51 protein-coding genes and 1 pseudogene (1 of these 52 cut by a window edge) are annotated in these 55695 nt (G+C 72.8%); 23 read left to right on the top strand and 29 right to left on the bottom strand.

All coding sequences use genetic code 11. The features are described from left to right. Positions 1 to 16: 16 nt before the first annotated feature. The 7 genes from ABD343_RS00855 to ABD343_RS00885 all read right to left on the bottom strand — a co-directional run bounded on the left by ABD343_RS00855 (position 17) and on the right by ABD343_RS00885 (position 10197). Positions 17 to 706 carry a helix-turn-helix transcriptional regulator gene (locus tag ABD343_RS00855; protein WP_344522871.1) on the bottom strand — a complete coding sequence of 230 codons (690 nt, stop codon included), beginning with the start codon at positions 704 to 706 and terminating at the stop codon, positions 17 to 19. A gap of 240 nt (positions 707 to 946) precedes the next feature. Then, entirely contained in the window at positions 947 to 2695 is a 1749-nt protein-coding gene (locus tag ABD343_RS00860) for an outer membrane protein assembly factor BamB family protein (RefSeq protein ID WP_344522873.1), read from the bottom strand. Positions 2696 to 2934: 239 nt separating this feature from the next. After that, positions 2935 to 4776 carry an ABC-F family ATP-binding cassette domain-containing protein gene (locus ABD343_RS00865; protein WP_344522875.1) on the bottom strand — a complete coding sequence of 614 codons (1842 nt, stop codon included), beginning with the start codon at positions 4774 to 4776 and terminating at the stop codon, positions 2935 to 2937. 242 nt (positions 4777 to 5018) lie between these two features. Further along, positions 5019 to 5870: an EamA family transporter gene (locus tag ABD343_RS00870; RefSeq protein WP_344522877.1), complete on the bottom strand. Its 852-nt coding sequence runs from the start codon at positions 5868 to 5870 to the stop codon at positions 5019 to 5021. Further along, a complete protein-coding gene (locus ABD343_RS00875) occupies positions 5867 to 6373 on the bottom strand; it encodes a YbaK/EbsC family protein (protein WP_344522879.1) in 507 nt (168 codons plus the stop codon). The genes ABD343_RS00870 and ABD343_RS00875 overlap by 4 nt, the downstream gene beginning before the upstream one ends. A 135-nt stretch (positions 6374 to 6508) precedes the next feature. Continuing rightward, the gene (locus tag ABD343_RS00880; protein WP_344522881.1) at positions 6509 to 8164 is read right to left on the bottom strand and encodes a penicillin-binding transpeptidase domain-containing protein; all 1656 of its coding nucleotides are present in this window, start codon (positions 8162 to 8164) and stop codon (positions 6509 to 6511) included. Between the two features lie 284 nt (positions 8165 to 8448). Beyond that, entirely contained in the window at positions 8449 to 10197 is a 1749-nt protein-coding gene (locus ABD343_RS00885) for a dolichyl-phosphate-mannose--protein mannosyltransferase (protein WP_344522883.1), read from the bottom strand. Between the two features lie 81 nt (positions 10198 to 10278). Between ABD343_RS00885 and rsmI the strand changes: the two genes are divergently transcribed. The 6 genes and pseudogenes from rsmI (at position 10279) to ABD343_RS00915 (ending at position 15752) form a co-directional block, all read left to right on the top strand. Beyond that, on the top strand, positions 10279 to 11127 hold the full coding sequence (gene rsmI / locus ABD343_RS00890) for a 16S rRNA (cytidine(1402)-2'-O)-methyltransferase (RefSeq protein ID WP_344522885.1): 849 nt from the start codon (positions 10279 to 10281) through the stop codon (positions 11125 to 11127). A gap of 185 nt (positions 11128 to 11312) precedes the next feature. Continuing rightward, positions 11313 to 11543, top strand: a pseudogene (locus tag ABD343_RS00895) (hypothetical protein); the annotation flags it as partial. Between the two features lie 74 nt (positions 11544 to 11617). Then, positions 11618 to 12445: a TatD family hydrolase gene (locus ABD343_RS00900; RefSeq protein WP_344522887.1), complete on the top strand. Its 828-nt coding sequence runs from the start codon at positions 11618 to 11620 to the stop codon at positions 12443 to 12445. A gap of 129 nt (positions 12446 to 12574) precedes the next feature. After that, a complete protein-coding gene (locus ABD343_RS00905; protein ID WP_344522889.1) occupies positions 12575 to 13939 on the top strand; it encodes a resuscitation-promoting factor in 1365 nt (454 codons plus the stop codon). Next, positions 13936 to 14835: a 16S rRNA (adenine(1518)-N(6)/adenine(1519)-N(6))-dimethyltransferase RsmA gene (gene rsmA / locus ABD343_RS00910; RefSeq protein WP_344522891.1), complete on the top strand. Its 900-nt coding sequence runs from the start codon at positions 13936 to 13938 to the stop codon at positions 14833 to 14835. The genes ABD343_RS00905 and rsmA overlap by 4 nt, the downstream gene beginning before the upstream one ends. Next, the gene (locus ABD343_RS00915) at positions 14832 to 15752 is read left to right on the top strand and encodes a 4-(cytidine 5'-diphospho)-2-C-methyl-D-erythritol kinase (RefSeq protein WP_344522893.1); all 921 of its coding nucleotides are present in this window, start codon (positions 14832 to 14834) and stop codon (positions 15750 to 15752) included. The genes rsmA and ABD343_RS00915 overlap by 4 nt, the downstream gene beginning before the upstream one ends. Before the next feature lie 81 nt (positions 15753 to 15833). Here the strand turns inward: ABD343_RS00915 and ABD343_RS00920 are convergent, their stop codons facing one another. Beyond that, positions 15834 to 16595: a DUF4232 domain-containing protein gene (locus tag ABD343_RS00920; protein WP_344522895.1), complete on the bottom strand. Its 762-nt coding sequence runs from the start codon at positions 16593 to 16595 to the stop codon at positions 15834 to 15836. Positions 16596 to 16816: 221 nt separating this feature from the next. On the opposite strand from ABD343_RS00920, the gene ABD343_RS00925 reads away from it, so the two are divergent. Next, a complete protein-coding gene (locus ABD343_RS00925; RefSeq protein WP_344522897.1) occupies positions 16817 to 18376 on the top strand; it encodes a helix-turn-helix domain-containing protein in 1560 nt (519 codons plus the stop codon). Here ABD343_RS00925 and ABD343_RS00930 read toward each other — a convergent pair. From ABD343_RS00930 to ABD343_RS00950, 5 genes are all read right to left on the bottom strand, one after another. Then, on the bottom strand, positions 18273 to 19535 hold the full coding sequence (locus ABD343_RS00930) for a serine hydrolase domain-containing protein (protein WP_344522899.1): 1263 nt from the start codon (positions 19533 to 19535) through the stop codon (positions 18273 to 18275). The genes ABD343_RS00925 and ABD343_RS00930 overlap by 104 nt on opposite strands. A 59-nt stretch (positions 19536 to 19594) precedes the next feature. After that, positions 19595 to 20377, bottom strand: a complete 783-nt coding sequence (locus tag ABD343_RS00935; protein ID WP_425578074.1) for an energy-coupling factor ABC transporter ATP-binding protein — start codon at positions 20375 to 20377, stop codon at positions 19595 to 19597. Then, positions 20365 to 21135 (bottom strand): cobalt ECF transporter T component CbiQ, encoded by a 771-nt coding sequence (gene cbiQ / locus ABD343_RS00940; RefSeq protein WP_344522903.1) that lies wholly within the window; start codon positions 21133 to 21135, stop codon positions 20365 to 20367. The genes ABD343_RS00935 and cbiQ overlap by 13 nt, the downstream gene beginning before the upstream one ends. A 7-nt stretch (positions 21136 to 21142) precedes the next feature. Further along, entirely contained in the window at positions 21143 to 22240 is a 1098-nt protein-coding gene (locus tag ABD343_RS00945) for an energy-coupling factor ABC transporter permease (RefSeq protein ID WP_344522905.1), read from the bottom strand. Between the two features lie 73 nt (positions 22241 to 22313). Continuing rightward, positions 22314 to 22598 (bottom strand): hypothetical protein, encoded by a 285-nt coding sequence (locus tag ABD343_RS00950; RefSeq protein ID WP_344522907.1) that lies wholly within the window; start codon positions 22596 to 22598, stop codon positions 22314 to 22316. Between the two features lie 200 nt (positions 22599 to 22798). Here ABD343_RS00950 and ABD343_RS00955 point away from each other — a divergent pair, with 200 nt between their 5' ends. After that, positions 22799 to 23212 carry an SsgA family sporulation/cell division regulator gene (locus tag ABD343_RS00955; protein ID WP_344522909.1) on the top strand — a complete coding sequence of 138 codons (414 nt, stop codon included), beginning with the start codon at positions 22799 to 22801 and terminating at the stop codon, positions 23210 to 23212. A gap of 174 nt (positions 23213 to 23386) precedes the next feature. Here ABD343_RS00955 and ABD343_RS00960 read toward each other — a convergent pair whose 3' ends face one another. Beyond that, positions 23387 to 25648: an MMPL family transporter gene (locus tag ABD343_RS00960; RefSeq protein ID WP_344522911.1), complete on the bottom strand. Its 2262-nt coding sequence runs from the start codon at positions 25646 to 25648 to the stop codon at positions 23387 to 23389. A 200-nt stretch (positions 25649 to 25848) separates the two neighbouring features. Here ABD343_RS00960 and ABD343_RS00965 point away from each other — a divergent pair, with 200 nt between their 5' ends. After that, the gene (locus ABD343_RS00965) at positions 25849 to 29148 is read left to right on the top strand and encodes a S41 family peptidase (protein ID WP_344522913.1); all 3300 of its coding nucleotides are present in this window, start codon (positions 25849 to 25851) and stop codon (positions 29146 to 29148) included. Positions 29149 to 29214: 66 nt separating this feature from the next. Further along, positions 29215 to 29397 carry a hypothetical protein gene (locus ABD343_RS00970; RefSeq protein WP_344522915.1) on the top strand — a complete coding sequence of 61 codons (183 nt, stop codon included), beginning with the start codon at positions 29215 to 29217 and terminating at the stop codon, positions 29395 to 29397. Between the two features lie 142 nt (positions 29398 to 29539). On the opposite strand, the gene ABD343_RS00975 is transcribed toward ABD343_RS00970, so the two are convergent. Genes ABD343_RS00975 through ABD343_RS00985 form a run of 3 tightly spaced genes read right to left on the bottom strand, consistent with a single transcriptional unit; the run spans position 29540 to position 33110 of the window. Beyond that, positions 29540 to 30430 carry an SDR family oxidoreductase gene (locus ABD343_RS00975; RefSeq protein WP_344522917.1) on the bottom strand — a complete coding sequence of 297 codons (891 nt, stop codon included), beginning with the start codon at positions 30428 to 30430 and terminating at the stop codon, positions 29540 to 29542. Further along, positions 30427 to 31407 carry an alpha/beta fold hydrolase gene (locus ABD343_RS00980; protein WP_344522919.1) on the bottom strand — a complete coding sequence of 327 codons (981 nt, stop codon included), beginning with the start codon at positions 31405 to 31407 and terminating at the stop codon, positions 30427 to 30429. Before ABD343_RS00980 ends, ABD343_RS00975 begins: the two co-directional genes overlap by 4 nt. Continuing rightward, positions 31404 to 33110 (bottom strand): flavin-containing monooxygenase, encoded by a 1707-nt coding sequence (locus ABD343_RS00985; RefSeq protein WP_344522921.1) that lies wholly within the window; start codon positions 33108 to 33110, stop codon positions 31404 to 31406. Before ABD343_RS00985 ends, ABD343_RS00980 begins: the two co-directional genes overlap by 4 nt. A 490-nt stretch (positions 33111 to 33600) precedes the next feature. Here ABD343_RS00985 and ABD343_RS00990 point away from each other — a divergent pair, with 490 nt between their 5' ends. Continuing rightward, positions 33601 to 34293, top strand: a complete 693-nt coding sequence (locus ABD343_RS00990; RefSeq protein ID WP_425578093.1) for a MerR family transcriptional regulator — start codon at positions 33601 to 33603, stop codon at positions 34291 to 34293. Here the strand turns inward: ABD343_RS00990 and ABD343_RS00995 are convergent. The 4 genes from ABD343_RS00995 to ABD343_RS01010 all read right to left on the bottom strand — a co-directional run bounded on the left by ABD343_RS00995 (position 34290) and on the right by ABD343_RS01010 (position 38196). Beyond that, complete coding sequence (locus ABD343_RS00995) at positions 34290 to 34946, bottom strand: AfsR/SARP family transcriptional regulator (RefSeq protein WP_344522925.1); 657 nt, start codon at positions 34944 to 34946, stop codon at positions 34290 to 34292. The genes ABD343_RS00990 and ABD343_RS00995 overlap by 4 nt on opposite strands. A 193-nt stretch (positions 34947 to 35139) precedes the next feature. After that, the gene (locus ABD343_RS01000) at positions 35140 to 36432 is read right to left on the bottom strand and encodes a cytochrome P450 (protein WP_344522927.1); all 1293 of its coding nucleotides are present in this window, start codon (positions 36430 to 36432) and stop codon (positions 35140 to 35142) included. Positions 36433 to 36441: 9 nt separating this feature from the next. Beyond that, on the bottom strand, positions 36442 to 37212 hold the full coding sequence (locus tag ABD343_RS01005) for an alpha/beta fold hydrolase (RefSeq protein WP_344522929.1): 771 nt from the start codon (positions 37210 to 37212) through the stop codon (positions 36442 to 36444). A 180-nt stretch (positions 37213 to 37392) separates the two neighbouring features. Continuing rightward, positions 37393 to 38196: an exodeoxyribonuclease III gene (locus ABD343_RS01010; RefSeq protein ID WP_344522931.1), complete on the bottom strand. Its 804-nt coding sequence runs from the start codon at positions 38194 to 38196 to the stop codon at positions 37393 to 37395. A gap of 140 nt (positions 38197 to 38336) precedes the next feature. On the opposite strand from ABD343_RS01010, the gene ABD343_RS01015 reads away from it, so the two are divergent. After that, positions 38337 to 38828 (top strand): GNAT family N-acetyltransferase, encoded by a 492-nt coding sequence (locus tag ABD343_RS01015; protein WP_344522933.1) that lies wholly within the window; start codon positions 38337 to 38339, stop codon positions 38826 to 38828. A 91-nt stretch (positions 38829 to 38919) separates the two neighbouring features. Here the strand turns inward: ABD343_RS01015 and ABD343_RS01020 are convergent, their stop codons facing one another. After that, the gene (locus ABD343_RS01020) at positions 38920 to 39633 is read right to left on the bottom strand and encodes an ankyrin repeat domain-containing protein (protein ID WP_425578094.1); all 714 of its coding nucleotides are present in this window, start codon (positions 39631 to 39633) and stop codon (positions 38920 to 38922) included. Positions 39634 to 39820: 187 nt separating this feature from the next. Beyond that, positions 39821 to 40381, bottom strand: a complete 561-nt coding sequence (locus ABD343_RS01025) for a GlcG/HbpS family heme-binding protein (protein WP_344522935.1) — start codon at positions 40379 to 40381, stop codon at positions 39821 to 39823. Positions 40382 to 40590: 209 nt separating this feature from the next. Between ABD343_RS01025 and ABD343_RS01030 the strand changes: the two genes are divergently transcribed. Continuing rightward, complete coding sequence (locus ABD343_RS01030) at positions 40591 to 41847, top strand: sensor histidine kinase (protein WP_344522937.1); 1257 nt, start codon at positions 40591 to 40593, stop codon at positions 41845 to 41847. After that, positions 41844 to 42503 carry a response regulator gene (locus ABD343_RS01035; RefSeq protein WP_344522939.1) on the top strand — a complete coding sequence of 220 codons (660 nt, stop codon included), beginning with the start codon at positions 41844 to 41846 and terminating at the stop codon, positions 42501 to 42503. Before ABD343_RS01030 ends, ABD343_RS01035 begins: the two co-directional genes overlap by 4 nt. An 87-nt stretch (positions 42504 to 42590) precedes the next feature. On the opposite strand, the gene ABD343_RS01040 is transcribed toward ABD343_RS01035, so the two are convergent. After that, the gene (locus ABD343_RS01040; protein WP_344522941.1) at positions 42591 to 43022 is read right to left on the bottom strand and encodes a hypothetical protein; all 432 of its coding nucleotides are present in this window, start codon (positions 43020 to 43022) and stop codon (positions 42591 to 42593) included. Positions 43023 to 43155: 133 nt separating this feature from the next. Between ABD343_RS01040 and ABD343_RS01045 the strand changes: the two genes are divergently transcribed. Further along, positions 43156 to 43983 (top strand): helix-turn-helix domain-containing protein, encoded by an 828-nt coding sequence (locus ABD343_RS01045; protein WP_344522943.1) that lies wholly within the window; start codon positions 43156 to 43158, stop codon positions 43981 to 43983. Positions 43984 to 44028: 45 nt separating this feature from the next. Here ABD343_RS01045 and ABD343_RS01050 read toward each other — a convergent pair whose 3' ends face one another. Next, positions 44029 to 44763 carry an ACP S-malonyltransferase gene (locus ABD343_RS01050; RefSeq protein ID WP_344522945.1) on the bottom strand — a complete coding sequence of 245 codons (735 nt, stop codon included), beginning with the start codon at positions 44761 to 44763 and terminating at the stop codon, positions 44029 to 44031. 113 nt (positions 44764 to 44876) lie between these two features. On the opposite strand from ABD343_RS01050, the gene ABD343_RS01055 reads away from it, so the two are divergent. After that, positions 44877 to 45449, top strand: coding sequence for a DUF1269 domain-containing protein (locus ABD343_RS01055; RefSeq protein WP_344522947.1), 573 nt, complete (start codon positions 44877 to 44879; stop codon positions 45447 to 45449). On the opposite strand, the gene ABD343_RS01060 is transcribed toward ABD343_RS01055, so the two are convergent. Next, positions 45412 to 46002 (bottom strand): class I SAM-dependent methyltransferase, encoded by a 591-nt coding sequence (locus ABD343_RS01060; RefSeq protein ID WP_344522948.1) that lies wholly within the window; start codon positions 46000 to 46002, stop codon positions 45412 to 45414. The two genes, ABD343_RS01055 and ABD343_RS01060, sit on opposite strands and share 38 nt — an antisense overlap. After that, positions 45993 to 46394, bottom strand: a complete 402-nt coding sequence (locus ABD343_RS01065; RefSeq protein ID WP_344522949.1) for a YciI family protein — start codon at positions 46392 to 46394, stop codon at positions 45993 to 45995. Before ABD343_RS01065 ends, ABD343_RS01060 begins: the two co-directional genes overlap by 10 nt. Positions 46395 to 46566: 172 nt before the next feature. On the opposite strand from ABD343_RS01065, the gene ABD343_RS01070 reads away from it, so the two are divergent. The 7 genes from ABD343_RS01070 to ABD343_RS01100 all read left to right on the top strand — a co-directional run bounded on the left by ABD343_RS01070 (position 46567) and on the right by ABD343_RS01100 (position 53628). Next, complete coding sequence (locus ABD343_RS01070; RefSeq protein WP_344524314.1) at positions 46567 to 46878, top strand: Crp/Fnr family transcriptional regulator; 312 nt, start codon at positions 46567 to 46569, stop codon at positions 46876 to 46878. 45 nt (positions 46879 to 46923) lie between these two features. Then, on the top strand, positions 46924 to 47244 hold the full coding sequence (locus tag ABD343_RS01075) for a DMT family transporter (RefSeq protein ID WP_344522951.1): 321 nt from the start codon (positions 46924 to 46926) through the stop codon (positions 47242 to 47244). Between the two features lie 21 nt (positions 47245 to 47265). After that, on the top strand, positions 47266 to 48054 hold the full coding sequence (locus tag ABD343_RS01080) for an AraC family transcriptional regulator (protein WP_344522953.1): 789 nt from the start codon (positions 47266 to 47268) through the stop codon (positions 48052 to 48054). 204 nt (positions 48055 to 48258) lie between these two features. Next, a complete protein-coding gene (locus tag ABD343_RS01085) occupies positions 48259 to 50520 on the top strand; it encodes an MMPL family transporter (protein WP_344522955.1) in 2262 nt (753 codons plus the stop codon). Positions 50521 to 50525: 5 nt separating this feature from the next. After that, complete coding sequence (locus ABD343_RS01090) at positions 50526 to 51779, top strand: sensor histidine kinase (protein WP_425578075.1); 1254 nt, start codon at positions 50526 to 50528, stop codon at positions 51777 to 51779. Then, positions 51776 to 52447, top strand: coding sequence for a response regulator (locus tag ABD343_RS01095; protein WP_344522957.1), 672 nt, complete (start codon positions 51776 to 51778; stop codon positions 52445 to 52447). The genes ABD343_RS01090 and ABD343_RS01095 overlap by 4 nt, the downstream gene beginning before the upstream one ends. Positions 52448 to 52632: 185 nt before the next feature. Then, positions 52633 to 53628: an ABC transporter substrate-binding protein gene (locus tag ABD343_RS01100; RefSeq protein ID WP_344524318.1), complete on the top strand. Its 996-nt coding sequence runs from the start codon at positions 52633 to 52635 to the stop codon at positions 53626 to 53628. A 22-nt stretch (positions 53629 to 53650) separates the two neighbouring features. Here ABD343_RS01100 and ABD343_RS01105 read toward each other — a convergent pair whose 3' ends face one another. Both ABD343_RS01105 and ABD343_RS01110 read right to left on the bottom strand, forming a co-directional pair. Then, positions 53651 to 55618, bottom strand: a complete 1968-nt coding sequence (locus ABD343_RS01105) for an ABC transporter ATP-binding protein (protein ID WP_344522959.1) — start codon at positions 55616 to 55618, stop codon at positions 53651 to 53653. Beyond that, positions 55615 to 55695, bottom strand: the final stretch of a protein-coding gene (locus ABD343_RS01110) for an NUDIX domain-containing protein (RefSeq protein WP_344522961.1). 417 nt of this gene lie beyond the right edge of the window; only the last 81 of its 498 coding nucleotides appear in the window; its start codon lies beyond the right edge, outside the window; it ends in the stop codon at positions 55615 to 55617. The genes ABD343_RS01105 and ABD343_RS01110 overlap by 4 nt, the downstream gene beginning before the upstream one ends.

The following is a 55695-nucleotide window of genomic DNA, read 5'->3' on the forward strand; positions in this document are numbered from 1 at the left end:
CGCGGGCCGCGCCCGCTCACTCCCCCCTCCCGGCGGCCGCCGTGCCGGAGGCCCGGTCCAGCAGGCCCGTACGCGCGGCGAGGGCCGCGGCCTCCAGGCGCGAGCCCACGCCCAGCTTCATCAGCACCCGCTGCACATGCGTACGGGCGGTGCTCGGGGCGATGCCCATGCCAGCCGCGATCAGCCGGGTGTCCTCGCCCTCCGCGACCCGCACCAGGACCTCGACCTCGCGCGGCGTCAGCATCTGGAGCAGCCGCGCGCCCTCGTCGTCCGGCTCCGTCGCCGGATTGAGCAGCTCGGTGAAGGACTGCTGGAGGAGCTGCGGCGCCACGGCCGCCTCCCCCGCACGGGCCTTCACCATCGCCCGTTCGACACCCTCGATCCGCTCGTCGTGCCGTACATAGCCGGACGCCCCCGCCGCGAAGGCGGAGGCGATGCCGCGCGGGCTGGGCACCGGGCCGAGCACCACCACCGCGATCTGCGGTTTCTCTCTCTTGATCCTGACCACCGGGTCGAAGACGCCCGGCTCGGCCGGCGTCGCCGTGCCCAGCAGGCACACCTCCGGGGCCCGGTTGATCACCAGCTCGGCCGCGCCGCCACTCGGCGCCGCCGCGGCGAGCACGCGGTGGCCGCGGAGTTTCAGGGCCGAGGCCAGGGCCTCGGCGAGCAGGCGGTGGTCGTCGACCACCATGAGCCGCACGCTCATAGAGCTACCCCCCACAGTCCCGAAGGGTCGGCACCCCCCAGTCCCAACCCCTCTCCTGTTCCTGGAAGCTACACGGTCACCGACAGTTCCGCGCCCCTTACGAGGGGAAATCCCCTCGGGTCGGCGTGAACTCCCCGCCCCCGGAACGCGCGTGGGCCCGTCATGGCAACCATGACGGGCCCACGCGGAGTCCACAAGCGGAACGTCACCTACTGGCGCGCCCTCGCCCGCTTCCCTGTCTCACTCGGCGCCGAATCCGACGGCCAGCTTCGGCACGTCGTCGCCCACCGACGAACTCCGCTCCGAGATCAGCTTGTCGGAGAGGAACATCCGCTGACCGTCCCAGACGATCGGCTGGTCGACCGAGTACGAGCTGACGTTGATCGCCTGTTCGCCCTCGCCGACGTCGGAGACCGGCATCTTCAGGAGCCGCGTCTGCTTGCCCTTCTTCGGCTCGATCCGGACGATCTCGCCGCCCGAGTCGTACGACGGGAGCTTGTACGCGAGGACGTTCGGCCCCTGTGTCTTGAACGGGATGATCGCCCGCTTCTCACCGGCCGGGGACTTCCACTTGGCGCGGCCCGTGTTGAAGTCGAAGGCCATGACCTCGTTGGTCCTGCCGTAGTCGGACTGGCCGGAGTGCTCGGCGGTCGAGAGGTAGACCGTGTCCTGGTCGACGGCCATGCCGTAGCAGCCGTTGACCTCCAGCTCGCAGGGCTTGTTGTAGCGCTTGCCCATGGAGATCTTGGCCTTGAGCTTCTTGTCCTCGCCGACCGTGAAGATGTCACTGGTCAGCTCGTCGCCCGCGCCGGCGACCAGCACGACGGGGTCGGTCGAGGCGACCCGGACGTTCTTGGCGCCCTTGGGCATCTTGTACTTCCAGGTGGCCTTGCCCGTGTCCGGGTCGAGCTTCTGGACGGAGACCTGGGGGTTGTCCAGGTCGTTTCCGCACTCGACGACGGCGACCAGGGACTTGCCGCCCGCGTAGCCCACGTCACGGCAGGTGCTGGGCGTGGCGCTCCAGATCTTCTTGCCGGTCGAGATCTTGTACCCGGCGGAGCCGCCGATCCAGGCGGAGGCGACGGTGTCGCCGCTGATCGCGACGTTCTCGATGCTGCGGGTGTCCGAGTTGGGCATCGTCTTGTCCTGGACGATCTTGCCCTTGTTGACGTCGACGATGACCATGCGGGTGCAGTCGGCGCCGCTGGAGATCGTCTCCTGGACGACCATCGCGGCCATGCCGTCCTTGGTCGTCTCGTTCGACGCGGCGCAGACGCCGCCCTTGAGCGGCAGCTTGTACTTCTGCTTGTTGGTCGACAGGTCGATGCCGATCAGCGCGTTGACCGTGGACTTCGCGAAGACCTTGCCGGTGGACCAGGCGCCGACGACGCTGGTCACGTCCTTGACCTTGGGCGCGTCGATGTCGACGATCTGCTTGCCCTTGGTGCTCTTCGGCTTCGCGTTCGGGTCCGAGCCGCCGACGCCCTGCGAGGTGCCGCCCTTCTTGCCCTTGGACTCGTCCTTCTTGTCGCCGTCGTCGTCCTTCGTGAGGAAGAACACCGAGCCGCCCGCCACGAGCAGCACCGCGACGACGGCCGCGACGATCGCGATGATCTTGTTGTTGTTCCGCCCGGGCCCGCCGGGGCCCTGGCCCATCGGCTGCGTCGGGTACATCCCGGGCTGCTGGCCCATCGGCTGCCCGTACGGAGCGGGCTGGCCGGGCTGGCCCATGGGCGGCGTGGGCGCGCCGAAGCCGCCGGGCGGCGGGGTCTGCGGCGGCTGGCCGGGCGGGCCGGGCTGCTGCGGGTAGCCGTAACCACCGGGCGGTGCCTGCGGCGGCCCCTGGGGCGGCTGCGGCGGCTGGCCGGGCTGCTGCGGGTAGCCGTACGACGGCTGGCCCGGGCCCGGGGGCGGGCCCTGCGGGGGCTCCTGCGGCGCGCCGAAGCCGCCCGACGGCGGCTGATTCGGGGGCGGAGGCGGCTGCGACATGACAATCCCTCGTTACGGGCAGACCGAGCGCCCGGCACCTCAAACCCCCGTAGGGCCGAGCGAATCGGACATCATGGCCCACCATCGGCAGACTCTGAGCGGAAGTTCTTTCTACCATCGGACACCTCGGACCCAGGTCCCGGTTCCGTTACGTAGCGGTCACCCCGCCGGGCCCCGGCGCGTGCGGGGCGGCGGCGTGCCCGTATCCTCCGGCCCTCGGTGCCCGTCTCCTCCGGCCCTCAGGCCCCCTCGGAGTCCGCCAGCTCCAGCCAGCGCATCTCCAGCGACTCGCGCTGCTCGGCCAGCTCGCGCAGCGTCCCGTCGAGGCCCGCGACGCGCTCGAAGTCCGTCGCGTGCTCCGCCATCTCGGCGTGCAGCTTCGCCTCCTGCTGCTCGACCTTCTCCAACTGCCGTTCGATGCGCTGCATCTCCTTCTGCGCGGCGCGCGAGAGACCGGCGGGCTTGGCGGTCTTGGCGGACCCGGGCTCGGCGGCCTCCTTGGCCTTCGCCCTGGCCGCGGGAGACGGCGCCGCCACCTCGGCGGCCCGCGCCCGCTCGCGCCGCTCCAGGTACTCGTCGATGCCGCGCGGCAGCATCCGCAGCGTCTTGTCGCCGAGCAGCGCCAGCACCCGGTCCGTGGTCCGCTCGATGAAGAACCGGTCGTGCGAGATCACCACGAGCGAGCCCGCCCAGCCGTCGAGCAGGTCTTCGAGCTGGGTCAGCGTCTCGATGTCGAGATCGTTGGTGGGCTCGTCCAGGAAGAGGACGTTGGGCTCGTCCATCAGCAGCCGCAGGATCTGGAGCCGGCGCCGCTCACCGCCCGACAGGTCGCCCACCGGCGTCCACTGCTTCTCCTTGGCGAAGCCGAACCTCTCGCAGAGCTGCGAGGCCGTCATCTCGCGCCCCTTACCGAGATCGACGCGCTGCCGTACGGCCTCCACGGCCTCCAGCACCCGCAGCGCCGGGGCGAGTTCGGCGACCTCCTGCGAGAGATACGCGAGCTTGACCGTCTTGCCGACCTTCACGTGCCCGGCGGCGGGCTGCTTCTCGCCCTGCGAGTACGCGGCGTCGGCGAGCGCCCGCAGCAGCGAGGTCTTGCCCGCGCCGTTCACCCCGACCAGGCCGACGCGGTCGCCGGGCCCGAGCTGCCAGGTCAGATGCTTGAGCAGCACCTTGGGGCCCGCCTGGACGGTGACGTCCTCCAGGTCCAGCACGGTCTTGCCGAGCCGGGAGTTCGCGAAGCGCATCAGCTCCTGGCTGTCGCGCGGCGGCGGCTCGCCCTCGATCAGCGCGTTCGCGGCCTCGATACGGAAGCGGGGCTTGCTCGTACGCGCCGGGGCGCCGCGCCGCAGCCAGGCCAGCTCCTTGCGCATCAGGTTCTGCCGCTTGGTCTCCTCCTGCTGCGCGATGCGCTCGCGCTCGGCGCGCGAGAAGACGTAGTCCGAGTACCCGCCCTCGTACTCGTGGACGGCGCCGCGCTGCACGTCCCACATCCGCGTCGCGACCTGGTCCAGGAACCAGCGGTCGTGGGTCACGCAGACGAGCGCGGAGCGGCGGGTGCGCAGGTGGCCCGCGAGCCAGGCGATGCCCTCGACGTCGAGGTGGTTCGTCGGCTCGTCGAGGACGATCAGGTCCTGCTCGGAGATCAGCAGCTTGGCGAGCGCGATGCGCCGACGCTCGCCGCCGGAGAGGGGCCCGATGACGGTGTCCAGCCCCTGGTCGAAGCCGGGGAGGTCGAGCGAGCCGAACAGTCCGGTGAGGACGTCCCGGATGCGGGCGTTCCCGGCCCACTCGTGGTCGGCCATGTCGCCGACGACCTCGTGCCGCACGGTCGCGGCAGGGTCGAGCGAGTCGTGCTGGGTGAGCACGCCGAGGCGGAGACCGCCCTGGTGCGTGACGCGGCCCGTGTCCGGGGTCTCCAGCTTGGCCAGCAGCCGGATCAGGGTGGTCTTGCCGTCTCCGTTCCGGCCGACGACGCCGATACGGTCGCCCTCGCTCACCCCGAGCGACACACCGTCGAGCAGGGCACGAGTGCCGTACACCTTGTCGACGGCTTCCACATTGACGAGGTTGACTGCCATTTCTCTCCTGTACGGGGGGCCGGCGTCCAAGGGTAGGCCCGCCCACCCCATGCCGCGTCCCCGGCATGGTGCCCCACGAGGGCGCGGGGAACTGCGCGCCCGGCCACGACGCGGGCGCAGTCTGCGATGCGCGGTACGGGGCAGCCCGTACCCAGCCCTGATGTCCGGATGCCCGGCATGGGGGCCGCGCTTGCCAACCCTGCACCTTGCGCAGACCTGCCAAGCACAGTGGGGTGGAGCGGCTAGCTTCCGTGGAGCATCAGCGCGATCCCCCCGACCATGAGCGCGGAAGCGCCGATGCGGGGCCAGCCGAAACGCTCCTTGAAGAAGAGCGCCCCTATCGCGGCGCCCGCGATGATCGAGGACTCCCGCAGCGCGGCGACGGGCGCGAGCGGGGCCCGCGTCTGGGCCCAGAGGACGAGCCCGTACGCGACGACCGACAGCGCACCGCCCAGCAGGCCCCGCAGGGCAATCGGCCGCAGCTCCGCCACGAGCGCGCCACGGCGCGTGAACGCCGCGTACGCGGGGATCGCGAGCCCCTCCAGGATCATCAGCCACGCGATGTACCCGAGGGAGGTGCCGGAGGCCCGTACGCCGACGCCGTCGACGACCGTGTACGAGGCGATGGCCAGGCCCGTGCCGACGGCGGCGAGCAGCGCGGGCCAGTCGGGCGCCGAGCCCTTGCCGCGCAGGCCCCACAGGGCGACTCCCACCAGCCCCGTCGAGGCGAGCAGGACGCCCGCGAGCTGCCACGCGTCCGGCATCTCGTGGACGAAGACGGCCGCGAGCACGGTCACGACGAGCGGCGCGGTGCCCCGCGCGATCGGGTACATCTGCCCGAACTCGCCGAGGTGGAACGAGCGCATCAGCAGCATCTGGTAGACCACGTGCAGCACGGCGGAGGCCAGCAGCGCGGGCCAGGCCTCCGCGTCCGGCAGCGGCACGAAGCAGGCGAGCAGCGCGCCGCAGACCGCGCCGCCGGAGCCGACGAGGGTGAAGGCCAGCAACTGGTCCTTGATGCCGTGCGCGACCGCGTTCCAGCTCGCGTGCGTGAGCGCGGCGACGAGGACCGCGGCGACGACGAGCGGGGTCACGTGGCGGGCGTCGCGGCTTCGCGGACGTCCACGAGCGTGCCGCCCGCGTGCTCCACCAGCTCCTTCGGCGGCAGGGGGAAGACGGTGTGCGGGGTGCCCGCCGCCGCCCAGACGGTCTCGTGCGCGAGCAGCCCGCGGTCGGCGAGCACGCGCATCTCGGTGACGTGGCCGAAGGGGGGCACGCCGCCGATCGCGTACCCGGTCGCGGCCCGTACGGTCGCGGCGTTCGCGCGCTTCACGGTGGCGCCGAGGGCCTCGGAGACGCGGGCGACGTCGACGCGGGAGGAGCCGTCCATCAGCACGAGGACCGGCTCGCCGTCGGCCTCGAAGATCAGCGACTTCACGATCTGGCTCAGCTCGCAGCCGATCGCGTCGGCGGCCTCCTTGGCCGTACGGGTGGCGTCCGGGAAGCTCCTGACCTCGACGTCGGAGAGGCCGAGGGAGGCGAGGGCCTGGGCGAAGCGGGGGTGGGCGGCGGGGACTTGCGGGGCTTGCTCGGTCATGGCCGCGACGTTACCGCTAGGTGTACTAGCCACGCGACGCCGTTTCGGTTACCGGAACGCCGCCGGGGACACCGCCGGGAACGCGGAAGGGCGGACCGGCGTGACGCCGGTCCGCCCTTCCGGAGGAGCGAGGTGTCAGCCCGCCGCTTCGAGGACCTTGCGGACGACGGGGCCCGCGTTGTCGCCGCCGTGGCCGGAGGCCGGGACGACGGCGGCGGAGGCCACGTCGCCCCGGAACGCGGTGAACCACGCGTTCGGCTTCTTCTGCCCGTCGACCTCGGCGGAGCCCGTCTTGCCGCCGACGTCACCGCTGAGCCCGTTCAGCGCCTTGGCCGCCGTGCCGCTCTTCGCGGTGAGCTTCATCAGGGACTTGAGGTCCTTGGCGACGCCCGGCTTCATCGAGCGCGCGGCCTTGGCCAGCGAGCGCTTGTCGAGCGAGGCGGGGACGATCACCGGCTGCTTGAAGCTGCCGTTCTGCACCGTGGCGGCGACCGAGGCCATGGTGAGCGGGTTCATCCGCACGCCGCCCTGGCCGATGAGCGAGGACGCCATCTGGGCGTCGGACTGGACGGGGACGGAGCCGTCGAAGGTGCCGGTGCCCGTCTTCCAGTCGAGGCCGATGCCGAAGACGTCGCGGGCCTCCTTGGTGAGGTCGTCGTCCTTCAGCTTCTTGGCCTGGCTGATGAAGGCGGTGTTGCAGGAGCGGGCGAAGCTCTGCGCGAACGTGCCGTTCTTGATCTCGAACTTGTCGAGGTTCTGGAACTTCCAGCCGCCGTACGTCTCGTACTTGGGGCACGGGTGCGCCTTGCCCGGCGAGGCGAGGCCCTTGTCCAGCAGCATCGCGCTGGTGACGACCTTCATGGTGGAGCCGGGCGCCAGCGAGCCGCGCAGGGCGCTGTTGAAGCCCGTGGCCGGGGAGTTGGCGACGGCGAGGATCTCGCCGGTGCTGGGCTTGACGGCGACGACGGACGCCTTGGACTTGCCCTTGACCGCGTTCTCCGCGGCGGTCTGCGCCTTCTTGTCGAGCGTGGTCTTCAGCTCGCCCGGGGTGGGCTTGGAGAGCTGGCGCAGCGTGCCCTGGTTCTTGCCCTTGGCGTCGACGATCCGGGTCTGGACGCCGGAGGAGCCGTCGGTCTTGTCCCCGTAGCGCCTTCCCAGGTCGTCCAGGACGGCGCCGAGGGTGGGGTGGTCGGCCTTGGAGAGCGCGGCCCCGCTGCGGTCCACCGCCTTGATGGGCGGGGTGCCGGACTCGTCGGTCTTCACCGACTGGCCGTCCTTGAGCTTGGGGTGCAGCACCGAGGGCTTCCAGTCGACGACGGCCCTGCCGGTCTTCTTGTCGCGCACGACCTCCAGCGAGGAGCCGTAGTCGAGCTTGGCCTTCTTGCCCTTGTAGGAGATCTGCGCGGTGACCGCGTAGGGCACCTTGGGGCCCTGGGCGGAGCGCGGCGAGGTGAGGACCTTGGCGAAGCGGCCCTGCGTGCGGAGGCCCTTCAGCTCCTTGGCGGCCTGCGCCCTGTCGTCGGTGAGGCGGGCGGCCTTCTTGATGTCGCCGGAGGCCCAGGCGGCGAGGAAGTCCTTGGCGGTGGTGCGGATCTCCGCCGAGCTGGGCGGGCCCTTCTTGATCTCGCCGTCGGGCCCCTTGCCGTCGTCGGGCGCGGCGACGCTCCCCTTCGTCTTCTCCTCGCCCTCACCGCCGTCGCTCCCGACCAGGGCGTAGACGCCGACGCCGGTGAGCCCGACGACGGCGGCGGCCACCCCGCCGATCACGGCCATCTTCTGACTGTCACGCATTCGAGTCTCTGCCCCTCCGCCCCGCCCCGGCCGACATGGCCGAGGACCTGTGCGAGGCACCCTAGAGCACACCCGTCACGGCTCGTGTCCCGGTATGCCCGTTCAGCCCCGCTTCCTGGGGAAGTGCGTTCCGGGATTCACCGGTTCCGGGGGTTTGCGGCCCGAAGTGGAACCGGTACGGGAGTGCCCCGAGTTACCTCGGCCTTCTCACGAGACGAATGAAACGGCGCAGATGGTTCCGGATTTCGGGAGGAACTCTCAGATCCCGGTGCCGGGTCCGGCCCTCAGATCCAGGTGTCGAACCACATGCGCCGGCGCCACTCGTCCATCGGGATCGTCTGCCCGGTGTAGATGGGCCAGAAGTAGACGAAGTTCCACACGATGAGCAGCCCCAGGACGCCCACGGCGACCACGCCCGTCGTGCGGCGTCTGTCGCCCACGCCCGGCGGTCCGGCCAGCGCCCCCGCCGCCATCGCCAGGGCCAGGCAGAGGAACGGCAGGAACACCACCGCGTAGAAGAGGAAGATCGTGCGCTCCTGGTACATGAACCAGGGCAGGTAGCCCGCCGCGATGCCGCACAGGATCGCGCCCGCGCGCCAGTCGCGCCGGAAGAGCCAGCGGTAGACCACGTACAGCAGCGCCACGCACGCCGCCCACCACAGCACCGGTGTGCCCAGCGCGAGGACCTCGCGGGCGCAGCCCTCGCGGTCCGCGCAGCCGTCGCTGCCCGCCTTCGGCGACTCGTAGAAGTAGGAGACGGGGCGGCCCAGGACGAGCCAGCTCCACGGGTTGGACTGGTACGTGTGGTGCGAGGTGAGGCCGACGTGGAAGTCGTAGACCTCGCTCTCGTAGTGCCACAGGCTGCGGAGCGGGCCCGGCAGCCAGCCCCAGGGGCCCGCGGCGCCCTCCTTGGCCGCCCAGTCGCGGAAGTAGCCACCGGAGGTGGCGAACCAGCCCGACCACGAGGCGACGTACGTCACGAGCGCGACGACCGGCAGCGAGACGAAGGCGGGCAGCGCGTCCTTGCGGAGCATCGCGCGGAACGGGCGCGCGGCACCGGCCGTACGGCGCGCACCCATGTCCCACAGGACGGTGAGGACGCCGAACGCGGCGAGCACGTACAGCCCGTTCCACTTCGTCGCGAAGCCCAGGCCCAGGCAGAGGCCCGCCGCGATCCGCCAGGGGCGCCAGCCGAGCCCCAGCCGGGCGCCGGTCCACGCGTCGGGGCGCAGCTCGCCCGTACGCCCGTCCTCGTCGAGGGGCGGCAGCGAACGGGCCAGTCTCTCCCGGGTCTTGTCGCGGTCCACGAGGAGGCAGCCGAACGCGGCGAGCACCCAGAACATCAGCACCAGGTCGAGCAGCGCCGTGCGGCTCATCACGAAGTGCAGGCCGTCCACGGCCATCAGGCCGCCCGCCAGGCAGCCGAGCGCCGTCGAGCGGAACAGGCGCCGCCCGATCCGGCAGAGCATCAGCACCGACAGCGTGCCGAGCACCGCCGTCATGAACCGCCAGCCGAAGGGGTCGAGGCCGAACAGCCACTCCCCCGCACCGATGATCCACTTCCCGACGGGCGGATGGACGACGTACGAGCCCTCCGGGGAGAGGGGGATGTGCTGGGGGTCGGCGAGGATCTTCTCGTTCGCCTTCTCCGGCCAGGTGCCCTCGTAGCCGTACTGCCACAGGGACCAGGCGTCCTTGGCGTAGTACGTCTCGTCGAATATCACCGCGTGCGGCGAGCCGAGCTGCCAGAAGCGCAGCACCCCGGCGACGAGCGCGATCAGCAGCGGGCCGCCCCACGCCGACCACCGCAGCAGCTTCGCGGCGGTCCCGGGCGCGAGGCCGAACACCGCGGGCAGCCGTGGATCCGGCTTCGGGAACGGGGGTTCCAGCCGGTCACGGACCCCTGGCCGGGGCCGCGCCGCGTAGCCGAAGCGGCGCAGTCTCGTCTGCCAGGGGGGCAGCCCTTCCTGGTCTCCGCCGCTCTGCCGGCGGTCGGGGTCCGCCACGGTGTCACTCGTCGTCACGCGGGCCATCGTAGGGACCGCCGCCCGCGCGCGCTGGGCGGCGTACGGCGGCGGGGCCGCGCGCCGGGCCGGTGCTGGGACGATGGGGAGGTGACTGGAACCCTCGTGCTCGCCGGAACACCCATCGGCGACCCCTCGGACGCCCCGCCCCGCCTGGCCACCGAACTCGGCGCCGCCGACATCGTCGCCGCCGAGGACACCCGCCGCCTGCGGCGCCTCGCGCAGGCGCTGGGCGCCGAGCCGAAGGGGCGGATCGTCTCCTACTTCGAGGGCAACGAGGCGGCGCGCACGCCGGAGCTGGCGGAGGCGCTGGAAAACGGTGCCAGGGTCGTACTGGTGACGGACGCCGGGATGCCCTCGGTGTCGGATCCCGGCTACCGCCTCGTCGCCGCCGCCGTGGAGCGCGGCGTGCGGGTCACCGCCGTCCCGGGCCCCTCGGCGGTGCTGACGGCGCTGGCGCTGTCGGGGCTGCCGGTGGACCGGTTCTGCTTCGAGGGCTTCGCGCCGCGCAAGCAGGGCGAGCGGCTCACCAGGCTGCGCGAGGTCGCGGACGAGCGGCGCACCCTCGTCTGGTTCGAGTCGCCGCACCGGCTGGAGGCCACGCTCGCCGCGATGGCCGAGGTCTTCGGCGCCGGGCGCCCCGCGGCCGTGTGCCGGGAGCTGACCAAGACGTACGAGGAGGTCAAGCGCGGCCCCCTCGGGGAGCTGGCGGAGTGGGCCGCGAGGGACGTCCGGGGCGAGATCACGATCGTGGTGCGGGGCGCCGAGCCGCCCGAGCCCGGCGCGCTGGACGCGGCCGAGCTGGCCCGGAGGGTCGCGGTGCGCGAGGAGGCGGGCGAGCGGCGCAAGGAGGCCATCGCCGAGGTCGCGCGGGAGGCGGGGGTACCCAAGCGGGAGGTCTTCGACGCGGTGGTGGCCGCGAAAAATACGCGCTCCTGACAGCCGCCCCTATGCCGACCTGCGGGTAAAGGACTAACGTAAAAAAGCAAAGCCGAGGCCTACATCCTCCGCTTCTTGGATACGCAGGAACAAAATCTGGCCCAATAAAGGGAAAGGGACCTGCGTTCCCGCCGGAGAAGGAGTCCACTGAGAAGTGGGCGTACCGCCCGGAGAGAGGAGCTGCCATGAAGCACGCCAGCAGCGGCACGGTTCACGAAGCGTACTCGTTCGCCTGCATGAAGTGCGGTTTCGGCTGGGAGCAGGACTACGAGATACGGCACCTGGAATACGCGGACGGGCGCCCGTTGATCGTGTATTACGCGGACGGAGAGCGCGTTCCCTCTCCGCTCACGCATCCCACGTGCCGCAATTGCGAGGGGCACGTCGTGAGGATCATGCGCTCCGGTCGTGTTTCGCTGGCAGAGGCGGCACTTCCGCACCACTGACCGCACTTCGCATGTGACGGCGGGGGCGCCTTATCATCGCGGGTATGCCGTCGGACAGTTCAGCGCCCCCGCTTCCCGAGCCGCTCCGCGTTCCCGTCGCGGACTCGCACACGCACCTCGACATGCAGGACCCCTCCGTGGAGGAGGCCCTGGCCGCCGCCGCGTCGGTGGGAGTGACGACGGTGGTGCAGGTCGGCTGCGATCTGGAGCGCTCGCGCTGGGCGGCGGAGACGGCCGCCGCGCACGAGGCCGTGCACGCGGCCGTCGCGCTCCACCCCAACGAGGCGCCGCGCCTGCCCGGCCCGGAACTGGACGAGGCCCTCGCCGGGATCGAGAAGCTGGCCGCGCTGCCGCAGGTGCTGGCCGTCGGCGAGACGGGCCTCGACTACTTCCGCACCGGCGAGGACGGCGTCGCCGCGCAGCAGCGCTCGTTCCGCGAGCACATCGCCATCGCCAAGCGGCAGGACAAGGCCCTCGTCATCCACGACCGGGACGCGCACGCGGACGTGCTGCGGATCCTCGACGAGGAGGGCGCGCCCGAGCGCACCGTCTTCCACTGCTACTCCGGCGACGCGGAGATGGCCGAACTGTGCGCGGCGAAGGGCTATTTCATGTCCTTCGCCGGGAACGTCACGTTCAAGAACGCCCAGCCGCTGCGCGAGGCGCTCGCGGTCGCGCCGCCCGAGCTGGTGCTGGTCGAGACGGACGCCCCGTTCCTGACGCCGATGCCGTACCGCGGTCGGCCTAACGCGCCGTATCTCGTTCCGGTCACGCTCCGGGCCATGGCCGCCACGAAGGGGATGACGGAAGACGCGCTGGCCGGGCACGTCGCGGCCAACACGGCGCGCGCCTTCGGCTACCGGGCCCCCTAGGGCCCCTCTAGCGCTCGCGACACAGAGTGGTCAAGCCGCTTTGGAGCGTGACCGCTCGCTCCGCTACAGTCCCCGCCCGCCGGGCCTGTCCGACAGGCTCTCAACGGCCGGAGCGCTTGGAGTGACGTCGTGAGCCAGTCGCAGGAGAGCGTGGGGACGGCACTGCAGCCGCCGCCCCACGAGGACTACGAGGAACACGTCCCCTACGACTACGGCTACGACTACGACCGCGATCCGTACGCGTCCCCGCACCCGGCCCCGTACGGCTCCCCCGGGGCCGAGGAGACCCCGGAGCCCCTCGTCCCCCGGCAGGCCGCCGCCGCCCGGCCGTTCCTCGCCACGGCGGACGGCGGCCGGGCGGCGGCGCGCCGGGCCGCGCGCTCCCGGCGCACCTCGGAGCGCCCGGAGATGCTGCGCCGCCTGCTGCCGCAGGCGCTGGTCGTCGCGTTCCTGGCGGGCGGCACCTCGGCGTTCGTGGCCTACGACAAGTCCGTCACGCTCGACGTCGAGGGCGATCCCCGGACCCTGCACACCTTCGCGGGCGATGTCGAGGAGCTGCTGGAGGACGAGGGCGTCGAGCTGGGCCGGCACGACGTGGTCTCCCCCGGCCGCACCGCCGACCTCGCGGACGGCGACGAGATCGACATCCGCTACGGGCGCCCCGTCCGCCTCACCCTCGACGGCCACCGGCACACGGTGTGGACGACGGCCCGCACGGTGGACGGCGCGCTGCGCGAGCTGGGGGTGCGCGCCGAGGGCGCGCGGCTCTCGGCTCCCCGCTCCGCGCCGATCGGCCGGACCGGCACCGACCTGGAGGTGTGGACCGAGCGCGGCGTCACGTTCCTCGCCGACAGCCGCGAGCACCGGGTGCGCACCAACGCCCCCACGGTCGAGCAGGCGCTGCGCGAGGCCGGGCTCGAACTCCGCAACGACGACACCACGTCCGTCCCCCTCGACTCCTTCCCGCGCGACGGCCAGACCGTGACCGTCATGCGGATCACCGGCTCCGAGCAGGTCCGCGAACAGCGCATCCCGTACGAGACGGAGCGCCGCGACGACCCCGGTCTCCAGGAGGGCACCGAGGTCGTCGCGCGGCACGGCAAGCCGGGCCTGCGGCAGATCACCTACCGGGTCCGCACCGTCAACGGCGTCAGGCAGAAGCCGCGCCGCCTGGGCTCCGAGGTCGTCCGCGCGCCCCAGACCGAGGTCATCAAGGTCGGCACCAAGAAGCTCCCCGACACCGTCGAGGGTGCCGAGGGCCTCGACTGGGGCGCCCTCGCCCAGTGCGAGTCCGGCGGCGACCCGCGCTCCGTGGACGCCTCGGGCACATACGGCGGGCTCTACCAGTTCGACAGCCAGACCTGGCAGAGCCTCGGCGGCTCGGGCCGCCCGCAGGACGCGCCCGCGGCGGAGCAGACGATGCGCGCGAAGAAGCTCTACGTCTCCCGGGGCGCGAGTCCGTGGCCGGTGTGCGGCCGTAAACTGCAGCGGTGAACTCAGCCCCCTCCCCCGACCCCGCCGGCACGGGCGCGCTGCTCGGGCCCGCCGACGTGCGTGAGCTGGCCGGCGCGCTCGGCGTGCGGCCCACCAAGCAGCGCGGGCAGAACTTCGTGATCGACGCGAACACCGTGCGGCGGATCGTGCGCACCGCGGGCGTGCGGCCCGACGACGTCGTGCTGGAGGTCGGTCCCGGGCTCGGCTCGCTGACGCTGGCGCTGCTGGAGAGCGCGGAGCGGGTGACGGCCATCGAGATCGACGACGTGCTCGCCGAGGCGCTGCCCGCGACCGTGCGGGCGCGGCTGCCCGAGCGCGCCGACCGCTTCGCGCTCGTGCACGCCGACGCGCTGCGGGTGACCGAGCTGCCGGGCCCGGAGCCCACCGCGCTCGTGGCCAACCTGCCGTACAACGTGGCCGTTCCGGTGCTGCTGCACCTGCTCGCCGGCTTCCCCTCCCTCGAGCGGACGCTGGTGATGGTGCAGTCGGAGGTCGCCGACCGGCTCGCCGCCGCGCCCGGCTCGAAGGTGTACGGGGTGCCGTCGGTCAAGGCCGCCTGGTACTGCGAGGTGAAGCGGGCGGGCGCGATCGGGCGGAACGTCTTCTGGCCCGCGCCGAACGTGGACTCCGGCCTGGTCTCGCTCGTACGGCGCGAGCGGCCGGTCGCGACGAGCGCGAGCAGGGACGAGGTCTTCGCCGTCGTGGACGCGGCGTTCGCGCAGCGCCGCAAGACGCTGCGCGCGGCGCTCGCCGGATGGGCGGGCTCGGCGGCCGGGGCCGAGGAGGCGCTGACGGGCGCCGGGATCGACCCCAGGGCGCGCGGCGAGGCGCTGACCGTCGAGGAGTTCGCGGCCGTCGCGGAACACAGGCCGAAGAGGGAAGGGGACGGCGCGTGAGCACCGGCGTCACCGTACGGGTACCGGCGAAGGTCAACGTCCAGTTGGCGGTGGGCGGCCGCCGCCCCGACGGCTTCCACGACCTGGCCAACGTCTTCCTCGCCGTCGGCCTCTACGACGAGGTGACCGCGACCCCCGACGACACGCTCGGCCTGACCGCCGAGGGGCCGGGAACGGACCTGATCCCGCTCGACGGGAGCAACCTCGCGGCGCGTGCCGCCCGGCTGCTCGCCGGGCGGCACGGGATCGAGCCGCGCGTCCGGCTGCACATCGCCAAGGACATCCCCGTCGCGGGCGGCATGGCCGGCGGCAGCGCCGACGCGGCGGGCGCGCTGCTGGCCTGCGACGCGCTCTGGGGCACCCGCACCCCGTACGAGGAACTCCTCGCGCTCTGCGCCGAGCTGGGCTCCGACGTGCCCTTCAGCCTCGCGGGCGGCGCCGCGCTCGGCCGGGGGCGGGGCGAGCTGCTGACGCCGCTGGAGACGGGCGGGGAGTTCCACTGGGTCTTCGCCGTCGCGGACGGCGGGCTGTCCACCCCGGACGTCTACCGCGAGTGCGACCGGCTGCGCGAGGCCGCGGGCCTGGGCGCCACGGTGGACGACGTGCCCGACCCGGAGCCCTCCCCCGCGCTGCTCGACGCGCTGCGCACGGGCGACGCCCCGGCCCTCGCCGCCGCGCTCACCAACGACCTGCAGCCCGCCGCCGTCTCGCTGCGCCCCTCGCTGGCGCGGACGCTGCAGGCGGGCCTCGCCGCGGGCGCCCTGGCCTCGCTGGTCTCGGGCTCGGGCCCGACCTGCGCGTTCCTGGTCAAGGACGCGGAGTCCGGCGCGAGGACGGCCGAGGCGCTACGGGCCTCCGGCACCTGCCGTGCGGCCCGTAGCGCCGTCGCCCCCGCGCCGGGGGCCTCTCTCGTCTGACCCTCACCCGGTCCGGCTTCGCGGAGGGGGCCGTTCCGGCCGGCCGGGTGAGGGGGCTCGGGATTCCTCGGGCCTGCGCTCTCAGTGGGTGAGGGCGGCCTGGAGGTCGGACTGCCAGTAGGTGACGAAGGCCTTCTCGCCGAGCTTCGTGCCCTGCGGCAGGGAGATGTCCACGGGGGTGCCGACGGAGCCCTTGGGCGACTTGCCGGCGAAGTGGACCTCGACGTTGCTGACGTCCCGCAGCCCGTCGCTCTCGTCGGCGCCCGACAGGCCGATCGCCGCGTAGGCCGACTCGCCGGGCTCGACGCCGACGACGGACTGCGGCTGGGACTCCTCCAGGATCCGGGTCGGCGCCTGCGCCTCGTCGAAGCGGAGCAGGGGCGCTGAGAAGGCGTCGCAGCGCTCGCTGCTGTTGTTGGTGATCTTGAGGACGAGGTGGTTCACCGGGCGGCTGACCTTCTGGATCGTGGCCTTGGAGTTGTCGCCGGAGCAGGGGTCGCCCTTCGTCGCGCCGTCGCCGCCCGCGAGGGTCCCCTGCGCGTCGCCGCTCTTGCCGTCCTCCCCGTCACCGCCCGCGAGGGTGCCCGGCTGGTCGCCGCTCTTACCGTCCTCGCCGTCGCCGCCCGCGTTGGTGCCCGCGTTGGAGGACTGGTCGTGGGAGCCGCCGGACCCCCCGGAGGAGCCCGAGGACCCGTCCGAGGCGGGTGCGGAGGAGGAGGGCTTGTCGCCGGAGCTGCCACCGCCCGCGGTGTCGTCGTCCTGGCACGCCGTCAGCGAGAGCGCCGCGGCGAGCGCGGTGACGGCGAACAGGGTGTGCTTACGGTGTGATCGGACGGCGCGCATGTCGAAGGGCCCCCTGGGGTTGCGTGGTGAGGTGTGGAACGCCCGGCGCGTCAGGAGCGGAGCGCTCGGCGCCGCGGCGTGATCACCACGTTCGCCGGGCGGCGCCCCAAGACGCAACGCCCGACGGCCCTTTGGGGACACTGGAACGGGTAAACCCCCTGTGACCTGCGGAAACACGGCCGCCTGGAATGCACTTCTGGGACGCGTGGGATGCTGGGGGCATGACACCGGACCAGGAGGGGGACTCCCTGGCGGCGCTGCTGCGGGAGTTGAAGGAGCGGTCGGGCCAGAGCTACGGCGCGCTGGCGAAGCGGCTCCACATGAGTACGTCCACGCTGCACCGCTACTGCAACGGCGACGCCGTACCGACGGAGTTCGCGCCCGTCGACCGCCTCGGGCGGCTGTGCGGCGCGAAGCAGGACGAGCTGGTCGAGCTGCACCGCCGCTGGATCCTGGCGGACGCGTCGCGGTCGGCCAGGAAGAAGGAGGGCGGCGCCGCTTCGGCCCCGCCTGCGGGGTCCGGGTCCTCTGAGGCAGCCGGGACGCCCGAGGAGCCCAAGGCGTCCGAGGCGCCCAAGAAACCCGAGGCGCCCGGGGCGCCCAAGGCGGCCGAGGCCACCACGGCCCTTCCGGTGGTGCCCCCGGAGGCCGCGCGCAGCACACCGCCCCCGAAACCCGCCGCCCCCTCACCGGACCCGGCCGGACGGCCCTCGGACGACGCCCGCCAGCTCCCCCTCACCAGCACCAAGCCCCCCGCCGCCGGGGCCGGGAGGAAGAGCCGCAGACGTCCGGCCCTCATCGGCGCGGCGACCGCGCTCGTCGTCGTGCTCGCCGTGAGCGTGACGAACGGCCTCATCGGCGGCGACGGCGACTCCTCGGGGGACCGGGCCGCCGCCCGGGACGGCGGGGGCGGCTCCTCGGCCGGACCGTCGGACTCCGGTTCCGACAAGGGGAAGGGCAAGGAGAAGGGGAAGGACGGCAAGGACGGCGACAAGTCGCCCGGCGCGGGCGGCGGCGACGGGAAGCAGGGCGCGCCCGGCAAGGGCGGCGGGACCGGCGGTTCGGACGAGGCCCCGCTGTCGGTGAGCCTCAGCGACAGCGTCTGGAACGAGAAGAACTGCCTCCAGTCCTTCCTCATCGACCGGGAGCCGGAGCAGGTGGGCGAGTTCACCGGTGACTCCACGACCGCCTGGGCCCGGGGCTTCGGGGGCGTGGACGCGAAGAACTCCAACATCGGCGCCATCGTCCAGGGCAAGAGCGACCAGAAGGTGGTCCTGAAGGCCCTGCGCGCGAAGGTCGTCAGCCGCGGCCCGGCCCTCAAGTGGAACCACTACGACTCCGCCAGCGGCTGCGGCAGCGGCGCCCTGGTCCCGGCCTCGTACGACATCGCGCTCGACAACGCCGCCCCTCAGGTCAGGCCGGTGCCGGGCGAGCAGCAGGGGAAGCCCACGCCGGCGAAGCCGTTCCCGCGCACGATCACGGCGAACGACCCGGAGGCGCTGGCGGTCCAGGCAGAGACCGCGAACTGCGACTGCCGCTGGTACATGGAGCTGGACTGGAGCAGCGGCGACCGGAGCGGAACGATCCGCATCGACGACGGCGGGCGCCCGTTCCGCACGAGCGCCGTGGCCACCAAGAACCGCTACACCTTCAGCAACAAGCCGCCGTACTGGGTGCTCACCAAGCCGGACGGGTCGGTCGCGGAGCAGCCGGGCCGGCCTGAGCAGCCGGACCAGCCGTCCGAAGAGCCCTCAGAAGAGCCTGCGGCCGGGGGTCGTTAGTCACCGACTTGTGCATCGTGCCGGTGACGTAGGCGAAGGAGATGCCCGACTCGGGGTCGGCGAAGCCCAGCGAGCCGCCCCGGCCCGGGTGTCCGAAGGAGCCGGGTCCGAGCATGGGCGCGGCCGGGCCGTGCAGCATGAAGCCCAGCCCGAAGCGGGTGTTGACGACGAGGACGCGGTCGGGCCCGGCCGACTCCTCCGAGCGGGCCTGCGTGAGGGTGGCCGGGGTGAAGAGCCTGGGTCCGCCGTCCGGCAGGGGCCCGGTCAGCGCCGCGTAGAAGCGGGAGAGCGCGCGGGCCGTGCCGATGCCGGCGGAGCCGGGGAGCCCGGCGGCGCGGTAGGCGGGCGCGTTCTCGTCGGCCGCGGGGTCGATCGCGCCGAAGGCCCGGCGGGTGAGCGAGGCCGGGTCGGCGTAGGCGTCGACGACCGACTGCCGGGGCCGCAGGCGCAGTCCGCCGCGCTCGGGCTCGGGCGTGGGCACGTACGCGATACGGGCCACGCGCGGAGCCTGGGACTCCGGCAGGCCCAGCCACAGGTCGAGGCCGAGGGGCCGGGCTATCTCGTCGGCGAACCAGCGGCCGAGGGTGCGGCTGCCGCCGGTCACGCGCCGCACGAGTTCCGCCAGGAGCCAGCTATAGGTGTGCGGGTGGTAGCCGTGGCCGGTGCCGGGCGTCCACTCGGGCGCCTGGGCCTCCAGGGCCCGCGCCCCGCTGGAGCCGTCCACAGCCTGCACCGGGGTGAGCGGGGTGTCGAGCACCGGCAGCCCGCCGCGGTGCGAGAGCAGGTGCCGCACGAGCAGCCGGTCCTTGCCGTGGGCCTTGAACTCCGGCCAGTACGTGCCGACGGGCGCGTCCAGGTCGAGCTGGCCGCGCTGGTGCAGCAGATGCAGCACGGCGGCGGCCGGGCCCTTGGTCGCGGAGTGCAGCACGACGGCGGTGTCCTCGCGCCAGGGCGGTGACGCCGGGTTCTCGGGGTCGGTGACGCCGCCCCACAGATCGACGACCTTCCGCCCGTGTCGGTGCACGGCCACGGCTGCGCCGGTCTCGCCCCGTTCCCCGAAGTTCCGCACGAAGGCGTCCCGTACCGGCTCGTAGCCCTCCGCCACCGTGCCGTGGACGCTCACCGTGCCGTGGACGGTCCCGGTCTCGACCTCTGCCACGCTTCCTTCGCTCCTGTCCGACTTCGCGCGTCTTCTGACCGCGTGTGCTGTCCATGGTCCTATGCGCTCGGTGCGGGCACGGAGCGGGGGTCGAAGCCGAAGGGGAGTTCCAGACGGTGGGCGGCCATCAGCGCGGTGTCGCAGAGCAGCTTCCGCGTCGGGCCGTCGGCGGCGATCACGCCGCCGCCGAGGATGACGGAGCGGGGGCACAGCTCCAGCGCGTACGGCAGGTCGTGGGTGACCATCAGCACCGTCACGTCGAGGGAGCGGACGAGGTCGGCGAGTTCGCGGCGGGCGGCCGGGTCGAGGTTCGAGGAGGGCTCGTCCAGGACGAGGATCTCCGGGTGCGAGGCGAGGACGGTGGCGACGGCGACGCGGCGGCGCTGGCCGAACGAGAGATGGTGCGGCGGCCGGTCCGCGTACGCCTCCATCCCGACCCTCTCCAGCGCCTCGCGCACCCGCGCCGCCAGGTCCTCGCCGCGCAGCCCGGAGGCGGCGGGGCCGAAGGCGACGTCCTCGCGGACGGTGGGCATGAAGAGCTGGTCGTCGGGGTCCTGGAAGACGATGCCGACCCGGCGCCGCACCTCGGCCAGGTGCCGCCCGGTGACCGGGAGCCCGGCGACGGTGACCGAGCCCGCGCCGGGCGTGAGGATCCCGTTGAGGTGGAGGACGAGGGTGGTCTTCCCCGCGCCGTTCGGGCCGAGGAGGGCGAGGCGCTCGCCGCGCGGAACGGTCAGATCGACCCCGAACAGGGCCTGGTGGCCGTCCGGGTACGCGTAGGCGAGACCGGAGACCTGGAGCGAGGGGGGCGGCGGGGGCGTTTCGGGTGTCACAGGGTCCATCCCAGGAGGCAGATCGCGAGGGCGGTGAGCGGGAGCGCGGCGGAGCGGACCCACTCGGCGCGGGTGGCGCCCGCGCCGCCGGTGAGCGGCAGCGTCGGCATCGTTCCGTCGTATCCCCGGCTGAGCATGGCGAGATGGACGCGCTCCCCGCGCTCGTACGCGCGGATGAAGAGCGCCCCGGCCGACTTGGCCAGCACGCTCCACTGGCGCGGGCCGCGGGCCTCGAAGCCGCGCGAGAGGCGGGCGATCCGCATCCGGCGCAGCTCGTCCGCGAGGACGTCGCCGTAGCGGACCATGAACGAGGCGATCTGGCACAACTGCGCGGGCAGCCGCAGCCGCTGGAGCCCGGTCAGCAGCGCGTCGAGCGGCGTGGTGGCGGCGAGCAGCACGGAGGCGGCGACGCCGAGGGTGCCCTTGGCCAGCACGTTCCAGGCGCCCCAGAGGCCGGACTCGGAGAGGGAGAGGCCGAGCACGGTGACCCGTTCGCCCTCGGCGACGAACGGGAGCAGCACGGCGAACGCCACGAAGGGGACCTCGATCAGCATCCGCCGCAGCGCGTACCCGGCGGGCACCCGGGCCAGCGCGCCGACGGCGACGAGCACGGCGGCGTACGCGGCGAAGGCCCACAGCGCCTCGCGGGGCGTGGAGACGACGATCAGCACGAAGGCGAACGCCGCGGCGAGCTTGCAGTGCGCGGGCAGCGCGTGCACGGCGGAGTCCCCGTGCCGGTAGAGCTTGTGCGCGTGCCCGGCGGTCATCCCGGCCTCAGCGCTCGGAGCTCTGCGGGGCCCCGGACTCCGCCGGACGGTCCTGGCCCCGCTCCGTACGGCGGCGGCGGAGGACGACGAAGACACCCGAGCCGACGGCCAGGGTCGCGCCGACGCCGATGACGCCCGCGAGGCCGCCGGAGAGGCGGGCGTTCGCGATGTCCTCCACCCCGTAGTCGGCGAGGGGCGAGTCCTTCGCGGAGTGCTCCTTCTCCTTCTCGTCGATCCCGTTGTCCGCGGCGACCTTCTCCAGGCCGTCGGGGTCGGCCGAGGCGTAGAAGCTGAGGCCGCCCGCGCAGACGAGGGCGACGGCGAGGCCCGCGAGCCACAGCCGCCGCGTCCGTACGCCCGTACGCGCGGGGGCCGGGGCCTCCTCCGGTACGGGCTGCTCGCGGGTGGGCTCGCCCGTGACCGGGGACGGCCGCAGCACCAGGGGGGCGGCGAGGCGGTCGCGCGCGGCGTGCACGAGATCGGGGCGGACGGCGATCACGGCACCCACCGTCAGGGCCGTGATCGCCGCTTCTCCGAGGCCGATCAGCACATGCACGCCGACCATCGCCGCGAAGACCTTGCCGAGCGGGACGTCGGCGGTGCCGCCCACCGCGTAGAGCCCCCAGAAGGCGACGGCGGCGGCGGGCACGGAGACGAGCGCGGCGACGAACGCCGAGGCGGTGACGGCGCCCCGGCCGCGCGGCAGGAGGCGCACGAGCAGCCGGAAGAGGCCGTAGGCGACGAGGACGGTCACCACGCCCATGTCGAGGATGTTCACGCCCAGGGCCGTCAGGCCGCCGTCGGCGAAGAGCACCGCCTGGAGGAGCAGGACGACGGAGACGCAGAGCACGCCCGTGTACGGCCCGACGAGGACCGCGGCGAGGGCTCCGCCGAGGAGATGGCCGCTGGTCCCGGCGGCGACGGGGAAATTGAGCATCTGGACCGCGAAGATGAAGGCGGCGACGAGCCCGGCGAGGGGGGCCGTGCGCTCGGCGCCGCCCAGCTCGCGGCGGGAACCTCTGAGCGAGGCGGCGACAGCTCCCGCGGCGACGACTCCGGTGGCGACAGAGGTCGGCGCGTCGATGAATCCGTCGGGAACATGCATGACGGCACTCCGCTCGGTCGGCAGGCGGCCTGTGGAAAATATGGGCTACCTGCAAACCGTTTGCAAGAGTGCGTCAGCGGTAGGAAAGGCGCTCGAACCGGAGCGGGCCGACGACGATCGCGCCCCTCCGCCTCCCACGTTCCCCGGGCCCCTTGTGCGCGTCCCGGGCGTCGCTCTCCGTACGCAGGTCACGCGGGTCACGCGGGTCACGCGGGTCACGCGGGTCACGCGGGTCACGCGGGTCACGCGCGTGACGCCCGTCGCCCCTGTCGCCGTGCCCGTCGGCGTCCCGTACGGGCGGTACGTGCGGTACGTGCGGCTCGTCGGCCGCGGCCTTCGGTTCGGACTCGGTAGTCATCTGAGGCTCCCGTGACAGTCGTAAGACAGCTTAGGCGGGTAACGCCCGATTTGTGAGTGGCAGGAGTCACAGTTTCCGATGCTGTGGTACAGCTCACCCGGCCCAGTGGGTGACTGACCAGCCGCGCTGCGCGTCTGACTAGACGAAGGGGCAACCCGGAACCAAGCGGCCCAGGTGTCCCCGACTCAGAGGGAGCAGACGTGTCACAGGTCATCGAGCACACCGTGCAGGCCCAACTCATCACCAGGCCGCCAGCGACCCGGTCTCTCGCAGCGACTCTCCGCTACGACGGGGCCGATCCGCTCGCCGTGCACATCGTGTTCCCGTCCGACATCTCCCTCGACGGCGACGAGGTCGCCTGGACCTTCTCGCGCGACCTCCTCGACGCGGGCCTGCGGGGCCCGGCGGGCGAGGGCGACGTCCATGTGTGGCCCTGCGGCCTGGAGCGCACGGTGATCGAGCTGCACGCCGGGGAGGGCGTGGCCGTCCTGGAGTTCCGCTGCGCGGACCTGTGGGGCTTCCTGCGCTGCGCGTACGACGCGGTCCCGGCCGGAAGCGAGCGCACCCACCTGGACCTGGACGAGACCCTGGAAGCGCTCCTCCGGAACGTGTAGCACCCCAAAGGGGCGCGGGGAACTGCGCGAGCGACCACGACGGCACCTGCATCCTGCGACGCACGGCAAGGGGCACCCCGTACCCAGCCCCACGGACGGCACGAGGCCGCCGACCACCCGAAGGTGATCGGCGGCCTCACTACGATCCCCGCCGGACCCGGAGTCCGACGCCCGTCAGACTCCGGTGCGCTCAGGACTCCGCTGGGCCGGTATCGGCGCGGTCTGCCCCGCACCGGCGCCGTCCTCCAGGTGGTGCCGCAGCTTCTCGCCCTCGACGTCGACGTTGGGCAGGATCCGGTCCAGCCACTTCGGCAGCCACCAGGCACGGCGGCCCAGCAGCGCGAGCACGGCCGGCACGATCGCCATCCGTACGACGATCGCGTCGAAGAGGACCGCGATGGCGAGCCCGAAGCCCATCATCTTGATCATCGCGGCCGAGGCCCCGATGAAGCCCGCGAAGACGCTGATCATGATGACGGCCGCGGCGGACACGACCCGGGCGCTCAGCCGGAAGCCGGAGATGATCGCCTCGCCGGGGCCCTCGCCGTGGACGTAGGCCTCGCGCATCCGCGTCACGAGGAAGACCTCGTAGTCCATCGCCAGGCCGAAGATCACGCCGATCATGAAGATCGGCATCATGCTCATGATCGGGCCGGTCTGTTCCACCCCGATGAGGCTGGCGGCCCAGCCCCACTGGAAGACCGCGACGACGGCGCCGAGCGCGGCCAGCACGGAGAGCAGGAAGCCCAGCGCGGCCTTCAGCGGCACCAGGATCGAGCGGAAGACGAGCATCAGCAGCAGGAACGCCAGGCCGACCACCAGCGCCAGATACGGCACCAGCGCGTCGTTCATCACCTGCGAGAAGTCGATCGTCACCGCGGTCGAGCCGGTGACGAGCAGCGAGGCGCCCGTCGCCTTGTCGATCGCGCCCTGCTGGTCGCGGATCGAGCGGACGACGTCCTCGGTCTTCGAGTCGCTCGGGCCGGTCTTCGGGACAGCCGTGAGCATCACGGTGTCCTTGCTCTTGTTGAAGGACTGCGGCGTGACGGGCGTGACCGCGACGACGCCGTCGACCTTGGCGACGCGCTTGCGGATGTCCTCCGCGGCCTTCTGCGGGTTGTCGCTGTCGCGCAGGTCGCCGACGAGCATCAGCGGGCCGTTGAACCCGGCGCCGAAGCCGTCCGACAGCAGGTCGTACGCCTTGCGCTGGGTGGTGTCCGTCGGCTCGTTGCCCTCGTCGGGGAAGCCGAGCTGCATACTGCCGACCGGAATGGCCAGCACGCCGAGCCCCAGCACCGCCGTGACCAGGACCATCACCGGGCGGCGCAGCACGAAGGCCGCCCAGCGGGCGCCCGCCTTGGGCTTCTGGCCCTCGGCCGTCGCGGCCGGCGGGACACCGGTCTCGGGGTAGGCCTTGCGCACCTTGCGGCCGAAGATCCGCTTGCCGACCATGCCGAGCGCGGCCGGGACCAGCGTGAGTGCGACGAGGACGGCGATGACGACCGTTCCGGCGGCTGCCATGCCCATCCTGGTCAGGACCGGGATGTTGACCACCGCCAGGCCGACCAGCGCGATCACGACCGTCAGGCCGGCGAAGACCACCGCCGATCCGGCCGTACCGACGGCCCGTCCCACGGCCTCCTCGCGGCTGCGGCCCTCGGTCAGCTCGGCGCGGTAGCGGGAAGCGATGAACAGCGCGTAGTCGATGCCGACCGCGAGGCCGATCATCATCGCGAGGGTGGTGGTGTCGGCGGAGAGGTTGAGGGGAGCGGCCAGCGCGGTGATCGACGAGATGCCGATTCCGACGCCTATCAACGCCGTGATCAGCGGAAGTCCCGCCGCGACGAGCGAGCCGAACGTCAATATCAGCACGATCGCGGCGATGGCGATGCCGATGATCTCGCCGTTGCCCATGTCGGGCATGGTCATCAGCGCGTCGCCGCCGGTCTCGGCGGTCAGCCCGGCCTTACGGGCCGACTCCGCCGCGGCCTCGATCTTGTCCCGGGTCGCGTCGGTGATGTCGGTGGACGGGACCTTGTAGACCGCCGAGGCGTAGGCGATGCTCCCGTCCTTGCTGATGGCCCCGCTGTCCTTGGCGAACGGGTCCGAGACGTTGGCGGCCTGTCCGCCCTTCAGGGCGTTGACGGCCTCCTCGACGGCCTCCCTGTTGTCGGTGGCCGTGATCTTCTCGCCGGTGGGCGCGCGGAAGACCATGCGGGCCTGTGCGCCCTCGGCGTTCGAGTCGGGGAAGCGGTCCTCCAGCACGTCGAACGCCTTCTGCGCCTCGGTGCCGGGAAGAGCGAAGTCGTCTTCTGGCGGGGTCGATGCGGTGGACGCGCCCACTCCGGCGGCGACGAGCAACGCCACCCACACCAGGGCGACGAAGCGGCGGCGCCGGAAGGCGAACCTGCCGAGTTTGTACAGGAAGGTGGCCACGAGAGAGGTTCTCCGGGTCTCGATGCGGACGGGGACTGCGGGATCGGGGATTCCCCCGGTACACGCGCAGACGCGGGTACCGCTGGAATGACAGCTCATGTCAAACGACGCCCACTCGCAGGCAAAGGATGAGCCATCCCGCGGATTGAGGGGTACGTCACAACTTGCCGCGCCTCAATTCCCCCCGAACCATGGGATAGGTGACCGACGAAGGCGCCTATCTCCGATACCCCCATCTCCACGGCGATCTCATCTGCTTCGCCGCCGAGGACGACCTGTGGATCGCACCGCTGCGACCCGGGCGTGCCTGGCGGCTGACGGTGGACCGGACCCGGATCAGCCATCCCCGTTTCTCCCCGGACGGCCGGCGGATCGCCTTCGCGAACTGGCGCAGCCTGGATCCCGAGATCTATCTGGCCCCCGTCGAGGGCGGCCCCGCCGAGCGGATCACCCACTGGGGCGCGGCCGACACCCGCGTCTGCGGCTGGACACCGGAGGGCGACGTGCTCGCCGTGGCCTCGCACGGCCAGCCCTTCTCGTACTACTCGTGGGCCTACCGCGTCCCCGTCGACGCCGCCACCGGCACCGGCGGTCCGGGCAGCAAGCTGCCCTGGGGGCCCGTCTCCGACATCGCCGTCGCCGAACAGGACGGCGAGCGGCGCACGTTGCTGCTCACCGGCACGCCGCCGCACGAGCCCGCGTCCTGGAAGCGGTACCGGGGCGGCGCGATGGGCCGCCTGTGGCTGCACGGCGAGCGGCTGCTGCCGGATCTCGAAGGGCACCTGGACTGCGCGATGTTCGTGGGCGGCCGCATCGCGTTCCTCTCCGACCACGAGGGCGTGGGCAATCTGTACTCCTGCCTGCCCGACGGCTCCGACCTGCGCCGCCACACCGACCACGACGCGTTCTACGCCCGCCACGCGTCCACCGACGGGCGGCGGGTGATCTACCAGTGCGCGGGCGAGCTGTGGCTCGTGGACGACTTCTCGCACCGCGCGAAGCCCCGGCGGATCGACGTCCGGCTCGGCGGCCCCCGCGCCGGGCGCCGCCCGTACCAGGTCCCGGCCGCCGACCATCTCGACTCGCTCGCCGTGGACCCCACGGGCCGCGCGAGCGCCGTGTGCGTGCGCGGCAGCCTGTACTGGCTCACGCACCGTGACGGCCCGGCGCGCGCCATCGCCGACGAGCCGGGCGTACGGGTGCGGCTCCCGGAGATGCTGGGCGATACGGGCCGTATCGCGTACGTCACGGACGCGGACGGCGAGGACGCGATCGAGATCGCCGATCTCCCCCGCGCCTCCGCGCCGCGCCCCCCGCTCCGGCTGGCCTCCGGGCGCCTGGGCCGCGCCCTGGAGCTGGTGTCCTCCCCCGACGGCGGCACGCTGGCGGTGGCCTCGCACGACGGCCGCCTGCTGCTGGTCCGCGTCCCGGACCCGGAGGCCTCCCCCGGCACGCCGGACGCGCCGGACCCGGACGTCACCGAGCTGATCCGCTCCCTCAACGGTCCCGTGCACGACCTCGCGTTCTCGCCCGACTCCCGGTGGCTGGCGTGGGCGCACCCCGGGGTCGGCCGCTCGCTCTCCCAGATCAAGATCGCCAAGGTGGCGGAGGCGGCCACGATCCTCGATGTGACGGACGGCCGCTTCGAGGACGAGCAGCCGGTCTTCACCCGCGACGGCCGCTTCCTCGCGTTCCTCTCCTGGCGCGGCTTCGACCCGGTGTACGACGTGCACACCGGCGACCTCTCGTTCCCGCTCGGCTGCCGCCCGTACCTCGTGCCGCTCTCCTCCGCGACGCTCTCCCCGTTCGCGCTCACCCCCGAGGGCCGCCCCGCCGCGGGCGGTCTCGACCCGCAGCCCGATCCGCCGGACGGCGAGGGCGAGGGCGAGGACGAGGGGACGGTGCTGGTGGAGGCGGAGGGGCTGGCGAGCCGGGTGACGCCGTTCCCGGTGACGGCCTCGAAGTACAGCGCGCTGTACCCGGTGAGCGGCGGCGGGCTGATCTGGCTGCGCTTCCCGATCTCCGGCGCGCTCGGCGAGACCTTCGTGAACCCGGCCGACACCTCCGGGCGCCCCACCCTGGAGCACTTCGACCTCGTCAAGGCCCGGCGGACCGAACTGACCAGCGACATCGACTGGTTCGCGCTCAGCGGCGACGGCTCGCGGATCGTCGTCAACGACGAGGGCGAGCTGCGCGTGATCCCCGCGAACGAGACGCCGGACGCCGACTCGACCACGTACATCGACCTGCGCCGCGTCCTGCACGACGTGGACCCGGCCGCCGAGTGGCGGCAGGCGTACGACGAGGCGGGGCGGCTGATCCGGGCGTACTTCTGGGACCCGGGCATGAGCGGCATCGACTGGGACGCGGTCCTCGACCAGTACCGGCCGCTGGTCGAACGGGTCGCCTCCCCCGACGAGTTCGCCGACCTGCTGCGCGAGGTGCTGGGCGAGCTGGGCACCTCGCACGCCTACGTCAGCCCCGCGCGGCGCGACGAGGGCCCGCCGCACTACCAGCGCCCGATCGGCCTGCTGGGCGCCAACCTCGTACGGACCCCGCAGGGCGAGTGGCGCATCGCCCGCATCCTGCCGGGCAACTCCTCCGACTCCCGCGCCCGTTCGCCGCTCGCGGGCGCGCCCGTGCGCGAGGGGGCGGTGCTCACGCACATCGACGCCCGGCCCGTCGACCCGGTCCAGGGCCCCGCGCCGCTGCTCTCGGCGGCGGGCGGCACGACGGTCGAGCTGTCGCTGCGCCAGGCGGGCCCGCGCCGCGTCGCGGTCGTCCCGCTGATCGACGAGCGTCCCCTGCGCTACCAGGACTGGGTGGCCCGGCGCCGCGAGGTGGTCCGCGAGCTGAGCGGCGGCAAGTGCGGCTATCTGCACATCCCCGACATGGGCGGCTCGGGCTGGGCCCAGTTCAACCGCGACCTGCGGATGGAGGTCTCACGCCCGGCCCTGATCGTGGACGTACGGGGCAACGCGGGCGGCCACATCAGCGAGCTGGTCCTGGAGAAGCTGACCCGCACCATCCTGGGCTGGGACCTGACGCGCAACGCGCAGCCCGTCTCGTACACGAGCAACGCGCCGCGCGGCCCGGTCGTGGCGGTGGCGGACGAGATGACGTCCTCGGACGGCGACATGATCACCGCCGCCTTCCGCCTGCTGGGCAGGGGCCCGGTGGTGGGGACCCGCACCTGGGGCGGCGTCGTCGGCATGACGGGACGGCACCGGCTGGGCGACGGCACGGTGATCACGGTGCCGATGAACGCGGCGTGGTTCGGCGGCGGCCTGGGCTGGTCGGTCGAGAACCACGGCGTCGAGCCCGACATCGAGGCCCTGCGCACGCCGCTGGACTGGGCCGAGGGGCGGCACGCGGTCCTCGACACGGCGGTCACGGTCGCCCTCGACCTGCTGGAACGCCATCCGGCGAGCGCCCCGCCCGACTACAGCCGCGTCCCCGACCGCAGCAGACCGCCGCTGCCGCCCCGCTCGGGGGCATAAAATGCGACCTTTGTCCAATTATGCGACGCTGGTGAGCGCCCCCAGTACACAACGCGAGGAGTGACGATGGGCATCGGCGACCAGTTCAAGGACAAGGCCAAGGACCTCCAGAACAAGGCCAAGGAGAAGATGGGCGACTCCAAGGGCGGCGGCGACGAGAAGTCCCGCGACCAGGGCGAGGGCGGCGACATGAAGGACAAGGCCCAGGACGCGACGGACACCGCGAAGGACAAGTGGGAGAACCGCTGACCCTCCCCGCTCTCCTCACGCACGCCGCCCAGGCGCCACCCATGCGCCACCCACGAAGAGGGACCCGCCCACCACGGGCCGGGTCCCTCTTCTCTCTGCCTCTCTCTGCCTTCCCTCTGCGTACGCGCTCCGTACGCGCGGCTCAGTGGTTCGCGCGCTCCTTCTCGTCCGCCGCGCCTCCGGCGCCCATCAGGCCGTTCGGGACGCCGCCCGCCTCCTCGATGAGGGTGCCCGCGCGCTTCATCTCGCGCTGGGCGAAGGGGCCTCCGAGGATCATCGGCAGATAGCCGCGTACGCCCTGCATGCCGCGCAGCCACCACTGCGCGTACACGTGCGCCGCGCGCCGTTCGACGCCGTCCACGATCCGGTCGACGGCCGGACCCAGCGGGTACGTCTTGTTCGTCGGCCACGGCAGCCGGCTGCGCACGTCCCGCATCAGGTCGTCCGCGTCCGCGCCGCGCACCATGTCGGTGTCGGTCCAGCTCAGATAGCCGACGCCGACCCGCACGCCCTTGTACGCGACCTCGGCGCGCAGGCTGTGCGCGAACGCCTCGACGCCGGACTTCGACGCGCAGTACGCGGACATCATCGGCGCGGGCGTGATCGCCGCGAGCGAGGCGATCTGGAGGAAGTAGCCGCGCGACTCGGCCAGTACGGGCAGGAAGGCGCGGCCCGTGACCGCGCCCCCGATCAGGTTCACCTCGATCACGCGGCGCCAGGAGACGGGGTCGGAGTCCATGAACGGGCCGCCCGCCGCGACGCCCGCGTTGGCCACGACGATGTCGACCTTCCCGAACCGCTCCTTGACCTCGCGCGCCACCCGTCCCATCGCCACATGGTCGGTGACGTCCGCGTGCCAGTGGGCGGAGTCGGTGTCGAGCCGCTCGCCGACCCGCCGGAGCGCCTCGGGCTCCAGCCCCACGAGCGCGATCCTCGCGCCCCGCGCGGCCATCTTGCGGGCCAGCAGCTCCCCGACGCCGCGCGCGGCGCCCGTGATGACCGCGACCTGTCCCTCCAGGCTCACCCTGCTCATGCGATCTCCTCCGCCTTCTCGGACCGGGCCGCGTTCTTCTGGACGGGCGCGAGGTGGTCGCGTACCAGTTCGGCGAGTACCGCGCTGACCGCGCCCGGTTCCTCCAGCGGCGTCATGTGGCCGCGCCCCGGCAGCTCGTGCAGACCGGTGCAGTGCGGCAGCATCGCCGCGAGCTGCCGGGCGTGGCCGACGGGCGTGAGCCGGTCGTGCGTGCCGATGATCACGGCGGTAGGCGCGTCCAGCCGCGGCACCTTGACCGCGACGTCCAGCTCGGCGAGCACCCCGCCCCATGCCGCGCGGACGGCGGTGGGGCAGGCCTGCACGATCCGCGCCGTCGCCTCGGCCGTCTCCTTGCGGGGACGGCGCCCGAGCGTGCCGTACGCGAGGGCCTTGCGGCTGAGCGGCGTGACCGGGCCCAGCGGGGCCTTGGCGCCGAGCAGCAGCCGGTGCGCGGCCGTACGCAGCCGCGCGGAGCGCAGCGGGATCACCCGGGCCTCGGCCGTCAGGTGCTGTGCCCCGGTGCTGCACAGCAGCAACGCGGCGGCGCGCTCGCGCAGTTGCGGCCGGTCCGCCGCGGCCATGATCGTCATGCCGCCCATGGAGTGGCCGCCGATCACCGCCCGTTCGCCCGGCTCCAGCGCCGCGTCGAGCACGGCGCACAGGTCGTCGGCGAGCATGGCGGTGCTGTACGCCTTGGGGGTACGGGCCGCCGGGCTGCGGCCGTGGCCGCGCTGGTCGTACGCGACGACGCGGTATCCGCTCGCGGTCAGGTCGCGGATGACGGGCGCCCAGAAGTGCGTGTTGCAGGTCCAGCCGTGCGTGAGCACGACGGCAGGCGCGTCGTCGCGGCCGTAGACCTCGACGGGGAAGCGGATGCCGTCGCCGGAGCGGGCGACGAGTTCGCGGTCGGGCGCGGGCGGGGCGTACGCCCCGGTGAGGCCGGCGCGGCGCGCGGGTCCTGTCGTCCTGGCGCTCATCGGTCGTTCCCCTCCGGTGCGTCGGCGGCCTGGACGGCGCTCGTACTGGTGCTGGTGCTGGTGCTGGTGGTGGCCGTGGAGGCGGCGGTAGCGGTGGCGGTGGCGCGGCTGGTGCTCCCCGCGAGCAGGGGCGCCTTGCGGCGCCGGCCGGACGGCCCCTGACCGTTCCGGGGCGCGGCCCGCAGCACCTCGTACTCCTCCAGCCAGACCTCGCGGGTGATCTTCCGGAACTCGCCCGTCGTCCCGGGCCAGACCGCGACGGGGCGGCCCTCGGCGTCGAGGTACCAGCTCGTGCAGCCGGTCTGCCAGACGCTGCCCTTGATACGTTCGCGCAGCCGGGTGTTGTAGCGGTGCTGCGCGATCGGCCGGACGTCGAGCGCGACCTTGTCGCCGGGGGCTCCGCCGCCGAGGGTGTCGAGCTTGCGGACGTAGTCGACGATGTAGTTGAGCTGGGCCTCGATGATCAGGATCATCGAGCTGCTGCCGAGCCCCGTGTTGGGGCCTATGACGAACAGGAAGTTGGGGAACCCGGTGGTGGCCGTGCCGCGCAGCGCGTTCATCCCGTCCTCGGCCCAGGACTCCGCGAGCGTCTCCCCGTCCGTGCCCTTCACGTACTCGGCGACGGGCATGTCGGAGACGTAGAAGCCGCTGCAGAAGACGATCGCGTCGACCTCGACCTCGCGCCCGTCGGCGGCGACGAGGGTGTTGCCGCGGATCTCCTTGAGGCCCGAGTCGACGAGGTCGGTGTTGGGCTGTGCGAGCGCCGGATAGTAGTCGTCGGACACCAGCGTGCGCTTGCAGCCGATCCGGTAGTCGGGGGTGAGCTTGCGGCGCAGCTCGGGGTCCTTGACGGCGCGCTTCATGTGCGCGGTGGCCAGCTTCTCCAGCCCGGCGAGCAGTTTGGGGTGGTTCGCGTAGACCTGCGTTCCCATCTCCAGCGCGCCCCACAGTGCGAACCGGCGCAGCTTCTGGGTGCTCGGCAGCTTGCTGTGCAGCCGGCGCTCGAAGCCGGTGATGCGCCGGTCACCCCGCGGGATCACCCAGGCCGGGGTGCGCTGGAAGACGGTGAGGCGGTCCACGACGGGCTGGATCGCGGGAACGATCTGGATCGCCGAGGCACCCGTGCCGATCACGGCGACGCGCTTGCCCCGCAGGTCGTAGTCGTGGTCCCAGGTCGCCGAGTGCACGACCTTGCCCTCGAAGGTGTCGAGCCCGGGGATGTCCGGCGTCTTCGGCGCCGACAGCGGCCCGGTCGCCGAGACGACGACGTCGGCGGTGAGGCTGCCGCGCGAGGTCTCGACCCGCCAGTGCAGCTCCTCGGCGTCCCACATCATCTGCTGGACCTCGGTACGGAGGTGCAGATGCTGGCGCAGCCCGAAGGTGTCGGTCACGCCCTCCAGGTACTCCCGGATCTCGTTCTGCGGCGCGTACGACCTCGGCCAGTGCGGATTGGGCGCGAACGAGAACGAGTAGAGGTGCGACGGGATGTCGCAGGCACACCCGGGATAGGTGTTGTCGTGCCAGGTCCCGCCGATGGCCTCCCGCCGCTCCAGGATCACGAAGTCGCTCACACCCGCGCGCCGCAGCCGTACGGCCGCGCCGAGCCCGCCGAACCCGGAGCCGACCACCGCCACCCGTACGTGCGAGGGCAGCGCGCGTCCGTTCCGCTCCTCGCTCTCCTTGACCACACTCCCGGCCGCCATACGCCGCCTCCCGCGAGATTCCGAACCCGTCCGAACCGTGCCAGTAATCACTGGCACTATCGGGAGAGTAGGGCAGCGGCATACTGATGGGTAGGGGTCGCGCCGAGGAAAGTTACCGCCGGTCGCACCCCCGGGGCCCGTGCGCCGGGAGACATAGGCTGAGCACGTGGCGAGCGCGAACGAGCAACCCAGCACAGAGAGCGCGGACGGAACGGACGCGGCGGGGGTCAGGGCCGGAGCCGGGACGGGAACGGGGACCGGGACGGCGCCCGAATCCGGGACGGGATCGGGCGTCGAGCCTGGGGCCGACGCCGGGAACGGAGCCGGCACCGGGACCGCGGCGGTCGGCGGCACCGGGACCGCGGCGGTCGGCGGCACCGGGACCGCGGCGGTCGGCGGCACCGGGACCGCGGCGGTCGGCGGCACCGGGACCGCGGCGGTCGGCGGCCCGCGCGAGTACCGGGCGTCCGAACTCGCGGAGGCCGCGGGCATCACCCCCCGCACCCTGCGCTTCTACCGCGAGCGCAAACTCCTCCCACCGCCCCGCCGCGAGGGCCGTATCGCCTGGTACGACGACCACCACCTCGCCCGCCTGCGCACCATCACGGCCCTCCTCGCACGGGGCCACACGCTGGGCGGCATCGCCGACCTGATGACGGCGTTCGAGAAGGGCCGCGACGACCGCGCCGCCGCCGAACTCCTGGGCCTCGACTCGTCCTTCACCACCCCGTTCTCGGAGGAGACCCCGGTCCGCCTCACCCCCGAGGAACTGGCCGCCTACTTCGGCGACGAGGAGATCACCGCGGAGAACCTCGCCGCGTCCCTCGACATCGGCTACGTCGCCGTCGAGGGCGACGGCTTCGTCCACGCCAGCCGCCGCCTCCTCGAAGCCTCCGCCCAACTGGTCGACAAGGGCATCCCGCTGGCCGACGTCCTCGCCGCGGGCCGTGAGCTGCGTTCCCAGACCGACACCATCGCCGCCACCTTCGCCCGCCTCTTCCGCTCCCACCTCCTCCCCCGCGTCGACACGACGGACCCCGCCGCCGTGACCGACCTCCTGGAACGCGTCGGCCCCCTCTCCAAGGCCGTGGTCGAAGCCGAACTGGGCCTGGCCCTGGACCGCCGCGTACGCGCGGAACTGGAGGAGTGGCTGCGGGGAGAGGGCGGGGAGGGGACGCCCTAGCGGGCCTTCCCCGATCGGTACATGGCGAGGAGCAGCAGCCGGATGCTCCGCTGGTCGAGCGGGGCGAGGGAGTCGGAAGGGCGCCGGGCGGCCAGCTCGTGAAGCTCGCCGAGGACGGCGGCATGGCGGCCCATCTCCATCTCCAGGAAGAGCCGCTCCCGCTGGGCCCGCCGCCGCTCCTCCCGCAGCCGGGCACGCAGCGCCCTCGCCCAGTCGCAGGTGAACTCCGTCAGCGGTTCGCCCGACCACTCGTTCTCGGCGGTGTGCAGCTTGCCGACGGCCAGTTGGCGGTCGCCCCGTTCCGCGGCGGCCGCCGCCTCCCGGCGCAGCCGCTGGAAGCGCAGAAGATCGACGTCCTCGGGGTCGAACCGGAGCCGGTAGCAGCCATGGGACGGCCGGTCGATGCCGAGACGGCCGCCTCCCGCCTCGTACAGGACGGAGCGCAGCCGGGCGACGTAGCCCTGGAGGGGCGCCTCGGGGTCCACGGGGCGCCGGGGCGTGCTCCAGACACGGGCCACGAGGGTCTCGACGGGGACCGGTTCGCCCCGCGCGTGGAGCAGGGCGGCGAGGACACGGCGCTGCTTCACGGGGCCGAGGTCGAACTGCCGCCCCTGGTCCCAGAGTTCCAGCGGGCCGAGCGCGAGAAGGTCCATCGTCGCCCCCTACAGGGTTGCGATTCTCCCTGCCGCACCCACAGATCCCGCACATCTGTGCGGCGTACCTCTCACTTTGGCGCCGCACCGAGGGGGAGCGAGAAGAGGCGCACCGTTGCGCGCGGGAGGCGCATGGCGGGCCGGAACGGACGCCGGTGCCGACGTCGGCGTCGGTGTCGGCGTCGGTGTCGCGTCACCTCTCCGCTGCGCCCTCCGCCCCCTCGGCCAGGCGCAGGGGCAGCCTCTTCACCCCGTGGATGAAGTTCGAGACCAGCCGCCGGACCTCGCCCTCCGGGCCCGGGACGCGGGCGTACGGCGGGAGGGTCCGGGCCGCTTCCTCGTGGAGGACGCGGAGCTGGAGGCGGGCGAAGTGGGCGCCCAGGCAGACGTGGGGGCCCTCGCCGAAGGCCAGGTGGGGATTGGGGTCGCGGGCGAGGTTTATCCGGTGCGGTTCATGAAAGACGCGTTCGTCGAAGTCGGCCGAGGCGTGGAAGACGACGACCTTCTCGCCCGCGCGGACGCGCTGTCCGGCCAGTTCGGTGTCCCTTACGGCCGTACGGCGGAAGGTGAGTACTGGAGTGTGCCAGCGCAGCAGTTCCTCGACCGCGCGCCGGACGGCCGGGGTGTCGCCCGCCCCCACGCGTCCGCGCAGCTCGCGCTGGGCGGACGGATGGTCGGCCAGGGCGAGGAGACCGCCGGGGGCGGCGCTGCGTACGGTGTCGTTTCCCGCGACGGTCAGCAGGAAGAAGAACATCTCCAGTTCGGCACCGGTCAGTTCCGTCGCCAGGGCCGTCATCACGTCGTCCGCCGGATGGTCGCGCTTATGGGCGGCCAGGGCGCGTGCATAGGCGAACATCTCGCCCAGCATGGCCGGGGAACGCGGATTGGCGGGGCGGCCGTCCGGGCCGAGAACGGTGACGGCCTGCTCGGGGTCCTGGTAACCGATGATCCGCTCGGTCCATTTGAGCAGCAGCCCCCGGTCGCCGGGCGGCACGCCCAGCAGGTCGGACAGGTTGAGCAGCGCGTAGTCGTCGGTGACGGCGCCCACGACGTCGCAGCTCCCCCGCTCGCGGGCCTCGTCCCGGGCCGTCGCCAGCAGCCGCCGCGCCCGCGCCCGTACGTCCGCCTCGAACCGTTCCACGCGGCGCGGGGTGAACGCGCGGCTGACCAGTGTGCGCAGCCTGTTGTGGGCGGGCGGGTCCTGGTTGAGCATCATCCGCCGGATGAACGGCAGGTCCTCCGGGTCGGGGTCACGGATCTGCGTGGCACCCTCGTGAGAGGAGAACTCGTCCGGGGAGCGCAGCACCCGCAGCACGTCCGCGTGCCGGGTCACCGCCCAGAAGCCGGGCCCCTCGGGCCAGCCGAGTACCGCGTGCTCCTCCTGCCAGGCCACGGGGTGCTCGTCGCGCAGGAGGCGGAAATCGCCGTGCGGGATCCCCGCCGCGTACCGGCGCGGGTCGAACACGTCGGGAACGGCCGCGCGCACCGGGGTCCCTCAGCCGTCCGCGCGCAGGAAGTCCTCGACCGCGCGGACGAGTTCGAGCGGGGTCTCGTCCGCCGGGTAGTGGCCCGCGCCCGGCAGCTCGACCATGTCCGCGTTCGGGTACCAGGCGAGCCAGGTGGCGCGCATCGCGTCGGCGTTCAGCTCCGGGTCGTGCGCGCCGACCACCACCCGTACGGGCAGCTCCGCGCCCTCGATCTGCTCACGGAAGTCCTCGTCCGCCCAGGAGGAGAACCAGGCACGGAACGCCTTCTGGTCGCTGACCTCCTGGGACGTACGCACCATCGCGTCGAGCCAGGCGTCGGGATGGCGGCCGCCGGTGGTGAAGTCGATGATGGCCCTGCGGTTCCCCGGGCGCTCGTCGGCGTGCGCGAACAGGTCGCGCGCCTCCTCGCTGAACTGGAGCGCCCCGGCGGGCACCGGTGAGACCCCGACGATCCTGCGCACCCTTCCGGGCGCGAGGGCCAGCACGCGCTGGGCGACCTTGCCGCCCATGGAGTGCCCGACCAGGGAGAAACGGTCCCACTGGAGCGCGTCGGCCAGGGCGAGCAGGTCGGCCGCCGCCTCGGCGGTGGTGAACTCGCCCTCGGCGTCCCGCACCTCGCCGTAGCCGCGCAGATCCGGGATCGCGTAGCTGAACGACTCGCGGTCCACGGCGCGCAGTATTCCCTCGTAGGCACCGCGGTCCGCGAACCAGCCGTGCACGGCGATCACATGGTGCGGTCCCTCGCCGACGCGGCTGTGCGGCAGTACGAGCGGAGCCATGGGCCACCTCCCCAGCGTGCGGGGCTCCCTTGCCCCGCGCGAGCCCCACAGTGGCGCCGCCACCCCAGGCCCCGCAAGACCCCATGCCCGCAGGCCCCGGAAGAGCCGGCGAAGGCCTCAGTGGATCCTCAGTGGGTCCCTGTATCCCTGGGGATCCCCCAGCGGGTCCCCGTGGGTCCCTCAGTGGTCGAAGACCGCCGTGACGGGCGCGTGGTCGCTCCAGCGCTCGTCGTGGCTCGCGGCGCGCTCCACACGCGCCTCGACGGCCTTCGCGGCGAGCCCCGGGGTGGCGACGCAGTAGTCGATCCTCCAGCCCGAATCGTTGTCGAAGGCGCGGCCCCTGTACGACCACCACGAGTACGGCCCGGCCACATCGGGGTGCAGGGCCCGCACGACGTCCGTGTAGCCGCCGTCGGCCGGGTCGAAGACCTGGGAGAGCCAGGCGCGCTCCTCGGGCAGGAAACCGGCGTTCTTGCGGTTCGCGCGCCAGTTCTTCAGGTCGGCCTCCTGGTGCGCGATGTTCCAGTCGCCGCAGACGACGACCTCGCGCCCGTCGGCCGCCGCCTTCTCGCGCAGCTCCCGCAGATACGGCAGGAAAGCGGCCATGAACCGCTCCTTCTCGTCCTGCCGCTCCGTGCCGACCTCGCCGGAGGGGAGGTAGAGGCTGGCGACGGTCACACCCGGCAGCTCGGCCTCCACGTACCGCCCGGACTCCTCGAACTCGGCCGTGCCGAAGCCCACCCGGACCCGCGTGGGCTCGCTCCGTGTGAGCAGTGCCACACCCGCGCGCCCCTTGGCCGCTGCGGGCGCCCAGACGGCGTGCCAGCCCTCCGGCTCACGGATGGCGTCGGGGAGCTGGTGCGGCTCGGCGCGTACCTCCTGGAGGCACACCACGTCCGCGTCGGTGGCCGCCAGCCACTCCGCATAGCCCTTCTTGGCGGCTGCCCGCAGCCCGTTGACGTTGACCGTCGTCACCTTGATCACAGTTTGCTCCGCTTGCTCCGGGTCGCGCTCGGTCCAGCAGCTTACGCGGAGGAACGGTGCGCGCCGGGAGGGCCCGTGGTGTGCCGGACCTCACACGCACGGCCGCCGCAACGCCTCAGGAGCCACTTACGATTCCAGGCATGCGGATCGTTCCCGTCCCTTTCGACCACCCCGACGCGATGAAGCTCAACGACATCGTGCTCCAGGAGTACGCCGCCCGGTACGGCGATCCGGAGGGCGACGCCACTCCGCTCGATCCGTCGATGTTCGCGCCGCCGCGCGGCCTGTACCTCCTCGCCTATGACGACGCCAGCAGGCCGCTGGCGACGGGCGGCTGGCGCGCGATGGACGCGGACGAGGAGAACTACGCGGACGGCGACGCCGAACTGAAGCGGATGTTCGTCGTACGCGAGGCCCGCGGCCTCGGGCTGGCCCGCCGGATACTGGCCGCCCTGGAGGAGGACGCGCGGCAGGCCGGGCGCTCCCGGATGGTGCTGGAGACCGGCATCGAGCAGCCCGAGGCGATCGCCCTCTACGGGTCCTCCGGGTACATACCGGCAGAAGAGAAGTTCGGCCACTACCGCTTCCACGACGAGAGCCGCTGCTTCGTCAAGCCACTGCGCAAGAGCTGAACCACGCCAAGCGGGAAGGTGCGGCCTCTTAAAGAGGCCGCACCTTCCCGGTTGAGGGCCGCACCTTCCTGGGCCGCCGGTTTCCGGCGCTTCAGTTCTTCCGGAGGAGCTGTGCGATCTCCCCGTAGCCGCGCCGTTCCGCGTGCTGCAGGGGCGTCACGCCGTCCTTGTCCGCCAGATCGCGGTCGGCCCCGGCGTCGAGCAGCAGGGCGACGACCTTCTGGTGGTCGGTCCCGCCGTCACCGAGGATCACCGCCTCCAACAGGGCGGTCCAGCCGAGCCTGTTGACGTGGTTCACCTTGATGTCGGTACTGCGCAGCACCTCCCGGACGTACGCGACATGGCCCCGCTCGCCGGCCGGGATGAGCGAGGTGCCGCCGTACCGGTTGGTGACGCCGTAGTCCGGGCCCCCGGGGATCAGGACGCGCGCCATGGCGGCGCTGCCCGTGACCCCCGTGACGAGCCACGCGCTGTCGCGGCGCTCGTCCTGCGCGTCGGGGTCGGCGCCCTCCCGTACGAGCACGCGCGCGGCCTCGACATGATCGCCGAGGGAGGCCAGCAGCAGGGGCGTACGGCCCTTGTCGTCGCGGGTCTCCAGGTCGGCGCCCGCCTTGACGGCCTTCCGTACGCCCTCGGCGTCGCCGTCCTCGGCCGCCCTCAGGAGGGCGTCGTCGGCGCCCGGGGACGGGGACGCCGACGACGCCGACGGTGTCCCGGTGGACGCGGAGCGCTTCGGCTTCCCGGAGCCGCTCCCGCCCTGAGTCGTGCAGGCCGCGAGCGCCGCCGCGCACAGGGTCCCGGCCAGCATCAGCCCCAGGGCCCTTCTCACGGGTGCCATGATCCGCCAGGATCTCACCGCCCTCACCTGCCCTTCCTTCCTCGGTTCCTTGCCGTTCCTTGCCGCGCCTGGCCGTTCCTTGCCGTTGCTGCCGGTCCTTGGCGTACCTGCCGTGCCAGCCGTACCTGTCGGCCCTTGGCGCGCGGCTTCCGCGTCAGCGGTCGAGCGCGGCGACTCCCGCCTGCGCGAACTTCTCGTCCAGGTCGCCGCTGGGGGCGCCCGCGACGCCGATGCCCGCTATGGGCGCGCCCTTGGCCTGGACAGGAGCGCCGCCCGCCAGGAAGAGGGTGCCGGGGATGTCCTTCAGGGTCGGGGCCTTGTCGAGCCGCTTGACCAGCTCGGAGGTGGGCGCGTTCCAGGAGACGGCGGTGTAGCCCTTCTTCTCCGCGGACTCGTAGGACTGCGGGCCCGCGCCGTCGCCGCGCAGGGTGACGATCGTGTTGCCGTTGCGGTCGACGACCGCGACGGAGACCTTCTGGCCGTCCTTCTCGGCGGCGTCCAGGGTGGCCTCGGCCGCCTTGGTGGCCGCGTCGACGGACAGGTGGGTGGAGGTCGTCACGTCCTTGCCGCCGACGTTGCCCTTGGCCTGGGCGGCGGCCGGGGCGGCCTGCGAGGACGAGGGCGAGGCGGTCGCCGAGACGGCGCCGAAGGTGCCCAGCCCCGCGAGGGCGACGGCGCCGACGGCGATACCGGCGATCTTGTGGGTGTTCCGCATGGGGTGCTCCTTGGGAGTGTGGGTCGTGCCCATTGGGCGTGGGCCCTTCGGGGTGCGGGTCGTGCTTTCCGATCCGTGACTCCATCGTCGGGAGGGAAAAGGCCCAGGAGGGTCGGCGTACCGGCTGCCGTCGGGTCGCGGAACGGCTGACTGGCGGGTCAACCGATCGGCTGATGCGCGGGCCGCTCCGCCCGGGCTAGGACTGCTGTGTGCACAGCGAAAACGGCGAGACGACGACCGGCGAGCCTTCCGGCGACCCCGACGCGCGCTGGCTCGCCCCCGTCATCCACGCGGCGTTCTTCCTGCTGCTCGGCGCCTCGCTCTTCCGGTACCTGCTCAACCATCCGGGGCAGCCCCGCACGCCCTGGGTCATCGCGCTGAGCGTCGCCCTCGCCCTGTTCTACGTGCTGGGCCCGGCCCTCGGCCCAGGGAGCCCCGGCAGCACCCGCAGCCCCCGCGGGGGCGCGGAGGCCCCTCGGAGGGCGTCCGTGCGGCACCGGTGCCGGCTCGGGGGCGTCGTGGCGACCTGGGTCGTGCTGGTGCTTCTGGCGCCCAGCTTCGCCTGGTGCGCCGTTCCGCTGATCTACACGGGTCTGCGCACCCTTCCGGCCCGTGCGGCCGTTCCGCTCGTGGCGCTGCTGACGGCCCTGGTGGTCGTGGCGCAGCTCCAGCTCGCCGAGAAGTTCGACCCGAACCTGGTGCTGGCCCCGCCCGCCGTCGCGGCGCTGGCCACCGCGATCTTCGTCTATATGGAGCGCCAGACAGCTCGGCAGCGCGCCCTCATCGACGACCTGCTGCGCACCCGTCGCGAACTGGCCGCCACGGAACGGCGCGAAGGCACCCTGGCCGAGCGGCAGCGGCTCGCGATGGAGATCCACGACACCCTCGCGCAGGGCCTGTCCAGTCAGCAGATGCTGCTCCAGGCGGCCGACCGCACCTGGGACACCGACCCCGGCTCGGCGCGCGCCCACGTCCGTACGGCCGAGGAGACGGCGGCGCGGAACCTCGCCGAGGCCCGCCGCTTCGTCCACGACCTCGCGCCCGCCGAGCTGGCGGGCGGCACCCCGCTGGACGCCGCCCTGAGGGAGCTGGCGGCCCGCGAGCGGGCCCAGGGAGGCCCGGAGGTCCGGTTCCACCTGGAGGGCGCCCCCGTGCCGCTCCCGGACGGCGTGCGGGCGGCGCTGCTGCGTGTCGCCCAGGGGGCGCTGGCGAACGTGCGGGAGCACGCGGGCGCCACGGCTGCCGGGCTGACCCTCAGCTTCCTGGGCGACCAGGTCGTGCTGGACGTGGCCGACGACGGCGCGGGCTTCGACCCTTCGGCGGCACCCTCCGGAGCGTCCCGCGGCCACGGGCTGCCCGCCATGCGTGCGCGTGTCCGGCAGTTCGGGGGCACGCTGACGGTGGAGTCCGCGCCCGGCGAGGGCACCGTCCTGTCCGCCGCGATCCCCTGGGAGCCCGCGTCATGACCGATCAGCGTCCCGTACGGCTGCTGCTGTGCGACGACCACGCCGTCGTACGGGCCGGGCTGCGCGCCCTGCTCGGCAGCGCCCCCGGCGTCGAGGTCGCCGGGGAGGCGGGAAGCGGCGAGGAGGCCGTCGCCATGGCGGCGAGCCTGCGCCCCGACGTGGTCCTGATGGACCTCCAGCTCGGCGCCGGGATCGACGGCGTGGAGGCCACCCGGCGCATCCTCGGACAGGCGGAGGAGGGCACCGGCGGCGAGGGCGCCGTACCGCGCGTCCTGGTGCTGACCACGTACGACACGGACGCCGACATCACCCGTGCCATCGAGGCGGGCGCGATCGGCTATCTGCTGAAGGCCGAGCGCCCCGACGAGCTGTTCTCGGCGATCCACGCGGCGGCGGAGGGCCGTACGGCACTGTCGCCGCCCGTGGCGCACCGGGTGATGGCCCGGATGCGCGACCCGCGGCCCGCGCTGACGGGCCGCGAGCTGGACATCCTGGGCCAGCTCGCGCGCGGGCTGGGCAACCGGGAGATCGCCCGTGCCCTGTTCATCAGCGAGGCCACGGTCAAGACGCACCTGGGCCGGATCTACGACAAGCTCGGCGTCGACACCCGGGCCGGCGCGGTCGCCGTCGCCAAGGAGCAGCGCCTGCTGTCCTAGAAGGGTCCCGGCGGGGCTCCCCGGCAGCGGGGCTCCCCGGCGGCGCCCTGGCTGCGCCCTCTGGCCGCGCCCTGGCGGGCCGGGCCCCTACGCCCCGTTCCGCTGACGCCGGAGGCCGACGTACTCCAGCTCGGCGAAGACCGTGACCGCGACGGCACCCATGACGAGGAAGACGGTCCCCAGCCCGTTCACCGGCAGGACGCCCGTGAAGACGAGGACGACCATGGCCACGGCGGACACAGCGTTCAGTACGACGACCGCACGGGCGAGACGGTCGGGGACGACGGGGTAACCGGCGATCAGGGCGAGCGCCGCGGCGCCGCCCAGCATGGCGACACCGAACGGTACCGACCAGTGCGGGGGCAGCCCGAGCGGCCCCTCCAGCCAGGCCGCGCCCGCCAGCAGGAAGACGCCGAAGAACGCCGTGCTCCAACTGTCGATCCGCAGGCTCGTGCGCAGCAGGTCCTTCCGGGCGCTTCCGGCCGCCGTACGGGGTGCCGTGGTGGTCGGGACGGACATGGGGGCCTCCTTCGTCTGCGGGCGGCGGCCCTGTCGGGGCGCCGCTGACGGGACGGTCGCACCGCGCGGTGCGCGATCTCAATGACCTCCCAGGTCATGGCCGCTCTGACCACCCCCTGGTTAGGCTCCGTCCATGGACGCACAGCGCCGTGGGGCGCCCCCGGAGCGACGGTCACGTGTGGGCGCCCTGCTGCGCGGCTGGCGGCAGCGGCGCAGGCTGAGCCAGCTCGAACTCGCCCTCCAGGCGGACACGTCCGCGCGGCACCTGTCGTGCGTCGAGACGGGACGCGCGCGCCCCAGCCGCGACATGGTGCTCAGGCTGGCGGCGGCACTGGACGTCCCGCTGCGCGAGCGCAACACCCTGTTGCTGGCCGCCGACTACGCGCCCGCGTACCAGGAGAGCAGCCTGGACGACGAGGAGATGGCGTCCGTCCGTTCCGCGCTCGACATGATGCTGGAGGGGCACGAGCCGTATCCGGCGGTCGTGGTGGACCGCTGCTGGAACGTGCTGGCGGGGAACCGTGCCATGCCCGTCCTCACACAGGGCGTGCCCCAGCACCTGCTGGAGCCGGAGCCGAACGTCTTCCGGCTCGCCCTGCACCCCGAGGGCCTCGCCTCCAGCCTGGTGAACCTGGACGAGGTGCGCGCCCTCTTCCTCGAACGGCTGCTGCGCCAGGTCGACGCCACGGGCGACGCGGAACTGCGCGCCCTGTACGAGGAGGTGCGCGCGTATCCCGACCCCGAGGGATACGAGGAGGAACGGGACGGCGGTACGGCCCTGGGAGCGGGGCCCTTCCAGGTGCCGCTGCGGGTGCGCACGCCCCTGGGCGAGCTGACGATGTTCAGCACGATGGCGACGTTCGGCTCACCCGCGGACGTCACTCTCTCGGAGCTGGCGATCGAACTCTTCTACCCCCTGGACGAGTTCACCAAGAAGACGCTCCAGTCGCTCGCCCCGTAGGGCCGACCACGCCACGCCGCCCCGTCCCGTCCCGCAGGAGATGGGTCACGCCTCGGGCCATACCTCGGGCCACGCCTCGCCGGTCTCGCCCCGCGCGTACTCGGCGGCCTCCGCGATGCCCCGTTCCTCGACCGATACGGCACGCGGCGCGTCGTCCTGTTCCGTCAGCCGTCCGGTGAGCACCCGTCCGGGCGGCATCTCCACGAACGTCTCCGCCCCTTCCGTACGGAGCGCGGACACCATCTCGTCCCACAGGACCGGCAGGGCGACAGAACGTGCCAGGTCGTCGAAGACGGCATTGGTCTCGCCGCGCAGACAGCGGCCCTCCGTACCGGTGACATAGGGCAGCGCCTGCGGGAGGCGCTTGATGGTGGCCAGGTGCTGGGCCAGCCGGATGCCGATGTCGTGCTCGGACTCCTCCCCGCGCTCCAGCAGCTCGCCCCGGAGCCGTACGGCCCGCAGGGCCTGCTCGAAGGTGAGCACGTCGGCGACGACGGCCGCCGCGTAGCCCCCCAGGCCGTGCCCGGCGACGTACGACGGCTGCACCTCCTCGTCCTCGATCAGCGCCCGCGCCCCCGCCACGCCCGCGATCAACAGCGAGACGTGCCGCGCGACCTCCGACTCCTCCAGCGACTCGGCGGTGTCCAGCTCCGCGATCCCTCCCGGGTGCCCCCATTCGGCCTCGGCCAGCACGGTCGCGGAGGCGGCGGTGTCGGGTAGCCGGTGCAGCATGCCGGGACGCTGCGAGCCCAGCCCGGGGAAGAGGAACGCGATGCTCATGGCATCACCCTCACCTGACCGAGGCCACGGGCGCCAGTACGGAGTCCCCGTACGCCGGAGCGTGTACGCCGGGCGGAGATGCCGTACGCGCCGTGAGCGCACATGGTGGGCGTATGACGGAAAACATCCTCTTCTCCGACTTCACCGACCGGGGCACGGACGCGGCCACGGCCGCCCTCGACGACCTCGTCGCCGCCCACGACGCGGGCGAGCTGAAGCTGCGCGAGGCCCGCGTCATCGCCCGGGACGCCGACGGAAACCTCGATGTCCCCGGCGACGTCGACCACACCAGCTCGGCCTCCGGCTTCGCGGTGGGCGGGCTCGTCGGGGCGCTGGTCGGACTGCTCGGCGGGCCCGTCGGCGTCATGATCGGATTCGGCGCCGGCGGCCTGATCGGCGGGAGCCAGGACGCCCGCCGCGCCGCCGAGACCAACGCGGCGCTGGAGGAGCTGGCGGACGAGGTGCCCCCGGGCAGCACGGTCCTGGTCGCCGAGGTCGAGGAGAAGTCCCACGAGACGGCCGACAGGGTCCTCGGCCCCGGCGTCCGGCGCTACGACGCCTCGCGGCTCCGCGAGGAGCTGGAGGAGGCCCTCAAGGCCGCGGACGAGGCCCCTGAGAACGAGACCTCTGAGGGGGACGCGGCGGAGCCTACGGACGGGGAGGGCGGTCGGGGCGGTACGCCCTGAACCTCATGCCGCCCGTCTCCGGGTGCAGGTCCACGCCGACGTTCTCGAACCCCGCCGCCTCCAGCCGCGCGGGCAGCCCGCCCGGCCGGACGACGTTCATGGTGTCGCCGATGTGCAGCAGCCGGAACCGGAAGTTCATCTGGCTGTCGCTGCCCGCGAACACTCCCCCGGGCCGCAGCACCCGGTACGCCTCGGCGAAGATCCGGTCCTGCTGCTCCCTGGTCGGCACGTGGTGCAGCATCGTGAAGCAGACGACGGAGGAGAACGACGCGTCCGGCAACGGCATGTCAGCGCCGTCGGCGTGCAGGATCCGCGCCCGTTCTCCCCAGTCGCTCTCCAGTTGCCGCGCGGTGCGTTCGTCGATCTCGACGGCGGTCAGACGGGGGACGCGCTCCACGAGGACGCGCAGGTTGGCCGCGTAGCCGGGGCCGATCTCCACGACGTCGTCGCCCAGTTCGATCCCGTCGAGCGACCACGGGAGGATCCGGTCCCGTACGGCGGTGGCCCACTCCTCGGAGCTGCACAGTTTGCGATGTGCCCTGTTCATCGGCATACGGCGACGCTAGGCGTCCGCCTGAGGCGTCCACCATGGCCGTAAGGGCCGACTGATGTAGCGAGACGGCCATCAGGACCGTGCTCACGACCGTCCGTCCGGGGTGGGCGGACGACCGGGTCCGGCGAGGCGGGCGGGCCCACCACGGGCGACCACGCGCGGATCCGGACGACCTCCACCCCGGGGGTGCGGTAGTACGGGTCGTCGTCCATCAGGCGGTCCAGTTCCGCGCGGTCGACGGTGAACACCAGGAGCGCACCCGAATCGTCTTCCCAGGGGCCCGCTGCCAGGAGACGCCCCTCGGCACGCAGGCGTGCCAGTACGTCACGGTGCGCGGGGCGGGCGGCGAGGCGCTCCGGGGCCGCGGTGAAGGCCAGTTCGAGAATCAGCATGGGGGCGACGCTAGGCTCGCCGGATGGCCGGGTCTGTATCAGCCGATACGGGCACCTCTTGGCGTGAGCTACGACGGGTGCCCCTGCCACCGACGACCTACGGGCCGTACGGCGGCACGTTCTGCGTACGCTCGCCTCCCAGGTACGCGCGGGGCAGACGGAATTCGCGTCCCTGGCCACACTTCCCAGCGAGGCCCGGCTCGCCCTGTGGCTCCTTGAAGCCGCGCCCGGGAACGGGGAAGCCGCGCTCCCCACCCATCAGGCGCTCGCCGAGCTGCTGGGCGTCACCCGGGTCACGGTCAGCCGCGCCCTGGGACGGCTGCGCGCACAGGGACTGATCTCCACGGGACGGCACCGGGCGAAGCTGCTGGCTCCGGAACTGCTCGCCCTGCGCGCCTCGGGCGCATCCCCTGGTACGGCCGTTGGCGTGGCTCCTGGAGCGGCCCCCGGTACGGCCCCTGGTGCGGCTCCGCCCCCGCTGTGATCACCTGGAGCGGAGATCACTGCTGAGGACGGAGGGGAGTGCCGTATGGCCCTCGCGTGGGGTGTGCTGATCGTGTCGGGGTGTCTGGAGACGCTGTGGGCGACCGCCCTGGAGGCGTCCCGGAACTTCCACCGGCTGGGCCCGTCCGTGCTCTTCCTGGTCGCGCTCGCGGGCAGCATGGCGGGACTCGCGTACGCGGTGACGCACATCCCTCTGGGCACGGCCTACGCGGTGTGGGTCGGCATCGGCGCCGTCGGCACGGCGATCTACGGGATGGCCGTCCTCGGCGATCCGGTGACGGCGGCGCGTCTGCTGTGCCTGCTGCTGATCGTGGGCGGAGTGGTGGGCCTCAAGCTCCTCCACTGACGGAGGGTACGCTGCGCCGCCATGGCCACAGGCGCGTGCACCGACGGGACGGCCGACAGTACGGCCGACGGCACCAGCGGCCGTGAGCGGCTCCCCGCGATCGTCATCGGCACGTTCTCGCTGCCCAAGGGCACGTGGTTCGAGGAACACCGCCATAAGGCACACCAGTTGGCGTGGTCGTACAGCGGGCTGCTGCACGTCAGGACGGCACGCGGCGCCTGGCTGCTGCCGCCCTCACTGGCGCTGTGGATCCCGGCGGGCGTCCCGCACGCGACGGGCGCCGCGGGCACCGCGGTGATGCGCAGCCCGTACGTGAAACCGGAGCGCTGCCCCGTGACATGGACGGAACCGACCGTCGTCGAGGTGACACCGCTGCTGCGGGCGCTGATCGAGCACCTTCACGACGACGGTCTCGACGAGTGGGCGCGGGGCCGGGCGGAGGCGGTGCTCTTCGACGCGCTCACCCCCGCGCCGGTGGCGAGCGTCTCCGTGACCCGCCCCAGGGACGCCCGTACGCGCGCGGTCGCGGACGCGCTGACGGCCGACCCCTCGGACAACAGGACGCTTGCGGAGTGGGGTTCGGAGGTGGGCGCCGGAGCCCGGACCCTGGCGCGGCTCTTCGTCGAGGAGACGGGGGTGAGCTTCGGGCGGTGGCGGGAGCGGCTGCGGATGCAGCTCGCGGTGCCGCTCCTCGCGGAGGGGCTGACGGTCGAGTCGGTGGCACACCGCGTCGGTTACGGCTCGGCGAGCGCTTTCGTCGCCGCCTTCCGGCGCGCGACGGGCGTGACGCCGAGCCGCTGGTTCGGCTGACGACGGCGGCGGCTGCGCCCGCTCTCACCGACACCGCGCGGAGGGGAGCGCGGAGGGGAGCGCGCAGGGGAGCGCGCAGGGGAGCGGCTGGCGGAACCGCTCACGGTGTGTGCAGGTGAACCCCCGGAGTCAACCGTTCGGTTGACGCGAAGTTCAACCGAGAGAGCGTGTCGGCGGAGGGGGCCCGACGGCCACGCTCGATGCATGAGAAATCTTCCCGTCCGCGCCGCCCGCTGGAGCGCGCTGCATCCGTGGCGCGCCATCGGCGCCTGGTTCCTGTTCGTCGCGCTCTGCCTCGGCGCGGGCAGCGCGGTCGGCACCCACAGCGCCACCACCGAGGACTTCCGGATAGGCGAGGCGGGCCGCGCCGAGGCCATGGCCGCCGAAGGGGGCATCCAGCGCGAGCCCGTGGAGCAGGTGCTGGTCTCCGCGCGGTCGGGCGCGCCCGCGGGCGAGGAGGCGCGTGCCGCCGCCCGCGAGGCCGCGGACCGGATGCGCGCGCTGCCCGAGGTCGCCCGCGTGGGCGCCCCGGCCCGCTCAGCCGACGGCAAGGTGATCCGGGTCCCCGTCACGATGGAGGCCGCCGAGCTGGAGGCCTCCGACCATGTCGGACCCCTGCTGGACGCGACGGCCGCCGTCGGGAAGAGGCACCCCGGCCTCCGAGTGGAGGAGACAGGCTCCGCGTCGATCGGCGAGGGCGTGGACGGGCAGCGTGACGAGGACCTCGCGCTGACCGAGCGCGTCGCCCTGCCGGTCACCCTGATCACGCTGATGCTCGTCTTCGGCTCGGTGATGATGGCGCTGGTGCCGCTGGTGCTGGCCCTGACCTCCATCGCCGCCGCCGTGGGCCTGTCGATGGTGGCCTCCCACTTCTCCCCGGACGCGGGCGTGGGCACGAACGTCATCCTGCTGATCGGCATGGCCGTCGGCGTGGACTACACGCTCTTCTTCCTCAAACGCGAGCGGGAGGAGCGCGCCCGGGCGAACGGAAGACTCAGCACCGAGGCCCTGGTGGAGATGGCCGCCGCGACCTCGGGCCGCGCCGTCGTCGTCTCGGGCCTCGCCGTGGTGGCCTCCACCGCGACGCTCTATCTGGTCTCGGACGTCATCTTCTCGTCCCTGGCCACCGGCACGATCGTGGTCGTCCTCGTGGCGGTGGCCAGTTCGCTGACGGTGCTGCCCGCGCTGCTGACCAAGGCGGGCAAGCGGGCGGAGCGCAAGGCGGCGCGAAAGGCGGCACGGGCAGGGGCCCCCGGCGCGACACCGGACATCGCGCCGGGCGCGACCACGCCCGGGACGGCGGCCGTCCCGACGCGGCGCGGGCGCGGCGGAGGCCGCGTGTGGCAGACGCTGATGCGGCCCGCGAGCAGGCGCCCCGGGCTCACCCTCGGTGTCTCGGTGCTGCTGATGCTCGGCCTGGCGGCACCGGCACTGGGGATGAACCTGAGCGTGATGGACCGCGACACCCACTCCCGCGAGCTGCCGGCGATGCGTGCGTACGACCGGATGAACGCGAGCTTTCCCGAGCTGCGGATCGTGCACCAGGTCGTGGTGAAGTCCGCGCCGGGCGGCGAGCACAAGGTCAGGAGCGCCCTGGGCGAGCTGGAGCGACGGACCCGGGCCGAGCGGCACTTCACGGGCGAGCCCCGCATCCGGCTCGCGGACGACGGCCGGATCAGCATGCTGGAGCTGCCGTCCTCGGCGAAGCCCGGCTCCCCGGCCTCGCTCGACGAGCTGGACCGGCTGCGGCACCGCCACATCCCCGCCACGCTCGGCCGGGTCCCCGGCGCGGAGACCGCCGTCACGGGCGAGGGCGACGTCGCGCGGAATGCCGACTATCTGGCCCATCAGAACGCGAAGTTGCCCCTCGTCGTCGGTGCCCTGCTGCTGGTGACGTTCCTGATGACGGTGTGGGCGTTCCGCTCGGTGGTGATCGGCCTGGTCGGCGTCGTGCTCAACCTGCTGTCGGCGGCGGCAGCGCTCGGCCTCCTGGTCGTGGTCTTCCAGGGCGAGTGGGCCGAAGGGCTCCTCGGCTTCACCTCCACCGGCTCGATCGGCTCCCGCGTCCCGCTGTTCCTCTTCGTGATCCTCTTCGGGCTCTCGATGGACTATCAGGTGTTCGTGGTCAGCCGCATACGCGAAGCCGCGTTGCGCGGAGTCCCCACCCGTAAGGCCGTGCTGGACGGCATCACCAGCTCGGCGGGGGTCGTGACGAGCGCGGCGGTGGTGATGGTCACGGTCTTCGCCAGCTTCGTCTGCCTGCACCTGATCGAGATGAAGCAGATCGGCTTCAGCCTGGCCGCCGCGGTGCTGCTGGACGCCTTCGTCATCCGCGTGATGATCCTGCCGTCGGCCATGGTGCTGCTGGGCGAGGCCAGTTGGTGGCCCTCCCGGCGAATACGCCGTGCCGGGCACGCGGCCCCGGGGCCACAGCGGGACGAACGGCCGTACGCGCCAGTATGTTGACGCACATGATCGCGTGGTCGACCACCGGGCTGCCCGGGGGCGGCATGCCCACCGCCCCCTTCTGGGCCAGGACTCTGCACCGATGGAACGCGGTGTCGTGGGCGCTGTTCGGCGTGCTCTCCCTGGTGAGCACGGTGGCCGACCGTACGGACGGGGCGGGCCAGGGGTGGTGGCTGGGCGTGCTCGCGGTCATCGCCGTGTGCTACGCGACGCTGACCCGCTTCCCCGACAACCCCGTGCTGCGCCCGCACACCTATCTCCTGGTGCTCGCGCTGGCCCTGGGTGCGCTGTCGTACCTGCGGGAGGGCTATGTGGCGCTGTTCATCGTCACGGTGCCGCACTTCTGGATGTACGGCAGGAGGCCGCGGGACTCGGCCGCGTTCAGCGGGCTCGCGTCCGTGCTGACGCTCGTGGGCAGCACCTGCCGGGAGGGCTGGGACCTCGCGTTCTTCAGCACCTCGTTCGCGTCGACCGCGATCGTCTTCCTGGCCAGCGCGCTGATCGGGCTGTGGGTGCTCGCCGTGATCGCCCAGAGCGAGGAGCGGGCCCGGCTCATCGTCGAGCTGGAGCAGGCCCAGGCCGAGCTGGCGGCGGCGCACCAGCGGCAGGGCGCCGCGGACGAGCGGGAGCGGCTGGCCCGCGACATCCACGACACCCTGGCGCAGGGGTTCGCCTCGATAGTCGTCCTCGCGGAGGCGGCCCGTTCGGGCCTCGACGCGGAACCGGCACGCAGCGCCCAGCAGTTGCACAGCATCGAGCAGACCGCGCGGGAGAACCTCGCGGAGGCCCGCGAGCTGGTCGCCTCGGGCCACGCCGCGGCCCCGTCGAGAGGCTCGGCGGCGGAGCCGCTGCGCCGCACGCTGGACCGGTTCGCGGAGGACACGGGGCTGGAGGTGACCGCCGAGCTGGCCGACGTGGTGTGCGACCAGCCGACCCGTATCGCGCTGCTGCGCTGCGCGCAGGAATCGCTGGCCAACGTCCGCAAGCACGCCGGGGCCTCGGCCGTCGGCGTGGTGCTGAGCGAGCAAGGGGCGGTGGTCGAGCTGGAGATCACGGACGACGGGACGGGTTTCGCGGTGGCGGATGCGGAGGAGCGGGGCTTCGGCCTGCGAGGCATGCGCAGACGACTGACGGAGCTGGGCGGGGACTTGAAGATCACCAGTTCGCTGGGCAACGGCACGCGTGTGCTCGCGATGGTCCCCTCCCCCGGCGGAAGCGAGGAGACGCCGTGCCCCGGCGGAAGCGAGGAGACACCGTGACCGATCGAACCACCGGGACGGCAGGGGCGGGCAGCGGCACCCTGCGGGTCGTGGTCGTCGACGACCATACGGTGATGCGTGCCGGGGTGCTGGCGCTGCTCGCCGCCGAGCCCTCCATCGAGATCACCGGCGAGGCGAGCGACGGGCGCGAGGCCCTGGCCCTCATCGCGGAGCAGCATCCCGACGTGGCGCTGATCGACCTGCGGATGCCCGTGCTGGACGGGGTGGAGACGACGGAGGAGATCGTCGCCCGCTTCCCCGGGACGCGCGTGCTGATCCTGACGACGTACGACACGGACGCGGACATCGAGCGCTGCGTCGAGGCGGGCGCGATCGGCTATCTGCTGAAGGACACCACGCGCGAGCAGTTGGTCGAGGCCATACGGTCCGCCGCGCGGGGCGAGACCGTGCTGGCGCCGAGGGTCGCGGAGAAGCTCGTCGCGCGGATGCGCCGCCCCGCGCCGGTCGTCCTCACCGCCCGCGAGACGGACGTGCTGAACGCGGTCGCGGACGGGCTGACCAATACGGAGGTGGGCAAGCGGCTGGTGATCTCCGAGGCCACCGTGAAGACCCATCTGCTGCGGATCTTCGCGAAGCTCGACGTCAGCGACCGGACGCACGCGGTGGTCGTGGCCCTGGAGCGCGGACTGCTGGTCCGCTCGCCGTAGGACCCGTGGTTTAGGTTAGCCTCACCTAAATCAACGTACCGAGGTCCCGGCGTCTCCCGCCCCAGGCCCCGAGGAGAGGAGCCAGGTTGCCCACCTCGCCCCCGTCCCCGTCCCCGTTCCCGTCCCCCACGCCCTCCTCCCATCCGTCCCCGCCGCCCCCTCCGTCCCGCCTCTCCCGGCGCCGCCTGCTCGCCACCGGCGGGGCGCTCGGCCTGGGCGCCCTCCTCGCCGCGTGCGGCGACGGCTCCTCGAACGAGGACAGCGGCGCAGGCGGGAAGGGAGACGGAGGCGCCTGGACATTCGAGGACGACCGCGGCAAGACCGCCGAGGTCGAGGGCGGCAGGCCGAAGAGGATCGTGGCGTACATCAGCGCCGCCGCCGCGCTGCACGACTACGGGATCGAGTGCGTCGGCGTCTTCGGCCCCAGCAAGCCCGTGCGCGGCAAGCCCAACCCCCAGGTCGGCGGCGTCGATCTGGACAAGGTGACCAGCCTGGGCAGCGCGTTCGGCGAGTTCAGCCTGGAGCGGTACGCGAAACTCCGGCCCGAGCTGCTGATCAGCAACATGTTCCCGCCGCCGAACCTCTGGTTCGTCCCCGACGAGTCCAAGAAGAAGATCTACGAGCTCGCCCCCAGCATCGGCATCAAGGGCTCCAACACCTCCCTCCTCGACCCCCTGCGGCGCTACGAGCAGCTCGCGAAGGCCCTCGGCGGCGACCTCTCCTCCGACAAGGTCACCGCCGCCAAGAAGCGCTTCGAGAAGGCCGAAAAGCGGCTGCGCGAGGTCGCGAAGAAGCGCCGCGGGATCAAGGTCCTGGCCATGACCGGCGACGGCGACAACATGTACGTGGCCGTCCCGGACTCCTACTGCGACCTGAACTACTTCAAGGACCTCGGCGTCGAGTTCGTCGAGGGCAAGAAGTCCGACAAGTGGGGCTTCTGGGAGTTCCTGAGCTGGGAGAAGGCCGACAAGTACCCGGCCGACCTCATCATGATCGACAACCGGGAGCAGGCCCTCACCCCCGCCGAGCTGGCCAAGAAGCCGACCTGGCGCCGTCTGCCCGCCGTCAAGGCCGGGCAGACGCTCACCTGGTCCATGGAGGAGCGCTACAGCTACGCGGGCTACGCCCCGCGCCTCGAAGCCCTCGCCACGGCGCTGGAGAAGGCCGACAAGCTCCGCTGACCCCCGCCTCCCGCCGAGCCGGTCAGCCCCGGGCCTCGCCCGCCGTCCCCCGCTCGTGCTGGTACGCCCACAGGTCGCGGAAGAGGCCGGGCTCGTCGACCAGTTCGTCGAACGTGCCCTGCTGGACGACACGGCCCTGGTCGAGGACGAGGATGCGGTCGGCGGTCGCGACGTTCGTCAGCCGGTGCGTGATCAGCACGACCGCGCGGGTCGCCGCGAGCTGCCGCAGCCCCGCGAAGATGCGGTATTCGCCCAACGGGTCGAGCGCCGCCGTCGGCTCGTCCAGGACGAGCAGCCCCGCCTCCCGGTGGAACGCGCGGGCGAGCGCGATCCGCTGCCACTGTCCGCCCGACAGCTCCTGTCCGCCCAGCCAGTCGCGGGCGAGCAGCGTGTCGAGCCCGGAGCGCAGCTTGGCCAGCACGTCGTCGGCGCCGCTGGCCGCGCAGGCTTCCCGTACGGCGGCGTCACCGGCCTCGCCCTCGCCCGGGGGCAGGCCTCCCGCGCCCTCACTCCCGCCCCGAGGCCGGCCGCCCCGGGGCTGGCCCAGGGTGATGTTCTCCCGTGCCGTGAGGGGCCAGCGGGCGTAGTCCTGCGGCACCATCGCCACCTGTGCCCACAGGGCGTCCGGATCCATCTCCCCCGTGGCCACGCCGTCCCAGCACAGGCTGCCACCGGTCGGCAGGTAGAGCCCGGTGAGGAGCTTGCCCAGCGTCGTCTTGCCGGAGCCGTTGTAGCCGACCAGGGCGAGCACTTCTCCCCGACGCAGGGTGAGGGTGACCCCGTGGACCGCGTCCGCGTCGGCCTCCTCGTAGCGGTAACTGACGTCCCGCAGCTCGATGGTGCGCGGCGGCGCGGGCGTGAGGGTGCCCCGCCGCAGCGTCGAGCGGAAGCCCCCGGCGCGCTGGAGGAAGTCCTGCCAGTCGTCCCAGTACAGCCCGGTGCGCATGATGCGCGCCCCGCCCGTCACCAGTCCGCGCAGGGACTGGCCGACCGTCTGGAGCGCGAAGACGGCGGCCCCCGCGTGGGCGAGCGACAGCCGTCCGTTCGCGCTGAGCACGACCAGCGCGGCCCAGACGCCCGTCGCGGCCATCCCGCCGCAAACGGCACCGACTAGTGCCATCCGCGCGCCCTTGTCCACCGCTCGCCGCTCGACACGGTTGATCCGTTCCGTGATGGAGCGGTACTTGGCGAGCAGGAAGGGACGCATCGTCCCCGTGCGGATCTGGTCGGCCGCGTACCGGTCGGACACGTGCCAGCGCAGGATGGACAGCAGCCGGGCGTTCCCCGACATCTCCAACTGCGACAGGTAGTGCACCCGTGCCGCACTGATCTGCGCCAGCGCCTGCGGCAGGCTGGCCGCCATCAGCAGCGGCAGCAGCAGGGGATGCAGTACGGCCAGTACGCCGGCGGACGCGATCAGCGAGGCCGAGGCGGCGATCAGGTCCTGCCCCTGGGTGACGAGGTCCTGCGCGGTCTGCGCTCCCCTGTCGGCGGCCTCCCTGCGCTCGTTGAAGCCGGGGCTGTCGTAGGCGGCCAGCTCGGTCGCCGTCGCCGACTCCAGCAGCATCAGCTCCGCCTCGCGGGACATGAACGGTCCCAGGCGCGAGGACAGCCAGTTGACCACGATGCCGAGCACGGCCCGCGCGGCGGCGGCAGCACCGATCGTCGCCAGCGAGGGCCATGCCGCCAGCAGCCGGTCGTAGGTGTCCCCCTCACCCAGGACGGCACCGATCGTTCCCGAGACGGCGAACAGCCCGAGCGCCTGGATCGCGCCCGAGGCCGCCTGGCAGACCAGCAGCCCTACGGCCGCCCTTTTGTCGACCCTCCAGGCCAGTCCGAGCGAGCGCCGTACGAGCGCGGGCAGCCGTCGCGCCATATCGACCGTACGGATGGACCGTCCGGCCCGTTCCCGCGAGCCCGTCGGGTCGACGAACCGCAGGTCCTCGTCCCCCTCGGGCTTTCTGGGCTTCTGCTCGGGAACGACGGTCACCGTGCCCACCGCCCCTCACGCCCACGGGAGCCGTCGTAGCCGTCGTAGCCGTCGACGGACAGCAGCCCTCCCGTCGC

This window comes from Streptomyces albiaxialis (assembly GCF_039530985.1).
Lineage (GTDB): Bacteria > Actinomycetota > Actinomycetes > Streptomycetales > Streptomycetaceae > Streptomyces > Streptomyces albiaxialis.

What these genes read in the sequence shown, in the direction of transcription:
- ABD343_RS01005 (WP_344522929.1), bottom strand. Translation starts at nt 37,212, where the DNA reads ATGGCTCCGCTCGTACTGCCGCACAGCCGCGTCGGCGAGGGACCGCAC.
- ABD343_RS01035 (WP_344522939.1), top strand. Translation starts at nt 41,844, where the DNA reads ATGACCGATCAGCGTCCCGTACGGCTGCTGCTGTGCGACGACCACGCC.
- ABD343_RS00920 (WP_344522895.1), bottom strand. Translation starts at nt 16,595, where the DNA reads ATGCGCGCCGTCCGATCACACCGTAAGCACACCCTGTTCGCCGTCACC.
- ABD343_RS01090 (WP_425578075.1), top strand. Translation starts at nt 50,526, where the DNA reads ATGATCGCGTGGTCGACCACCGGGCTGCCCGGGGGCGGCATGCCCACC.
- ABD343_RS01015 (WP_344522933.1), top strand. Translation starts at nt 38,337, where the DNA reads ATGCGGATCGTTCCCGTCCCTTTCGACCACCCCGACGCGATGAAGCTC.
- ABD343_RS00970 (WP_344522915.1), top strand. Translation starts at nt 29,215, where the DNA reads ATGGGCATCGGCGACCAGTTCAAGGACAAGGCCAAGGACCTCCAGAAC.
- ABD343_RS01050 (WP_344522945.1), bottom strand. Translation starts at nt 44,763, where the DNA reads ATGAGCATCGCGTTCCTCTTCCCCGGGCTGGGCTCGCAGCGTCCCGGC.
- ABD343_RS00865 (WP_344522875.1), bottom strand. Translation starts at nt 4,776, where the DNA reads ATGGCAGTCAACCTCGTCAATGTGGAAGCCGTCGACAAGGTGTACGGC.
- ABD343_RS01065 (WP_344522949.1), bottom strand. Translation starts at nt 46,394, where the DNA reads ATGCTGATTCTCGAACTGGCCTTCACCGCGGCCCCGGAGCGCCTCGCC.
- ABD343_RS00880 (WP_344522881.1), bottom strand. Translation starts at nt 8,164, where the DNA reads ATGCGTGACAGTCAGAAGATGGCCGTGATCGGCGGGGTGGCCGCCGCC.
- ABD343_RS00945 (WP_344522905.1), bottom strand. Translation starts at nt 22,240, where the DNA reads ATGCATGTTCCCGACGGATTCATCGACGCGCCGACCTCTGTCGCCACC.
- ABD343_RS00925 (WP_344522897.1), top strand. Translation starts at nt 16,817, where the DNA reads ATGACACCGGACCAGGAGGGGGACTCCCTGGCGGCGCTGCTGCGGGAG.
- ABD343_RS00975 (WP_344522917.1), bottom strand. Translation starts at nt 30,430, where the DNA reads ATGAGCAGGGTGAGCCTGGAGGGACAGGTCGCGGTCATCACGGGCGCC.
- ABD343_RS00900 (WP_344522887.1), top strand. Translation starts at nt 11,618, where the DNA reads ATGCCGTCGGACAGTTCAGCGCCCCCGCTTCCCGAGCCGCTCCGCGTT.
- ABD343_RS00855 (WP_344522871.1), bottom strand. Translation starts at nt 706, where the DNA reads ATGAGCGTGCGGCTCATGGTGGTCGACGACCACCGCCTGCTCGCCGAG.
- ABD343_RS01055 (WP_344522947.1), top strand. Translation starts at nt 44,877, where the DNA reads ATGACGGAAAACATCCTCTTCTCCGACTTCACCGACCGGGGCACGGAC.
- ABD343_RS00980 (WP_344522919.1), bottom strand. Translation starts at nt 31,407, where the DNA reads ATGAGCGCCAGGACGACAGGACCCGCGCGCCGCGCCGGCCTCACCGGG.
- ABD343_RS01085 (WP_344522955.1), top strand. Translation starts at nt 48,259, where the DNA reads ATGAGAAATCTTCCCGTCCGCGCCGCCCGCTGGAGCGCGCTGCATCCG.
- ABD343_RS00985 (WP_344522921.1), bottom strand. Translation starts at nt 33,110, where the DNA reads ATGGCGGCCGGGAGTGTGGTCAAGGAGAGCGAGGAGCGGAACGGACGC.
- ABD343_RS01080 (WP_344522953.1), top strand. Translation starts at nt 47,266, where the DNA reads ATGGCCACAGGCGCGTGCACCGACGGGACGGCCGACAGTACGGCCGAC.
- ABD343_RS00950 (WP_344522907.1), bottom strand. Translation starts at nt 22,598, where the DNA reads ATGACTACCGAGTCCGAACCGAAGGCCGCGGCCGACGAGCCGCACGTA.
- ABD343_RS01025 (WP_344522935.1), bottom strand. Translation starts at nt 40,381, where the DNA reads ATGCGGAACACCCACAAGATCGCCGGTATCGCCGTCGGCGCCGTCGCC.
- ABD343_RS01075 (WP_344522951.1), top strand. Translation starts at nt 46,924, where the DNA reads ATGGCCCTCGCGTGGGGTGTGCTGATCGTGTCGGGGTGTCTGGAGACG.
- ABD343_RS00875 (WP_344522879.1), bottom strand. Translation starts at nt 6,373, where the DNA reads ATGACCGAGCAAGCCCCGCAAGTCCCCGCCGCCCACCCCCGCTTCGCC.
- ABD343_RS00935 (WP_425578074.1), bottom strand. Translation starts at nt 20,377, where the DNA reads ATGGACCCTGTGACACCCGAAACGCCCCCGCCGCCCCCCTCGCTCCAG.
- ABD343_RS01040 (WP_344522941.1), bottom strand. Translation starts at nt 43,022, where the DNA reads ATGTCCGTCCCGACCACCACGGCACCCCGTACGGCGGCCGGAAGCGCC.
- ABD343_RS01060 (WP_344522948.1), bottom strand. Translation starts at nt 46,002, where the DNA reads ATGCCGATGAACAGGGCACATCGCAAACTGTGCAGCTCCGAGGAGTGG.
- ABD343_RS00995 (WP_344522925.1), bottom strand. Translation starts at nt 34,946, where the DNA reads ATGGACCTTCTCGCGCTCGGCCCGCTGGAACTCTGGGACCAGGGGCGG.
- ABD343_RS00885 (WP_344522883.1), bottom strand. Translation starts at nt 10,197, where the DNA reads ATGGCCCGCGTGACGACGAGTGACACCGTGGCGGACCCCGACCGCCGG.
- ABD343_RS00860 (WP_344522873.1), bottom strand. Translation starts at nt 2,695, where the DNA reads ATGTCGCAGCCGCCTCCGCCCCCGAATCAGCCGCCGTCGGGCGGCTTC.
- cbiQ (WP_344522903.1), bottom strand. Translation starts at nt 21,135, where the DNA reads ATGACCGCCGGGCACGCGCACAAGCTCTACCGGCACGGGGACTCCGCC.
- ABD343_RS01045 (WP_344522943.1), top strand. Translation starts at nt 43,156, where the DNA reads ATGGACGCACAGCGCCGTGGGGCGCCCCCGGAGCGACGGTCACGTGTG.